The sequence below is a fragment of the Arthrobacter sp. PL16 genome (assembly GCF_035985055.1).
In the GTDB taxonomy this organism is placed as follows: domain Bacteria; phylum Actinomycetota; class Actinomycetes; order Actinomycetales; family Micrococcaceae; genus Arthrobacter_D; species Arthrobacter_D cheniae.
Genome location: NZ_JAXCIC010000007.1, coordinates 115,343 through 172,319 on the forward strand (window position 1 = coordinate 115,343; position 56,977 = coordinate 172,319).

At 67.7% G+C, this 56,977-nt stretch carries 49 protein-coding genes, 1 tRNA gene, 1 other RNA gene and 2 riboswitches (1 of these 53 only partly in view); of the genes, 26 read left to right on the forward strand and 25 right to left on the reverse strand.

The window, feature by feature from the left end:
* Positions 1-307: the 5' portion of a helix-turn-helix domain-containing protein gene (locus tag RCH21_RS14110; RefSeq protein ID WP_326964926.1), read on the reverse strand. Its footprint begins 1,178 nt before the window's first position; 307 of the gene's 1,485 nt are visible here — the first part of the coding sequence; its start codon is at positions 305-307; the stop codon falls past the left edge of the window.
* Positions 308-432: 125 nt separating this feature from the next.
* Here RCH21_RS14110 and aceA point away from each other — a divergent pair, with 125 nt between their 5' ends.
* Positions 433-1,764: an isocitrate lyase gene (aceA, locus tag RCH21_RS14115; RefSeq protein ID WP_326964927.1), complete on the forward strand. Its 1,332-nt coding sequence runs from the start codon at positions 433-435 to the stop codon at positions 1,762-1,764.
* Between the two features lie 26 nt (positions 1,765-1,790).
* Positions 1,791-3,419 carry a malate synthase A gene (aceB, locus tag RCH21_RS14120; protein WP_326964928.1) on the forward strand — a complete coding sequence of 543 codons (1,629 nt, stop codon included), beginning with the start codon at positions 1,791-1,793 and terminating at the stop codon, positions 3,417-3,419.
* Between the two features lie 24 nt (positions 3,420-3,443).
* On the opposite strand, the gene RCH21_RS14125 is transcribed toward aceB, so the two are convergent.
* The 3 genes from RCH21_RS14125 to RCH21_RS14135 all read right to left on the reverse strand — a co-directional run bounded on the left by RCH21_RS14125 (position 3,444) and on the right by RCH21_RS14135 (position 5,431).
* Complete coding sequence (locus RCH21_RS14125) at positions 3,444-4,124, reverse strand: LytR C-terminal domain-containing protein (RefSeq protein ID WP_326964929.1); 681 nt, start codon at positions 4,122-4,124, stop codon at positions 3,444-3,446.
* Positions 4,117-4,416 (reverse strand): type II toxin-antitoxin system VapB family antitoxin, encoded by a 300-nt coding sequence (locus tag RCH21_RS14130; protein ID WP_120148564.1) that lies wholly within the window; start codon positions 4,414-4,416, stop codon positions 4,117-4,119. Before RCH21_RS14130 ends, RCH21_RS14125 begins: the two co-directional genes overlap by 8 nt.
* Positions 4,417-4,504: 88 nt before the next feature.
* Positions 4,505-5,431: a ribokinase gene (locus tag RCH21_RS14135; protein WP_326964930.1), complete on the reverse strand. Its 927-nt coding sequence runs from the start codon at positions 5,429-5,431 to the stop codon at positions 4,505-4,507.
* Between the two features lie 82 nt (positions 5,432-5,513).
* On the opposite strand from RCH21_RS14135, the gene RCH21_RS14140 reads away from it, so the two are divergent.
* A complete protein-coding gene (locus RCH21_RS14140; RefSeq protein WP_442784712.1) occupies positions 5,514-6,458 on the forward strand; it encodes a hypothetical protein in 945 nt (314 codons plus the stop codon).
* A gap of 24 nt (positions 6,459-6,482) precedes the next feature.
* On the opposite strand, the gene RCH21_RS14145 is transcribed toward RCH21_RS14140, so the two are convergent.
* Positions 6,483-6,986, reverse strand: coding sequence for a glutathione peroxidase (locus RCH21_RS14145; protein ID WP_120148566.1), 504 nt, complete (start codon positions 6,984-6,986; stop codon positions 6,483-6,485).
* A gap of 183 nt (positions 6,987-7,169) precedes the next feature.
* On the opposite strand from RCH21_RS14145, the gene RCH21_RS14150 reads away from it, so the two are divergent.
* Positions 7,170-8,087 (forward strand): oxygenase MpaB family protein, encoded by a 918-nt coding sequence (locus tag RCH21_RS14150; protein ID WP_326964931.1) that lies wholly within the window; start codon positions 7,170-7,172, stop codon positions 8,085-8,087.
* 51 nt (positions 8,088-8,138) lie between these two features.
* Here RCH21_RS14150 and RCH21_RS14155 read toward each other — a convergent pair.
* Positions 8,139-8,223: transfer RNA gene (locus tag RCH21_RS14155), tRNA-Ser, on the reverse strand.
* 111 nt (positions 8,224-8,334) lie between these two features.
* On the opposite strand from RCH21_RS14155, the gene ffs reads away from it, so the two are divergent.
* The 4 genes from ffs to recR all read left to right on the forward strand — a co-directional run bounded on the left by ffs (position 8,335) and on the right by recR (position 14,161).
* Positions 8,335-8,430, forward strand: an RNA gene (gene ffs / locus RCH21_RS14160) — signal recognition particle sRNA small type.
* 30 nt (positions 8,431-8,460) lie between these two features.
* Positions 8,461-9,414 (forward strand): tRNA glutamyl-Q(34) synthetase GluQRS, encoded by a 954-nt coding sequence (gluQRS, locus tag RCH21_RS14165; protein WP_326964932.1) that lies wholly within the window; start codon positions 8,461-8,463, stop codon positions 9,412-9,414.
* Positions 9,411-13,361: a DNA polymerase III subunit gamma and tau gene (locus tag RCH21_RS14170; RefSeq protein WP_326964933.1), complete on the forward strand. Its 3,951-nt coding sequence runs from the start codon at positions 9,411-9,413 to the stop codon at positions 13,359-13,361. The genes gluQRS and RCH21_RS14170 overlap by 4 nt, the downstream gene beginning before the upstream one ends.
* 203 nt (positions 13,362-13,564) lie before the next feature.
* Positions 13,565-14,161: a recombination mediator RecR gene (gene recR / locus RCH21_RS14175; RefSeq protein ID WP_120148569.1), complete on the forward strand. Its 597-nt coding sequence runs from the start codon at positions 13,565-13,567 to the stop codon at positions 14,159-14,161.
* A 51-nt stretch (positions 14,162-14,212) separates the two neighbouring features.
* On the opposite strand, the gene RCH21_RS14180 is transcribed toward recR, so the two are convergent.
* Positions 14,213-15,349, reverse strand: coding sequence for an ABC transporter permease (locus tag RCH21_RS14180; RefSeq protein WP_326964934.1), 1,137 nt, complete (start codon positions 15,347-15,349; stop codon positions 14,213-14,215).
* On the reverse strand, positions 15,346-16,278 hold the full coding sequence (locus tag RCH21_RS14185) for an ABC transporter ATP-binding protein (protein ID WP_326964935.1): 933 nt from the start codon (positions 16,276-16,278) through the stop codon (positions 15,346-15,348). Before RCH21_RS14185 ends, RCH21_RS14180 begins: the two co-directional genes overlap by 4 nt.
* A 230-nt stretch (positions 16,279-16,508) precedes the next feature.
* Between RCH21_RS14185 and RCH21_RS14190 the strand changes: the two genes are divergently transcribed.
* On the forward strand, positions 16,509-17,798 hold the full coding sequence (locus RCH21_RS14190) for an aspartate kinase (protein ID WP_326964936.1): 1,290 nt from the start codon (positions 16,509-16,511) through the stop codon (positions 17,796-17,798).
* 149 nt (positions 17,799-17,947) lie between these two features.
* Here RCH21_RS14190 and RCH21_RS14195 read toward each other — a convergent pair whose 3' ends face one another.
* On the reverse strand, positions 17,948-21,121 hold the full coding sequence (locus RCH21_RS14195; RefSeq protein ID WP_326964937.1) for a S8 family peptidase: 3,174 nt from the start codon (positions 21,119-21,121) through the stop codon (positions 17,948-17,950).
* Positions 21,122-21,340: 219 nt separating this feature from the next.
* Between RCH21_RS14195 and RCH21_RS14200 the strand changes: the two genes are divergently transcribed.
* From RCH21_RS14200 to purL, 5 genes are all read left to right on the forward strand, one after another.
* Positions 21,341-22,225, forward strand: a complete 885-nt coding sequence (locus RCH21_RS14200; protein WP_326964938.1) for a 3-methyladenine DNA glycosylase — start codon at positions 21,341-21,343, stop codon at positions 22,223-22,225.
* An 83-nt stretch (positions 22,226-22,308) separates the two neighbouring features.
* On the forward strand, positions 22,309-22,911 hold the full coding sequence (locus tag RCH21_RS14205; RefSeq protein ID WP_326964939.1) for an SSI family serine proteinase inhibitor: 603 nt from the start codon (positions 22,309-22,311) through the stop codon (positions 22,909-22,911).
* 209 nt (positions 22,912-23,120) lie between these two features.
* A complete protein-coding gene (gene purS, locus RCH21_RS14210; RefSeq protein ID WP_326964940.1) occupies positions 23,121-23,381 on the forward strand; it encodes a phosphoribosylformylglycinamidine synthase subunit PurS in 261 nt (86 codons plus the stop codon).
* Positions 23,378-24,166: a phosphoribosylformylglycinamidine synthase subunit PurQ gene (purQ, locus tag RCH21_RS14215; RefSeq protein ID WP_442784713.1), complete on the forward strand. Its 789-nt coding sequence runs from the start codon at positions 23,378-23,380 to the stop codon at positions 24,164-24,166. Before purS ends, purQ begins: the two co-directional genes overlap by 4 nt.
* Positions 24,167-24,181: 15 nt before the next feature.
* Entirely contained in the window at positions 24,182-26,455 is a 2,274-nt protein-coding gene (purL, locus tag RCH21_RS14220) for a phosphoribosylformylglycinamidine synthase subunit PurL (RefSeq protein ID WP_442784717.1), read from the forward strand.
* An 8-nt stretch (positions 26,456-26,463) separates the two neighbouring features.
* Here purL and RCH21_RS14225 read toward each other — a convergent pair whose 3' ends face one another.
* The gene (locus RCH21_RS14225) at positions 26,464-26,865 is read right to left on the reverse strand and encodes a hypothetical protein (RefSeq protein ID WP_147394323.1); all 402 of its coding nucleotides are present in this window, start codon (positions 26,863-26,865) and stop codon (positions 26,464-26,466) included.
* 241 nt (positions 26,866-27,106) lie between these two features.
* Between RCH21_RS14225 and RCH21_RS14230 the strand changes: the two genes are divergently transcribed.
* Positions 27,107-28,726, forward strand: coding sequence for an amidase family protein (locus RCH21_RS14230; RefSeq protein ID WP_326964942.1), 1,620 nt, complete (start codon positions 27,107-27,109; stop codon positions 28,724-28,726).
* A gap of 79 nt (positions 28,727-28,805) precedes the next feature.
* On the opposite strand, the gene RCH21_RS14235 is transcribed toward RCH21_RS14230, so the two are convergent.
* Complete coding sequence (locus tag RCH21_RS14235; protein ID WP_326964943.1) at positions 28,806-29,372, reverse strand: DUF1990 family protein; 567 nt, start codon at positions 29,370-29,372, stop codon at positions 28,806-28,808.
* 183 nt (positions 29,373-29,555) lie between these two features.
* Between RCH21_RS14235 and RCH21_RS14240 the strand changes: the two genes are divergently transcribed.
* Positions 29,556-30,404: a DUF1206 domain-containing protein gene (locus RCH21_RS14240; protein WP_326964944.1), complete on the forward strand. Its 849-nt coding sequence runs from the start codon at positions 29,556-29,558 to the stop codon at positions 30,402-30,404.
* A 3-nt stretch (positions 30,405-30,407) separates the two neighbouring features.
* Here the strand turns inward: RCH21_RS14240 and RCH21_RS14245 are convergent, their stop codons facing one another.
* Complete coding sequence (locus RCH21_RS14245) at positions 30,408-30,824, reverse strand: CoA-binding protein (RefSeq protein WP_326964945.1); 417 nt, start codon at positions 30,822-30,824, stop codon at positions 30,408-30,410.
* 252 nt (positions 30,825-31,076) lie between these two features.
* On the opposite strand from RCH21_RS14245, the gene RCH21_RS14250 reads away from it, so the two are divergent.
* From RCH21_RS14250 to acs, 4 genes are all read left to right on the forward strand, one after another.
* On the forward strand, positions 31,077-31,889 hold the full coding sequence (locus RCH21_RS14250; protein WP_120148582.1) for an ABC transporter ATP-binding protein: 813 nt from the start codon (positions 31,077-31,079) through the stop codon (positions 31,887-31,889).
* A 99-nt stretch (positions 31,890-31,988) separates the two neighbouring features.
* The gene (locus RCH21_RS14255; RefSeq protein ID WP_326964946.1) at positions 31,989-33,026 is read left to right on the forward strand and encodes an aliphatic sulfonate ABC transporter substrate-binding protein; all 1,038 of its coding nucleotides are present in this window, start codon (positions 31,989-31,991) and stop codon (positions 33,024-33,026) included.
* Positions 33,023-33,886, forward strand: coding sequence for an ABC transporter permease (locus tag RCH21_RS14260; RefSeq protein ID WP_326964947.1), 864 nt, complete (start codon positions 33,023-33,025; stop codon positions 33,884-33,886). The genes RCH21_RS14255 and RCH21_RS14260 overlap by 4 nt, the downstream gene beginning before the upstream one ends.
* Positions 33,877-35,811: an acetate--CoA ligase gene (acs, locus tag RCH21_RS14265; RefSeq protein WP_326964948.1), complete on the forward strand. Its 1,935-nt coding sequence runs from the start codon at positions 33,877-33,879 to the stop codon at positions 35,809-35,811. Before RCH21_RS14260 ends, acs begins: the two co-directional genes overlap by 10 nt.
* A 74-nt stretch (positions 35,812-35,885) precedes the next feature.
* Here the strand turns inward: acs and RCH21_RS14270 are convergent, their stop codons facing one another.
* From RCH21_RS14270 to RCH21_RS14285, 4 genes are all read right to left on the reverse strand, one after another.
* Positions 35,886-36,548 carry a DUF6766 family protein gene (locus tag RCH21_RS14270; protein ID WP_326964949.1) on the reverse strand — a complete coding sequence of 221 codons (663 nt, stop codon included), beginning with the start codon at positions 36,546-36,548 and terminating at the stop codon, positions 35,886-35,888.
* A 216-nt stretch (positions 36,549-36,764) separates the two neighbouring features.
* Positions 36,765-37,661 carry a LysM domain-containing protein gene (locus tag RCH21_RS14275; protein WP_326964950.1) on the reverse strand — a complete coding sequence of 299 codons (897 nt, stop codon included), beginning with the start codon at positions 37,659-37,661 and terminating at the stop codon, positions 36,765-36,767.
* A gap of 3 nt (positions 37,662-37,664) precedes the next feature.
* A riboswitch (cyclic di-AMP (ydaO/yuaA leader) is annotated at positions 37,665-37,845 on the reverse strand.
* A 119-nt stretch (positions 37,846-37,964) separates the two neighbouring features.
* Complete coding sequence (locus RCH21_RS14280) at positions 37,965-38,192, reverse strand: hypothetical protein (RefSeq protein WP_326964951.1); 228 nt, start codon at positions 38,190-38,192, stop codon at positions 37,965-37,967.
* A 97-nt stretch (positions 38,193-38,289) separates the two neighbouring features.
* Positions 38,290-39,549 carry a glycoside hydrolase family 6 protein gene (locus RCH21_RS14285; RefSeq protein ID WP_326964952.1) on the reverse strand — a complete coding sequence of 420 codons (1,260 nt, stop codon included), beginning with the start codon at positions 39,547-39,549 and terminating at the stop codon, positions 38,290-38,292.
* Between the two features lie 229 nt (positions 39,550-39,778).
* Positions 39,779-39,883: riboswitch (SAM riboswitch) on the forward strand.
* On the opposite strand from RCH21_RS14285, the gene sfnG reads away from it, so the two are divergent.
* From sfnG to RCH21_RS14305, 4 genes are all read left to right on the forward strand, one after another.
* On the forward strand, positions 39,877-41,055 hold the full coding sequence (gene sfnG / locus RCH21_RS14290; RefSeq protein ID WP_326964953.1) for a dimethylsulfone monooxygenase SfnG: 1,179 nt from the start codon (positions 39,877-39,879) through the stop codon (positions 41,053-41,055). Its footprint overlaps the riboswitch before it by 7 nt.
* Positions 41,055-42,434 (forward strand): O-acetylhomoserine aminocarboxypropyltransferase/cysteine synthase family protein, encoded by a 1,380-nt coding sequence (locus RCH21_RS14295; protein ID WP_235830637.1) that lies wholly within the window; start codon positions 41,055-41,057, stop codon positions 42,432-42,434. Before sfnG ends, RCH21_RS14295 begins: the two co-directional genes overlap by 1 nt.
* Positions 42,431-42,931 carry a CoA-binding protein gene (locus tag RCH21_RS14300; protein WP_120148590.1) on the forward strand — a complete coding sequence of 167 codons (501 nt, stop codon included), beginning with the start codon at positions 42,431-42,433 and terminating at the stop codon, positions 42,929-42,931. Before RCH21_RS14295 ends, RCH21_RS14300 begins: the two co-directional genes overlap by 4 nt.
* A 142-nt stretch (positions 42,932-43,073) precedes the next feature.
* A complete protein-coding gene (locus RCH21_RS14305; RefSeq protein WP_442784714.1) occupies positions 43,074-43,694 on the forward strand; it encodes a PTS sugar transporter subunit IIA in 621 nt (206 codons plus the stop codon).
* A 178-nt stretch (positions 43,695-43,872) separates the two neighbouring features.
* On the opposite strand, the gene mmsB is transcribed toward RCH21_RS14305, so the two are convergent.
* From mmsB to RCH21_RS14345, 8 genes are all read right to left on the reverse strand, one after another.
* Complete coding sequence (mmsB, locus tag RCH21_RS14310; RefSeq protein WP_326964954.1) at positions 43,873-45,108, reverse strand: multiple monosaccharide ABC transporter permease; 1,236 nt, start codon at positions 45,106-45,108, stop codon at positions 43,873-43,875.
* Positions 45,109-45,112: 4 nt separating this feature from the next.
* Positions 45,113-46,642: a multiple monosaccharide ABC transporter ATP-binding protein gene (gene mmsA, locus RCH21_RS14315; RefSeq protein ID WP_326964955.1), complete on the reverse strand. Its 1,530-nt coding sequence runs from the start codon at positions 46,640-46,642 to the stop codon at positions 45,113-45,115.
* A 117-nt stretch (positions 46,643-46,759) separates the two neighbouring features.
* Positions 46,760-47,875 (reverse strand): multiple monosaccharide ABC transporter substrate-binding protein, encoded by a 1,116-nt coding sequence (chvE, locus tag RCH21_RS14320; RefSeq protein ID WP_120148594.1) that lies wholly within the window; start codon positions 47,873-47,875, stop codon positions 46,760-46,762.
* A 58-nt stretch (positions 47,876-47,933) separates the two neighbouring features.
* Entirely contained in the window at positions 47,934-49,448 is a 1,515-nt protein-coding gene (araA, locus tag RCH21_RS14325) for an L-arabinose isomerase (RefSeq protein ID WP_326964956.1), read from the reverse strand.
* Positions 49,445-50,167 carry an L-ribulose-5-phosphate 4-epimerase gene (locus RCH21_RS14330; RefSeq protein ID WP_120148596.1) on the reverse strand — a complete coding sequence of 241 codons (723 nt, stop codon included), beginning with the start codon at positions 50,165-50,167 and terminating at the stop codon, positions 49,445-49,447. Before RCH21_RS14330 ends, araA begins: the two co-directional genes overlap by 4 nt.
* Positions 50,164-51,858, reverse strand: a complete 1,695-nt coding sequence (gene araB / locus RCH21_RS14335; RefSeq protein ID WP_326964973.1) for a ribulokinase — start codon at positions 51,856-51,858, stop codon at positions 50,164-50,166. The genes RCH21_RS14330 and araB overlap by 4 nt, the downstream gene beginning before the upstream one ends.
* A gap of 165 nt (positions 51,859-52,023) precedes the next feature.
* Positions 52,024-53,124: a LacI family DNA-binding transcriptional regulator gene (locus RCH21_RS14340; RefSeq protein WP_120148597.1), complete on the reverse strand. Its 1,101-nt coding sequence runs from the start codon at positions 53,122-53,124 to the stop codon at positions 52,024-52,026.
* 4 nt (positions 53,125-53,128) lie between these two features.
* Positions 53,129-53,935 (reverse strand): carbon-nitrogen hydrolase family protein, encoded by an 807-nt coding sequence (locus tag RCH21_RS14345; RefSeq protein WP_326964958.1) that lies wholly within the window; start codon positions 53,933-53,935, stop codon positions 53,129-53,131.
* Between the two features lie 79 nt (positions 53,936-54,014).
* Here RCH21_RS14345 and RCH21_RS14350 point away from each other — a divergent pair, with 79 nt between their 5' ends.
* On the forward strand, positions 54,015-54,521 hold the full coding sequence (locus RCH21_RS14350) for a DUF427 domain-containing protein (RefSeq protein WP_326964959.1): 507 nt from the start codon (positions 54,015-54,017) through the stop codon (positions 54,519-54,521).
* Between the two features lie 114 nt (positions 54,522-54,635).
* Entirely contained in the window at positions 54,636-55,421 is a 786-nt protein-coding gene (locus RCH21_RS14355) for a SurA N-terminal domain-containing protein (protein ID WP_326964960.1), read from the forward strand.
* An 81-nt stretch (positions 55,422-55,502) separates the two neighbouring features.
* On the opposite strand, the gene RCH21_RS14360 is transcribed toward RCH21_RS14355, so the two are convergent.
* A complete protein-coding gene (locus RCH21_RS14360) occupies positions 55,503-56,792 on the reverse strand; it encodes an adenylosuccinate synthase (RefSeq protein ID WP_120148926.1) in 1,290 nt (429 codons plus the stop codon).
* Between the last annotated feature and the right edge of the window lie 185 nt (positions 56,793-56,977).

Here is a 56,977-nt window from a genome sequence, read left to right on the forward strand (position 1 = left end):
GCTCCAGCTCGATCTCGAGTGCGGCACGGCGCGACGGCGGCTCCGAACCCAGCAGGTCGTCGATCGTCACGTCGAGGGCCACTGCGAGACGCTGCAGCATGCTCAGCTTCGGTTCACGCTTGCCGTTCTCGATCAGTGACAGCTGCGAGGCGACCGTTCCCACGGCGGTCCCGAGTTCGTCGAGCGTCATGCCCTTCGCCTTCCTCAGATGCCGCACACGCCGTCCCAGGCTGATCAGGTCCAGTGGGGCGCCCTGCCCTCGTGGCGGGGTTGCGGGTAGGGGTCGGGCCCACGCGGGAGTCGTCATTTCTTGACGGTACGCGAAGAAGTGCGTTTCTTCCCAGCGTTCTGGTCTAGGAAGTCCTGTAGAACTCACGAATTGTTGGTTCTACACCCGCTGGGGCAATCCGGCGATGGACCAAGGAGACAGCAATGACACAGCACTCAGGCAGCTCGAGTCCCACCGAAGGACCGCAGGGGGCGGCAGCGGCCGCCGAGGCACTCGCCCTCGAGTGGTCGGCCGACCCGCGCTGGGACGGTGTCCGGCGCGACTACTCGGCCGCCGACGTCGTCCGGCTCCGCGGTAGCGTCCAGGAGGAGCACACCCTGGCCCGTCGCGGCGCCGAGAAGCTGTGGCACCAGCTGACCACCGAGGCTGGCTCCGGCGGTTATACGAATGCCCTCGGCGCGCTCACGGGAAACCAGGCCGTACAGCAGGTCAAGGCCGGGCTTCGTGCCATCTACCTCTCGGGCTGGCAGGTGGCCGCCGATGCCAACACCTCGGGCCACACCTACCCCGACCAGTCCCTGTACCCGGCGAACTCGGTACCCACCGTGGTCCGGCGTATCAACAACGCGCTGCTCCGAGCCGACCAGATCGAGTGGGCCGAGGGTACGTCGACGGTCGAGGACTGGCTCGTGCCGATCGTCGCAGACGCCGAAGCCGGCTTCGGCGGGCCGTTGAACGCGTACGAACTCATGAAATCGATGATTCAGGCGGGCGCGGCCGGGATCCACTGGGAGGACCAGCTCGCGTCCGAGAAGAAGTGCGGGCACCTCGGCGGCAAGGTCCTGATCCCCACCCAACAGCACGTGCGGACCCTGAACGCGGCTCGTCTCGCAGCCGACGTCGCGGGGGCGCCGTCCGTCATCGTCGCCCGCACCGATGCCGAGGCCGCGACGCTCATCACGTCCGACGTCGACGAACGGGACCAGCCCTTCGTCACCGGCGAGCGCACCCCGGAGGGTTTCTACCATGTGCACAACGGCCTCGAAGCGTGCATTGCCCGCGGCCGGGCGTACGCGCCCTACGCGGACCTGCTCTGGATGGAGACCGGCACACCGGACCTCGACCTGGCTCGCCGCTTCGCCGAGGGCATCAAGGCCGAGTTCCCCGACCAGATGCTCGCCTACAACTGCTCGCCGTCCTTCAACTGGCGCAAGCACCTCGACGACGCGACGATCGCGACCTTCCAGCGCGAACTCGGCGCCATGGGCTTCACCTTCCAGTTCATCACCCTCGCCGGCTTCCATGCGCTCAACTACTCCATGTTCGAACTCGCGAACGGTTACGCCCAGGACGGGATGAGCGCGTACGTCGAGCTCCAGGAGCGCGAGTTCGCCGCCGAGTCCCGCGGCTACACCGCCACCCGGCACCAACGCGAGGTGGGCACCGGGTACTTCGACCAGATCGCCACCGCCCTGAATCCCACGGGCAGCACCCTCGCACTCGCCGGATCCACCGAGACCCAGCAATTCCACTAGAACTCCCAAACCTCCAGGAGCACGCCATGAATCACCATTACACCCTGAACGGCATCACCCTTACCGCTCCACCCGTGCAGCGCCAGGGCGAGATCCTCACGCGTGATGCCCTCGACTTCGTCAAGGCGCTGCACCTGGCCACGCACAAGCGACGCGAGGAGCTCCTCGACCACCGCTGCCGTCAGCGACAGGCTGTCGCCGCCGGCGTCGATCCCCGATTCCTTCCCGGGACCCGGCACATCCGGGAGGACGCATCCTGGCAGGTGGCATCCCCTGCGCCCGGTCTCGAGGACCGCCGCGTCGAGATCACCGGCCCCGTGGACCGCAAGATGACGATCAACGCCCTGAACTCCGGGGCGAAGGTATGGCTCGCCGACATGGAGGACTCCTCGACGCCGTCGTGGTCCAACGTGATCGGCGGGCAGCTGAACCTCAAGGATGCACTCGCGGGGCGCATCGACTTCACGTCCCTGGAGGGTAAGGACTACCGCGTGCAGGGCGCCCGCGACGGACTGCCGACGATCGTCGTCCGGCCCCGGGGCTGGCACCTGCCGGAGAAGCACGTCCTCATCCAGGACGTCGCCGTCGCCGGCGGGCTCCTCGATTTCGCCCTCTACTTCTTCCACAATGCGCGCACGCTCGTCCAGCAGGGCCGTGGCCCCTACTTCTACCTGCCCAAGATAGAGAACCACCTGGAGGCGCGGCTGTGGAACGACATCTTCATCCAGGCCCAGCAGCTCCTCGGGATACCGCAGGGCACCATCCGCGCCACAGTGCTGATCGAGACCATCACGGCCGCCTTCGAGATGGAGGAGATTCTGTACGAGCTCCGGGACCACTCGTCGGGGCTGAATGCGGGCCGATGGGACTACATCTTCTCGGTGATCAAGAACTTCCGCACGCGAGGCCCGCGCTTCGTGCTGCCGGACCGCAACGCGGTGACCATGACGGCTCCCTTCATGCGGGCCTACACCGAGCAACTCGTCCGTGCGTGCCACCGGCGCGGCGCCCACGCTATCGGTGGCATGGCGGCCTTCATCCCCAACCGGCGGGACGGCGAAGCCAATGCCCTCGCCCTGGACAGGGTGCGCGCGGACAAGTCCCGCGAGGCCGACGACGGCTTCGACGGCTCGTGGGTCGCGCATCCCGACCTCGTACCGGTGGCGATGGAGGTCTTCGACGCGAAGCTCGGCGACCGGCCGAACCAGATCGATCGCCTGCGCGACGACGTCGTACCCGATGACCGGGCCCTGCTCGACATCGCCTCGACCCCGGGCACCATCACCGAGCGCGGCGTGCGGGACAACCTCGAGATCGGGGTCCGTTACATCGAGTCCTGGCTGCGCGGCCACGGTGCCGCAGCGATCAACAACCTGATGGAGGACGCCGCCACGGCGGAGATCTCGCGATCGCAGATCTGGCAGTGGATCTATTCGACCGCCATCACGGACGACGGCGACATCATCACCCGGGAATGGGTCACCTGCCTGCTCGACGAGGAGTTCGATGCACTCCCCCGTTTCGACGGCGACCGCTTCGACGAAGCCCGTGAGGTCTTCGAGGAGGTGGCACTCGGTGAGAGGTTCCCGGCCTTCCTGACGGTCACCGCCTACCTGAAGTACCTGCGGGACGGCATGACCCTGGCCGCTGCTTGAGACGCCGCGGGCGTCGGGCGCCCCCTACGGGGCGGTCGGCGCGGGAGTCGGTGTCGGCTGGTCCTCACCCGCGCACCGCAGCGCCGCCGGGGTGATGTCGATCCCCTCGGGCGGGATGATCCCTGCGTAGGACGTCCCGACGACGACGTCCACCGTCCGGTCCTCGCGCTCATCGGCCACATAGAGGGAATCGGGGATGGTCCGCTGCAGCGTGAAGGCGTTGGCGCGCCCGCCCTCGCCGGAGATGATGATGGCGGTCATGCCTGTCGGGCCCACCTGCTTGTTGCCGATATCCCGTACGGCGAAGGCCCGTCCGCGGAGCTGGTCCGCCGCCGTCGTGGCGAGCCCGTCGATGGTGGTGCTGTTGAAGACGTCGACCGTGATGGCACTCGGGTCCTGGTAGTCGAAGGGCCCGGCCGGGCAGGTCGAGGTGGGCTCCGGCGAGGGCTCGGACGCACCGATGCTGATGTCCCCGCGGGCTATGCCGAGCGCAACGTACACGGCCGCCGCCACGAGGCCGATCAGCAGGACGAGCACCACTCCGTGGCGGATCCTCCGCATGGATGAGCGACGGCGGCGCGCGGCGTCGTCCTCCTCGAAGACGGCGCCGAGGTCCGTCTCGGTGACGATCCGATGTCCGTGCCACTCGGTCGGATCGCGCTTCGCCTGCGCCCGTTGCCGGCGCGGCGAGTCCTGCTCAGTCATTGAGCACGAGGACTCTCGCATGCAGGATGGTTCGCTGGTGCAGCGCGGTCCGGACGGCCCTGTGCAGTCCGTCCTCGAGGTACATCGTCTCGTTCCACTGCACCACATGCGGGAACAGGTCGCCGAAGAATGTCGAGTCCTCGGCGAGCAGGGCCTCGAGGTCGAGCGTCGTCTTGGTGGTCACGAGTTCGTCGAGCCGCACTTGCCTCGGCGCCACCTCTGCCCAGTCCTTGGGGGTCACGTGTCCGTGGTCGGGGTACGGTCGGCCGTCACTCACTGCTTTGAAGATCACTGGTACAGCCTAGGTAATCGCAGGGGCCAAAGGGAACGTGGGCACCCTGCAGGGGCCATCTCGTGGCCCAATGGTTACGCCCGGAGCCTCAGGAGGCATGGGTGGACAGAGCGGGCAGCTCGTCGCCGGACGCGGGGTAGGAGGGCTGCGCACCGGCGTGCTGGACGGCGTAGGAACCGACCCGGACGGCGAACCGGACGGCAGCGTCGAGGCTTTCTCCTTCGCAGAGCCGTGCAGCGAGCGCACCGACGAAGGCATCGCCCGCGCCGGTCGTGTCCACCGTGGGGACGCGGGGCGCGGGTATGGCGCGGACGCGACCGCCCTCGGTCACGAGTGCCCCGGCTCCACCGAGCGTCATCACCACGGATGCGAAGCCGCAGGCAAGGAGGGCCTCCACGACGGCGACGTGGTCAGCATCAGGATCACCACCGAACTGCGCGAGGACGAGCGCCCCCTCGTGCTCGTTGACCACCAGCGGATCCGCCCGGAGAAGCACCTGGCGGTCGAGGGCGATGACGGGCGCCAGGTTGATGATCACCCGCCCGGCCGAAGTCCGGACAGCGACCCCGATCGAGGCGGCAGGGAGTTCACCCTGAACGACGACGACGGCCGCGCCCCTGATGACGTCCGCTGACGCGGACACGAGTTCGGACGTGACCTCCGCGTTCGCGCCGGGGACCACCACGATGGTGTTCTCGCCGTCGTCGGATACCTCCACGACGGCGACGCCGGTACCGCCGTCCGTGCGGCTCACACCCCGGAGGTCCACGCCGGCGGTGGTCAGTGCCGAGAGCGCGGTGTCGGCATACGCATCCGAGCCCACGGCACCGATCATGGTGACATCGGCTCCGAGCAACGCCGCGGCCACGGCCTGGTTGGCACCCTTGCCACCGGGCAGCACCGCCATCGATCGGCCCAGGACGGTCTCACCCGGGTGCGGGTGCCGTTCGAGGGTGATGACGAGGTCCACGTTGATGGACCCGACGACGACGATGCCCGATGGTGCGCTCTCCATGCGTGAAAGTCTTCCACGCCGCCGGAAACGGCCGAACGTCACCGAATGGAAGGTGGACGCGCTGCTGGAACATAATGGGAACATGCCTACGGACGCCCCTATCGACATGCTCCCCGACGCCCCTGCACCGTCTTCTCCCGCCCCGGGACACGGTGTCCAGGGGTTGCTGCTCGACGTCGACGGACCCGTCGCGAGTCCGCTGACACGCACGGTCCCCGAGGGCATCATCACCGATCTGCTCACCCTTGCGTCCATGGGATGGCCCGTCGTGTTCAACACCGGCCGATCCGACGCGTTCATCAGGGAGCAGGTGATGGCGCCGATGATCGCTGCAGGCATACCCGCCGGCATCACCTTCCATGCCGTGTGCGAGAAGGGCGCCACGTGGTTCTCGTTCACGGCCGACGGCGCGGGCCAGGTCTTCGTCGACACCGGACTCGCCCTGCCCGTCAGTTTCGCCGACGACGTGCGGGACCTCGTGGAGGAGAAGTACTCCGAGATCATGTTCTTCGACGAGACGAAGCTCGCGATGGTCTCGGTGGAGCAGTCGCTCGCCGTCGCTAGCACCGACTACCTCGTGAGCCAGCGGGCGTTCGACGACGACGTGCTCGACATCATGCACAGCCATGACATGGGGGCCTGCCGGCTCGGCAGGGAGGTGCCGGACAGCGACGGGCACATCGAGTACCGCGTCGACCCGACGATCATCTCCACCGACATCGAGTCGGTCCGGGTCGGCAAGGATGTGGGCGCCGACCGCGCCCTCACGCTCATCGCGCCCCTCGTGGACATTCCGCACAGGTGGTGGACCGTCGGCGATTCCCGCACGGACTACGCCATGGCCGACTACCTGCACGAGCAGGGGTTCGACGTCGCGCACGTCGATGTCCGCCCTGCCGACGGGGTTCCGGCGAAACCCTACGAGATTATCACCGAGGGTGCACTCATCCACGAGGATGCCGGGGCCGCTTTCCTCACACGGTGCGTGGCTTCACTCCGCCAGGACGTCTCCAGCCCGGGAAGGTGAGCTGCCGCCCACCAGTCGGTGGGATCAGGCGGCGGGCCTGGCAAGGACGTCCTCGATCGCGGTGATGACCTCGGGCGCGTCCGGCTCCACGGTCGGTGCGAACCGGGCGACGATCTCGCCGTCGCGGTCCACGAGGAACTTCTCGAAGTTCCATTTCACGAGGCCCGGCAGCACACCGTTCCTGAAGGTGGTCAGCTTCTCGTAGAGCGGATGCTGGTCCCTGCCGCGGACATCGCCCTTGGCCAGGAGCGGGAAGGTCACGCCGAAGGTGGTCGAGCAGAACTCGGCGATCTCGCCGTCGTTCCCCGGTTCCTGTCCCAGGAACTGGTTGCAGGGCATGCCGAGCACCACGAGGCCCTCGGCGGAATACCTGCGGTAGAGCTCCTCGAGGCCCGCGTACTGAGGCGTGAAGCCGCAGTTCGAGGCCACATTGACCACGAGGACAGGATGCCCGCGGAAGTCGCCGAAGGACTTCGGGCTGCCGTCGTTCATGGTCAGGTCGATCCCGTACACATCGGACGAGGACATGGCTGCTCCCTGGTAGGTGGTGGTGCTCCTGCTTCGTTCCACTGTGCCATGCGGATGGGGAACCCATGGCAGGAGCAAATCGAAGCGGCAGGACGTTGGAAGGGACGACGGCCCGGAGGCCGCACGCACGCCGGCCGAGGTACTGCAGCCGGCGGTAGGGTCACCGACAGGATGGATCGCCGTATGGGAATCATCGCCGCGTGGAAGACGCAGCTCCGCACCACCTTCACCGACGGTGATCCCACCATTCCCCCATGGCAGTTCGAGTTCGAGAACGGCGACGACCTCGGGTATTTCCCCGTCGGCTCCGCCGTGTGGACGGTTCACAGCTCCATGACCCCGACCGTCGCGGGCATCCGTGCCCTGCTGCTCCAGGCGCTGCACCCGGGCGCCATGGCCGGCGTGCATGCGCATTCGAGCTTCCGTGAGGAGCCACTCGGGCGCCTGGCCAACACGATCCGCTGGATCTTCACCGTCACCTACGGCTCGAGGGTCGCCGCGCAGGAGGGCTCGGCCTTCGTGCAGCGGCTCCACACCAGGGTCCGCGGCACCTACGTCGACAGCCGCGGCACCGAGAAGCCCTACTCCGCAGCGGATCCGGACCTGATCCGCTGGGTGCATCTGGCCTTCACCGACGCCTTCGTGGCCGCGCACGCCGCGTACGGCGGAGCCATTCCCGGCGGAGTGGACGAGTACGTGGCGGAGTGGGCCGCCGCCGGTGAGCTCATGGGGCTCGAGGACCCACCGCGGTCGGAGGCCGAGCTCCGGTCGCAACTTGCAGCGTTCGATGACGAACTGGCCAACAGCGACCAGGTGCAGGAGGCGCTGACCTACATCCGCCGCCCGCCGCTTCCCCGATCGCAGCGACTCGGCTACCGGGTCCTCTTCGCCGGGGCGGTCGCAACGCTCGAGCCGAGGCACCGCGAGATGCTCGGGCTCCGCGTTCCATCCCTCGGGCCGATCCCCCTGCCCATCCGCAGCGCCGTCAGGCTCGTCCTCGGGGTGATCCGGCTGGGCCTCGGCCCTGAGGGGCCCGCGGAGACTGCGGCGAAGAACCGGATCCGCCGGGTCAGCGGTACCGCCGGGCCCCGGACAGCTTAAACATCAGGACCCCGGCTGGTGGGCCGGGGTCCTGCTGTTCGAAGCTACAAGCGGAGGATGGGGGATTTGAACCCCCGAGGGCGTGAACCCAACACGCGTTCCAGGCGTGCGCCATAGGCCGCTAGGCGAATCCTCCTCATTTGGAGCAGATACCAGAATACCCATACAAGGGCATCCTGCCGAATCGTCCGTGGTCCGGGGCGCTCCGACGATTCGAAAGCGGCGCATTCGACTGTGTAGACTATTTCCCGGCCCCTCATGTGGTGTCATCCTGTGAACTCCCCCAGGACCGGAAGGTAGCAAGGGTAAGCGGGCTCTGGCAGGTGCATGAGGGGTCTTCACTTTTAAGCGAGCACAGCAGCAGGGGGGCACGGTGGCAGAGACGGGCGCCGGTCGGTTCGCACCCAGCCCCTCCGGCCGGTTGCACGTCGGCAACCTCCGCACCGCCGTCCTGGCGTGGCTGTTCGCACGGTCGACGGGCCGACGGTTCCTGATCCGCGTCGAGGACCTGGACCGTGCCCGCGCGGGCGCCGAGGCCGAGCAGCTGACCGAGTTGTCAGCCCTAGGAATCCGGTCCGACTCCCCCGTCCTCCGTCAGAGCGAGCAGACCGACCGGTACACGGCGGCACTGGACCTCCTGATCGCGCGGGGCCTCACCTATGAATGCTTCTGCACGCGCCGCGACGTCGCCGAGGCCGCGAGCGCACCGCATATGCGCCCTGGTTCCTATCCCGGAACGTGCCGTGATCTCGGCGACGGAGAGCGGGCCCGACGGCGGGACGGACGCAGGCCGGCGCTCCGGCTGCGATCCGGGGTCGCCGCGTGGGTCGTCGAGGACGTGCTGGCCGGGCGTGTCTCCGCTCCGGTCGACGACATCGTGCTGCGGAGGAATGACGGCGTGATCGCCTACAACCTCGCCGTCGTCGTCGATGACGCCGCCCAGGGAATCGACCAGGTGGTGCGCGGTGACGATCTGCTCACCTCTGCTCCACAGCAGTCCCATCTCGCATCGCTGCTCGGCCTGGCGGCCCCCAGTTACGCCCATGTCCCGCTGGCGGTCACGGCAGGGGGCCGCCGCTTGGCAAAACGGGATGGCGCTGTGACACTGGAGGACCTCGCCGGCCAGGGCTGCACGGCGCCCGCGGTCCTGGGCATCATCCTCTCGTCCCTCGGCCTTCCGTGCGGATCGCTCGACGCGGCCCTCGCAGCCTTCGACCCCGGCCGGCTGCCGCGCCACCCCTGGGTCGTGGATCCGGCGACCCTGTCCTCCACCGCCGTCGACCCGGCATGTAAACCGTCAGCACCAACCGATAAGGTTCATCCGTGAGTACAGCCCTCTACCGCCGCTACCGTCCCGAGACCTTCGCGGACGTCATCGGTCAGGAGCACGTCACCGGACCCCTGATGGCGGCCATCGACAAGGACCGCATCAACCACGCCTACCTGTTCTCCGGTCCGCGCGGCTGCGGCAAGACCACCTCGGCCCGTATCCTCGCCCGTTGCCTCAACTGTGCCCAGGGCCCCACCTCGACGCCCTGCGGAACCTGTGACAGCTGTGTCGAGCTCGCACGCAACGGGTCCGGCAGCCTGGACGTCATCGAGATCGACGCTGCCAGCCACGGTGGCGTCGACGACGCCCGGGACCTCCGCGAGCGCGCGACGTTCGCCCCGGTCCGTGACCGCTTCAAGATCTTCATCATCGACGAGGCCCACATGGTCACGTCGGCCGGCTTCAACGCACTGCTGAAGATCGTGGAGGAGCCGCCGGAGCACATCCTCTTCATCTTCGCGACCACCGAGCCGGACAAGGTGATCGGCACCATCCGCTCGCGGACACACCACTATCCCTTCCGGCTCGTCCCGCCGGAGCCCCTCATGGGCTACCTGGAACTGCTGTGCCGGCAGGAGAACGTGCCGGTGGCCCCCGGCGTACTCTCCCTCGTCATCCGGGCTGGAGGCGGCTCCGTCCGCGACTCGCTCTCGGTGCTCGACCAGCTCATGGCCGGCGCAGGTGAGGCGGGGCTCGACTATGAGCTGGCGGTATCACTCCTCGGCTACACGCATGCAACCCTGCTCGACGACGTCGTCGACTCCATCGCTGCCGGAGATGCGGGAACCGTGTTCGACGCCGTGGACCGCGTCATCCAGACCGGTCATGACCCACGTCGCTTCGTCGAGGATCTGCTGGAACGGTTCCGCGACCTGATCGTCATCAACGCCGTGCCGGAGGGTGCTGCGTCCATCCTCCGCGGAGTTCCGGACGATCAGCTGAACCGCATGCGCACCCAGGCGACACAGCTTGGTGCCGGAGAGCTGTCCCGTGACGCAGACGTCACCAATACCGCGCTGACCGAGATGACCGGCGCCACCTCGCCGCGCCTGCACCTCGAACTGCTCTGCGCGCGGCTGTTGCTCCCGGCGGCGGATGCCACGGCGCGCGGCACCCTCGCCCGGGTGGACCGCATCGAGCGTCGCCTCGAATACGCCGGTGGTGCTCCCACCCCCCAGGTCGACGCCGACGCCGACGCAGCTCCGAAACCGCCGGCACGAGCACGGCTCGACGTCCCCCGCACCGCCGAGGAGGCAGCGGCCAGCTGGTCGCTTCCTGCCGCCGACCCGGCAGCCCCCGCCGTTCCTGCAGCAATCCAGGGTGCGCAGTCCCCGGCGGTCCCTGCTGCCGGCCGCGCCGATCGACCCGGCGCGGCCCCTGCCTCGGCTGATTCATCACCGGATTGGGGCGCCGCGTGGGGTGTGTCAGCCGGATCTGCCTTCGAGAACGCAAAGCCGCGGGAGACACCGGACCAGCCTCCAGCAGCCACAGGGTCAGCACCTGCTCCCGGTCGGACACCCGCTTCGTCGGGCCCGGCGGAATCGTCAGCACCGTCGGCCCCAGCTGGCTCGCCGGGGCCGGCAACACCAGGCCCGGTGACATCGGGCGCCGCAACCCCGCGCCAGGATGTTCCGACCGCTCAGCCACAGGATGCGCATGCGACCGCCGGAGCGCACGACGATGGGCACGGAGCCGGACCAGGGTCTGTCCCGGACCGAAGCGCGGACGCTCCCGCAGCGCGGGAACCAGGCGCCTCGACGGGCGAGCGGGCCGAGGCTCCCCAGGATCAGCAGGCTGCGGCTGCTGACGGCCGGGCCGAAGCGCCGGGCCGACCTGGAACAGCGCCGCAGCGGGCGGCTTCGCCCCCGTCACGGGAGACGTACGAGCGGCCCCTTGGAGCACCCGAGCAGGGCTCGGTGCAAAACGGTCAGGGCCAGGAGTCCCGAACGCCCGAGCCGGGCCACCAGGGACAGCCGGCTTCGCCGGGGGGCGGAAACATTGAGATGGTCCGCCGCGCCTGGCCGGAGATCATGGACGAGGTAGCGAAGATCAAACGAGCCACCTGGCTCATCGTGAACGTCTCCGCGAAACCGCGGTCGTTCGAGGGCAACCAACTGGTCCTGGCATTCGCCAACCAGGGCACCGCCATCGGCTTTCAGCGTGGTCCACACATGGACAACGTGAAGCAGGCCATCCACAAGGTCCTTGGGCTCACCTGTTCCATCGAGGCAGTACACGACGCCGGCGGGGCGGGTGAGTCGGGCCCAAAAGTACCGTCTAGCGGCCCGGGAAGGAACCCGGGCCCGGCTTCCTCCGCGCCCGCGCACAACTTCGGCGCACCCGTCACTCCCCGACTTGCTACCGGCCAGGATGCACAGCCTTCCGCCGGAAGCGGCGGGGGGCAACAGCGTCCCGATCATGCCGCGCCTGCCGGCGGTTCCGCCACCTCTGGCAGCACGATCCCCACGTCCGAGGCCGACGGCAGACCGGTCGAAGCGGACAGCGCTCAGCCCGTACCCGTACCTGCACCCGAAGCCAGCAGCGGCCCTACCGGGCCACACCTACCACCGATGCACGTTCCCAGCGAGGTCCCAGTCGGCCAGGATGGCACGCGGCCCGCAGCCGGAACCAGTACCGCGGATTCGGCAGGTACACCGACTCCGGCGGCACGCGTCGGCGACACCCCCGCGTTCGCTGCTCCGAGGCACGCTCCCGTCACCGACCGAACCGACCGCAGTGCTCGCACTGACGCCGCTGCGAGCACTGCCGCCACCGAAGGCACGCCTGTTGCCGATAGCGCCGTTCAGGCGTCCACGCTCTCCGCCACAGACAGCAGCACGGTGGGCTCGGGTGATACGCACCGTCAATCTGCATCGCTGCCTGGATCGTTAGCTGCTGACGCCGTTCAGGCGTCCACACCCTCCGCCGCAAACAGCAGCACGGTCGGCTCCGGTGATACGCACCGTGAATCTGCAGCGCAGCCTTCATCGGTAGCTGCGCGGAGGTCCGCCCCGCGCACATCCGGCAATGCCACTGCGCAAGGGCCACGAGGCCCCGCCCGCCAGGGTGCTCCCGTCGATCCCGGGACTGAAGCTGTCAGCGCGTGGGATCCAACCATGTCCGACGAATCCTGGGCCCTCGTCGAGCCTCCCGAAGAGGCTTTCGACCCTGGTCCGGGCTGGGGGTCGGTGCCCGAAGATCCGAATGAGCGTCGGCCAGCCGAGCCGCCGCGCACACAGGCACGACAGCTGTCCGGACAGGCGGCGCCGAATGCCCGGGCCGTGTCACCATCACCATCACGCACCGATCAGGCAACCCGGTCCGGCTCACACCCGGCTACTGCCGCCGGAAGGAGCGCGGCCGGCGGCCCCGCGCAGGAAGAACCGGCCTCGCGGCGTAACCCCTCCGCCGAACCTGCTTCCGGCCCAGCAGGCCCGGGCGTCCGGCAAGCACCCGAGTCGCCTTCTCGCAGTGTGGTGTGGAGTCCCCCGGCTGCCGCGCCTCCAGCGAAAGGCGACGGCCAGGCCGGGGCGAACCTCGGACAAGCAGCACCGGCTCAGGGCAAGCAGGCGGCGACAGACGGCGAGGGGCACGATCCGTCGGCTGCATCCTCGTCCCAGCGCCCCTCCCCGGCGACAGGCAGGCCGGTCAGCGCTGTCGGCTCGGCTTCTCCGAGCGTGGCCGCCGCGCCGGTGCGCCCGGTCTCCGCCGAGAACGTGCTGCAGAAACCGGTCAGCCGCTACCAGCAGCTGCTCGATGAAGCCGAGCGGAAGCGCGCAGAGGAAGCTGCCGCAGCCCTCGGCGCCGTCGACCTCCGCTTCGTCGAGGACGAACCGAGCGCTGACGACGAGACGATCGAGGAATCGGGACTCGTGGGACGCACCGCGATCGAGCGCATCCTCAACGGGCGCCTCGTCGAGGAACGCGGCGTCGACGGTCAGTAGCCGGGCTGGAGGACGGACGTTCCCGAACCTCGCTGAGAGCACAACCGCCGTGCCTCATCGTGCGCGGAACGAGATCAGGTATGGCTGACAATAGAAGAGGTACCCGGTCCCGCTGATCAGGCGGGACGGGACACTCCTATGATCCCCGGCCCGGCCGGACGTGTCATAGGAGCATCACCGGATGATTGCAGGGAAGGAACACCGTGTACGAAGGCGCAGTGCAGGAGCTGATCGATGAGCTCGGACGCCTGCCCGGCGTGGGGCCGAAGTCGGCCCAGCGCCTCGCGTTCCACATCCTGGAAGCCGACAGCGACGACATGAAGCGACTCGTCACGGCGATCACCACTGTGAAGGAACGCGTGAAGTTCTGCACCGTCTGCGGAAATGTGGCGGAGCAGGAGAAGTGCGCGATCTGCCGTGACCCGCGCCGTGATCCGACCATGATCTGCGTGGTCGAGGAATCCAAGGACGTGATCGCCGTCGAACGCACCCGCTCCTTCCGCGGTAGGTACCACGTGCTCGGGGGCGCCATCAACCCCATCGCCGGCGTCGGTCCGGACCAGTTGCGCATCCGCGAGCTGCTCGCCCGGCTCTCGGACGAGCAGATCCAGGAGATCATCATCGCCACGGACCCGAACCTCGAGGGCGAGGCGACCGCCACCTACCTCGTGCGCATGCTCAGGACCATCGGCATCCCCGTGACTAGGCTCGCCTCCGGTCTGCCCGTGGGCGGTGACCTCGAGTACGCCGATGAGGTGACCCTCGGCCGAGCCTTCGAGGGCCGCCGCGTCATGTCCTGACCGGAGGCTCCGCACAACCGGGCTCGGCGCGGCAAGCCGGACCGTGCCGTCCTAGGCGATGCGCGTGCCCTGTGCGAGACGCTTGGCCGGCATCGTCAGCTTGCGCCGCCCGAGGAGGAGAAGCGCTCCCGCGAGGAGGACCTGGATCACCAGTCCGAGCGGCCAGATCGGAGTTCCCTGCGGAAGGGGCTGCATGAGCTGTGCGGACTCCTCGCAGGTCTGGTTGTCGTCCGGTCCCGCCTGGGAAGCGCGTACACCCTGGCTGATCGTCTCCATGACACCGGGGGTGTAGTACGGCCCGTTCGTCAAAGCGCCGGGGGGCACCTCGGGATCGGGGTAGTCCTCCAGGTTGTAGGGCACGGCGTCGGCCACCACCACGAACGGGTTGGCGGCGAGGATCCAGGTGATGTATTCCGTGCGGGGAACCATGGACAGGTTGGTCTGGGTGACGCAATCCAGCTCCGCATTCGCGTCCGGGACGCCCATATCGTCGACGCTGCTGTCCGGGTACGTGTAGTACGACGTCGTCATGGTCCGCTCCTCCATCACCAGCTGCGTGCTCAGGCCGTAGACGATCAGGGTGCCGATCGCCAGCAGGGCCACCAGCATGTAGGTACTGACGATCGAGAACAGGGGTCGGTAGGCGACGGCCGAGACACCGACACCGATGGCGCAGACGACGGCGAGCTCGACGGCGAGCATGAGGAGCGAGACCAAAGCCTCCCGCGCGTCGACTCCGCCGAGCGCCAGCGCCCAGAAGATGAAGGGGCTGCTGAGGAGGAGGAATGCGAGGGAGCCGACCCACGAGGCCAGCCACTTGCCGGCAAGAAGCTGTCCCGGTGTCAGGAGGGTGACCTGCAGGATGGCCAGCGTCCCGCCTGCACGGTCTCCGTTGACGGCGTTGGCGGAAAGCCCGGGAGCGACGAGCAGACCGAAGAACAGCACGAATCCGACCACCAGGTCGAAGAGGATCCCGCCTTGGTTGTCAGTCGTCCCGATGACGCCGGTGGCGAGCACGAAGATGAAGCCGATCACCACGAACCAGATGCCGAGCATCCAGTACCAGGCCTTGCCGCGCAGCCGCTGCTTCATCTCGAGCAGGAAGACGGTGCGGACGGCGGTATGGAAGGGCAGGTGGGCGGTGGTCCGCACGGGGTTGGGGGTCGAGGGTTCAGCCACGGTGCTCATCGTCTGTCCGTATCCAGGCTCATGTAGGTTTCCTCCAGCGCGCCGCCGGCGGGTGCGAAGGCGGTGACGACGACGTCGCCCATCACCAGGGTGCGGAGCAGCCACGAGGCTTCCGCGGTGCTGCCGAGCTGGACGAGGAACTCCTCGCGCCGGGAATCACCTCGCACCTCGAAGCGCACGCCGTACCTTCCCAGCGCTTCGGCGAGCGCTGCCATCGGTTGCGCCTGGACGTAGTAGCGGCGTGTCTGGTTGCCTGCCTCATCGAGCGTCTGGCTCTTGACCGACTCCCCGCGGCTGACGAATACGGCACGGTCGGCGATCTCGTCGAGCTCGGACAGGACGTGGCTCGATACGACGACGGTCTTCCCTTCGGCGGCAAGGGTCCGCAGGAGGGACCTGAGCTCCACGCGGGATCCGGGATCGAGGCCCGACGCCGGTTCGTCCAGCAGCAGCACCTCGGGATCGTGGATGAGCGCGCGGGCCAGGCTGAGCCGCTGCTGCTGTCCGCGGGAGAGCACGCGGGCGGGCTGCTGTCCGAACTCCGTGAGATTGACGGCGACGAGCAGTTCGTCCGCTCGCAGGGCGCACTCCGCGGCCTTCATCCCGTACAGGGCACCGACGGTGTTCAGCACCTCGACTACCGTCAGCGAGTCCCAGACGCCGAGCGTGTCCGGCATCCAGCCCACCCGGGTCCGGACCTTCGCGGGCTGCGTGACGGGATCGAACCCGGCGACGCGGACAGTGCCGGAATCGGGAGCAAGGAGGCTCGCGAGCATCAGCAACAGTGTGGTTTTGCCGGAGCCGTTGGGACCGATCAGTGCGGTCACTTCCCCGGGCGGAGCCTCGAAATCGATGTCGCGGACAGCCTGTACGGAACCGAAGCTCCGGGCAACTCCCTCGACAACGATTCCCCCATGTTCGTTGGTCATGTTCTGAGAGTAGGCGACGACTCCCTGTCAGCACCGGAGGGAGGGAGACAATCGGGGTACCGATCCGTTCTTATTCGGACCCAGACTTTGGGTGGGCAATTCAGCCGCCGCTACACTGGCACGGGCATCGGAGTCCGGTCCCCTTTCCGAGGCGCCGGTGCTGCCGCCCCTTACGAAACAGTCAGCGCGGCAGGTCCCACCGCCGTCGTCCTTCATCAGTGAGCGAGTGCATGAGCCTCATAGTCCAGAAATTCGGCGGATCCTCCGTCGCCGACGCCGAGGGCATCAAGCGCGTGGCGCAGCGCGTCGTCGACACGCAGTCCGCCGGTCACCAGGTGGTCGTCGTCGTCTCGGCCATGGGTGACAGCACGGACGAACTGCTGGACCTCGCCACGCAGGTGAACCCTGCGGCGTCGAACGCCCGCGAGATGGACATGCTCCTCAGCGCCGGTGAGCGTATCTCGATGGCCCTCCTGGCCATGGCGATCCACGGGGTCGGTGCCTCGGCGCAATCCTTCACGGGCAGCCAGGCCGGCATGATCACGGACGCCATCCACGGCAAGGCGCGCATCATCGACGTCTCGCCGCACCGTATCCGGACGGCCATCGAGAAGGGCGACGTCGCGATCGTCGCCGGGTTCCAGGGCATGAGCCGCGACAGCAATGACATCACGACCCTCGGCCGCGGCGGCTCCGACACCACCGCCGTCGCCCTCGCAGCAGCGCTCGATGCCGACGTGTGCGAGATCTACACCGATGTGGACGGCGTCTACACCGCTGATCCACGTGTGGTCCCGTCCGCTCAGAAGATCGACACGATCTCCAGCGAGGAGATGCTCGAGATGGCTGCGTCCGGAGCGAAGATCCTGCATCTGCGCTGCGTCGAGTACGCGCGGCGATTCGGCGTCCCCCTCCACGTCCGCTCCTCCTTCAGCCACAACGAGGGCACCTGGGTGTTACCCAGCCCCGACGACCAGATCAAGATTCAAGAGGGAGAACCCTTGGAACAGCCCATCATCTCCGGCGTAGCGCATGACCGATCCGAAGCGAAGGTGACTGTCGTCGGCGTTCCGGACATCCCCGGCAAGGCCGCGGAGATCTTCGGGATCGTCGCGGGCGCCAACACGAACATCGACATGATCGTGCAGAACGTCTCCACGCACGGGTCCGGCCGCACAGACATCTCCTTCACTCTGCCGATCGTCGACGGCGCCGACGCCCTCGCCGCGCTCGGCGAGGCCCAGGACCGGGTGGGCTTCGAGTCCGTCGAATACAACGAGAAGATCGGTAAGCTCTCGCTGATCGGTGCAGGCATGCGGTCCAACCCCGGGGTCTCCTACCGCTTCTTCCGTGCACTCTCCGATGCCGGAGTGAACATCGACATGATCTCCACCTCGGAGATCCGCATCTCCGTGGTTACGGGAGCGGACCTGCTCGACGACGCGGTCCGCGCCGTGCACGCGGCCTTCGAGCTCGACGGCGACACCACGGCCACCGTCTACGCCGGGACGGGTCGCTAGCCCTTCCGCAGCCCCGCACGGCACGGGTCGGCGCCCTGGGTGGGGGAAACCCCCTGCCCGGGCCGACACCGGACACGACGAAGGCCGGCGGATCGGGGATCCACCGGCCTTCGTCGTCAGTCGGTCAGGTTGTGCTGATCAGGACGTGCTCACTTGTTCCCGGTCGGCGTGATCGCCTCGCGAGGACCCGTGACGAGCTTGTCCGCGGGGGTGATCGCGGCCGGGTCAGCCGAAGGCTCCACCGTGGCGACTCCCGCGCCGTCGACGACGACCCTCACGTAGGTGATGGTCGGTGATCCTGCGTAGGTCACGCGACCGACGTAGGTGCCGGCGGTGAGCCCGGTCCAGTTGAGGGTCACCGCGCCCGTGCTGCCATTGGCGAGCGCAAACGGGTTCGGTGTGAGCGTCGCATTGCCGGCCGCGCCGTTCAACAGGACCGCCTCGATGGTGCCGGAGGTCGGCGCGTTGTCGGTGCTGCTGAAGAGGTTCGCGACGATCCGGTACGTACCCGGTGCAGGGTTCTCGAGGATCAGCGTCTCGCTGGCGTCAGCGGTCGCCACCGTCACGGCCGGGCCGGACGGAGGAATGACGAACATGTCGAAATCGGACGTCGGGTCGTCAGCGAGGATCGAGAACCTGGCGGTCTTCGTTCCCGCGGGGACCGTGACGTCCTGTACTGCGTTCGACGCGTCGTTCCCATTGACGACGTCTCCGGGAACCAGCTCGACTGCGGTGGTCGCAGCCCTGGCCAGACCGTCGAGTGTCATCTGGATGGGCGTACTGGTGCCCGAGGTGACGTTGAAGGAACCGCTGCCGTTGGCGCCACCCGCGAGGTTGACCTCGGCGGGAGCCTTCAGCGTCTGCGGGCGGACGGCCACCGGCGAGGTGACCTTCTTGCCCTGACCGGACCAGGTGAGCGATCCGGCGGCGAACTGGCCGGCGGCGGCGCTCTGGTTCTCGAAGGAGACCTTGAACGTGCGGGTCTCGCCGGCTGCGCTGAAGTTGAGGATCGACGGCGTGACCGTGACCTTCACACCCGGCACGTTGGCGGTTGCTCGGTACAGACCCGGCGTGGTCGCGGTGACCGTGCGGGTGACCTCGGTGCGGCCGATCAGGTTACCGAGCGCGAAGGACGGCACGTTGGTGTCCTTGGCCGCGACGGGGGTGATGCCGTCGATGCCGAGATCCACTCCGGTGCCGGCGATGAACCGCAGGTAGTCATCGGGGGACTGGTCGTAGACCAGGCCCGGGCTGAGCACCGATGCGGGGTTGATGTGGCCTGCGCCGACGGCGAGGACATCGGTCTCGACGCTGCCGTCCGCCTTCTTGAGCGGGTACGCGGTGGTCATCATCGCGGACTTCACGGCGGCAGGCGACCAGGTGGGGTTCTTGCCGAGCACGAGAGCACCGAGGCCGGCGACGTGCGGCGAGGCCATCGACGTTCCGGAGAGGAAGCCGAACTGTTCACCGGCGGACCCGACGGTGGAGACGCCCGCGAGGACGGCGACACCGGGGGCGGTGATGTCCGGCTTCAGCAGATCGGAATCCGTGGCGAGCAGGGGTCCGCGCGAGGAGAACCCGGCCACCTGGGGGGTGGGCGGAAGCGGCTTGCCCGTGGTGTCCGTGGGCAGCAGGGCGACGGTGAGGGCAGGGTTGGCTGCGACCTTGGCCTTGAGCTCGGGGCCCTCGGGAGCATTGACGTGCACCGTGGGTACTGCGTGCTGGTCGGTGTCCGTCGACGAGTCGACGAGATTCACGAGGATCATGCCCACGCCACCGGCACGCTTGACCTCGGTGCTCTTGGCGACGCGGTCGACGACGCCACGGTCACAGACGACGATCTTGCCGGCGACCTTAGCGGGATCCAGGGTGTTCGGTCCGCACAGAGCAGGCGCCGTCGGCGCTGCGGCAGCGGCTGCACCGACGGCCAGGACGACCGGGCTGGCCGGGACACCGGTACGCATGATCGATGCACCGCGGTACTTGATGCCATCGGAGAATTCGGCCGTGCCCTGCAGCTCGTAGCTGAACGTGCTCGCGGCGACCGTGCTCAACCAGGGTGCGCCGTGGTTGACGGTGCTGGCCGTGGGGCCGGAGTTGCCGGCCGAGACCGCCACGAAGACACCCGCGGAGGCTGCCGAGAGGAAGGCCAGGGACACGGGGTCCGTCGTCGTCGTCGTGCTGCCCGAGATGGAGTAGTTCAGGACGTCCACGCCATCCAAGACGGCCTGGTTGATCGCGTCGACCGCAGCGGAGGAGTAGCAGCCTCCCGTTGCGGGATCCTTGTCCTCCCAGCAGATCTTGTAGACCGAGACCTTTGCGGCCGGAGCGACACCGGAGGAGACGCCGAAGTTCCGGCCGTCGACCGTCTGGGTCACGCCGGCGTTACCGGCCGCAGTGCTTGCGGTGTGCGTGCCGTGGTTGTCGATGTCCACGGGCGAGATCACTTCCTGGGGAGCCTGATCCCCTTCGGGGACCGTCTCGATGAAGGCATCGGCGAAGTAGCGGGCCGAGAGGACCTTCGAGTTGCAGAGGCTGCCGTCGAAGCCTTCACCGACCTGGCATTCCCCGACGAAGGTCGTGCCGTCGGTCTTGAGCATCGCGATGTTGCCCGCGTCGTCCAGGTAGGGCTCGCCGACCTTGGCAGGAGCATTACCCGGCAGTGGCTTCACAGGGCTGCCCGAGAGGAAGGGATTGTCGGGCGCGTAGCCCGTATCGATCACACCGACGACGGTGCCTGCTCCGGCGTTCTTCTCGCCACCGAACTGGCTCTTCCACGTTCCCTTGTTGCCGCTGAGGCCGAGGAAATCGATGCTCGAGTAGTCAGGGGCGTTCTCGACGTCCGGCGCGACGAGAAGGACCTCGTCGCTCTTGGCGAGCTCGACGGCCTGATCGGTGCTCAGGTCCGCGGAGAAGCCGTTCAGCGCCGCCGTGTAGGTGCGCTTGATCTCGACGTTCCCCTCGGCGGCGATGTCCTGCTGCTTGGTTTCGAGGAATGCGGAGTACTGCTTGACGTTCTCGGCGTCGGCGTCGAGCTTCGCGCCCTTCTCCGGCTTGGTCGGTGCGATTCCCTCCACGCCGCCCTCGTAGGTGGCAAGCGGCTTGTCGGCGAGTACGACGATGTACTTGCCGTCGGGGTACTGCGCGGGGTCCAGCGCCTTGACCGGCGCTTTCTGGGGCGTGACCGCGGTGACAGGCGCGGGCGCGGCGAAAACAGCAGGTGCCACAGCCGTCGATGTCAGCAGTAGCGGCAGACCCAGAACGATAGCCGTGGCAGCGCGCAGGGTGCTGCGCTCCCGCCCGGCTTTTCTCCGTTGTGTCATAAGAAGGTAGTGCCTCTCGTGAAAGTGCGGGCCGGCCATGACCGTTCCCCCGATGCCGTGGTCTCCCGGATAGGATTCCCGACCTGTGATGACGCTCACAGACACCACGGCGAGCACAAACTTACCCGAGGCAACACAGGGTGACCAGCAACTCGCCGCTACGGCTTCCAGAACTTTCCCAGAGTATTTACCAATGGGAGGCGGGGTGATAATGGAATAATGCACGCCGCGCTCCTGACCCGCCTCCCCGAGGCGGAGTGGCAGGACCGCGAACGGCAGCACCAGGACCGGGTCGCGCGCTTCTCCGGGCCCTACCTGGACCGGCGGTCACGCGGCGCGAAGCACCCGGTCGAGGATTTCCTGTTCACCTACTACAACCAGAAGCCCGGGCAATTGCTCCGCTGGCATCCCGGGGCAGGCGTGGTCCTGACCGGCCCCGGGGCCGAGGCCCGCGCCGGCTGGAAGTACTATCTCGCCGAAGGCGACGGCGTCCGGGTGGACGTGTCCAGGTTCGCCGAGGAGCGACGGGAGGCCGTGGACTTTGCCCGGCTGATTCTCGGCAGGACGGCATCGCGACCCGCCCAGTTCGGTTGCTTCGGCCTCCACGAATGGGCCATGGCGTACCGATCGTCCGTCAACGGCGTGCGCCACGAGTACCTCGAGCTGCGCCTCGGAGCGGCGGGGACCGACGGCGTCGTCGAGTCCGCCCGCCTGCGCTGCACGCACTTCGACGCCTTCCGGTTCTACACACCCGAAGCCGCTCCGCTGAATGAACTCGCGCCGACCCGCGAGACGCAGCGGGACCTCGAGCAGCCGGGCTGCCTCCACGCGAATATGGACCTGTACAAGTGGGCGTACAAGCTGACCCCTCTGTTGCCGAGCGAGATGATCATGGACTGCTTCGAGCTCTCCTGGCGCATCCGCATCATGGACATGAGGGCATCGCCCTACGACCTCGAGGCCTGGGGTTACCCGCCCATCGCCATCGAAACGGCGGCGGGCAAGGCGGAGTACGTCCGGCTGCAGCGCGGCTTCGCCGAGGAGTCCCAGGCGCTCCGGGTCCGGCTCCTCCATCAGGTGGAGAGTGCCCTCGGGTCGGTGTGACCCTCGAGCCGGGACGCAGCGCCGTCGTCCTTCGTTGTCCTACCACCAGCCGCTACGCTGGAAAACCAGCCGAGGGGGACACCGTGAGCAACACCGATCCGACATCGGGACCGGGCACACCGGCCCGCACCGTCATCCGGCTGGCACTTCCCCTCGCCGCCCTGTCCCTCGCCCTCTCCGCCTGCACCCAGGGCGGGCCGGCGGCAGAACCTACAGAGCAGGAGACCACCGTGCAGTCCTCCACCCCCGAGCCGTCACCGGCGCCCTCCCCGACGGCGAACGGCCCATCGGCCTCACCGTCGCCAACACCTGTCCCGACTGCCGCTGCTCCTCCCGCAGCATCGGCCGGCAGCGCCCTGCTGACCATCTCCGTCAAGCAGGACGCCGCCGCAGAACCGGTCCAGTACATCCTCGAGTGCGTCGACGGAGCTCCCGGCCCCGCATCCACCCTTCCGAACGCGGAGGCCGCCTGCGCAGCGCTCGCCCGGCTCGGAACGGGGTTCTTCACCGCGCGGCCGAACAAGGATGTCATCTGCACGCAGCAGTACGGAGGCCCCCAGACGGCCAGCATCACCGGTGACCTGAACGGCACGTCCGTCCTCGCCGCATTCGCCCTCACGGACGGCTGTGAGATCTCGCGGTGGGACAGGGTGCGGGACATCCTCGGCACGCCGGGCGGCCAGTAGGACCGGGCCGGCCCGTGGTCCCGGGCGGGTCACTGCACCGCCGCCGGGCTAGCAGCCGGACAGGTGCCCGGGGAATTCCCGGTAGACTTGTGGCGCAAGCTCGCGGAGCGCCGGTGTCGATCGAGACGCGGCGTGAGACGGCACTTCCGGGCCCCTGCATCTAAGGCTGGAACCCCCAGCACTTGCCGCTCACGCACAGGAGTTGCCGGATGCCCCGGATCGTTGTCGACGTCATGCCCAAGCCCGAGATCCTCGACCCGCAGGGTAAGGCGATCGCAGGTGCACTCCCCCGGATCGGCCTCACCGGTTTCGCCGGAGTCCGCCAGGGGAAGCGCTTCGAACTGACCGTGGACGGTGACGTCACCCCGGAGGTCCTGGAGCAGGCCCGCCATGCGGCCACCACGCTGCTGTCCAACCCGGTCATCGAGGACGTCACCCGCGTGGAGGTCATCGAGGAGGACGCGCAGTGACTGTCGAGACCCCGCTCATCGGCGGACCCCAGCCCGTCGCCTCGAACAACGAGGACAGCCCGCTCAACGGCGTGAAGATCGGCGTCGTGACCTTCCCCGGCTCGCTCGACGACCGCGATGCCGTCCGCGCAGTGCGCCTCGCCGGCGGCAGCGCCATCCACCTCTGGCACGGCGACCATGACCTGCACGACGTCGACGCCGTCATCATCCCCGGTGGATTCTCGTACGGCGATTACCTGCGCGCCGGCGCCATCTCCCGCTTCGCTCCCCTCATGGAGCAGATCACCGCAGCAGCATCCGGCGGTGCGGACGCCCTTCCCGTGCTCGGCATCTGCAACGGGTTCCAGGTCCTCACCGAGGCACACCTGCTGCCGGGCTCGATGATCAAGAACAACTCCCTGCACTTCATCTGCCGCGACCAGCGCCTGCGGGTCGAGAACACCGGCACGTTCTGGACGTCGGAGTACGCGCAGGACGAGGAACTCGTCATCCCGCTCAAGAACCAGGACGGCCAGTTCGTCGCCGACAACCGCACGCTCGACGAACTCGAGGGTGAGGGCCGCGTGGTCTTCCGCTACGTCGACGGCAACCCGAACGGCTCGCGCCGGGACATCGCCGGCATCTCGAATATTGCAGGCAACGTCGTCGGGCTCATGCCGCACCCCGAGCACGCGGTGGAGGCGGGCTTCGGCCCCGATTCCTCTGCCCGCGGCGAGGTAGGAGTCCGCGGCGGTACGGACGGGCTCGGCATCTTCACGTCGGTACTCAAGAAACTGGTGGGCTAAGTGACTGCAGGGACAATGTCCAAGAAGTTCAATATCGACACGGTCGCGAACGCCGAGGCCACCCCGGGGCAGGCGCTCCCCTGGGCCGAACTGGGGCTCAAGGAGAACGAGTACAAGCGCGTCGAGGAGATCCTGGGCCGCAGGCCCACCGGGGCAGAGCTGGCCATGTACTCGGTGATGTGGAGCGAGCACTGCTCCTACAAGTCCTCTAAGGTGCACCTGCGCCAGTTCGGTGAGAAGGTCACCGACGCCATGAAGGAGCACTTGCTCGTGGGTATCGGTGAGAACGCAGGTGTCGTCGACATCGGGGACGGCTGGGCCGTGACCTTCAAGGTGGAGAGCCACAACCACCCATCGTTCGTGGAGCCGTACCAGGGCGCGGCTACCGGCGTCGGCGGGATTGTCCGCGACATCATCTCGATGGGCGCCCGTCCGGTCGCCGTCATGGATCCGCTGCGCTTCGGCGCGATCGACCACCCCGACACCGCGCGCCTCGTCCACGGCATCGTCGCGGGCATCGGCGGTTACGGGAACTCACTCGGCCTGCCGAACATCGGTGGCGAGGTGGTCTTCGACTCCGTCTACCAGGGCAATCCGCTGGTCAATGCCCTCGCGGTCGGCGTGCTGCGCCACGAGGACATCCGGCTCGCCAACGCGTCCGGCGCCGGCAACAGGGTGGTCCTGTTCGGCGCCCGCACCGGAGGTGACGGCATCGGGGGCGCGTCCGTGCTCGCCTCCGAGTCCTTCGATTCCTCGAAACCGTCGAAACGTCCCGCCGTCCAGGTGGGGGACCCGTTCGCGGAGAAGGTCCTGATCGAGTGCTGCCTCGAGCTGTTCAAGGCCTCTGTGGTCGAGGGCATCCAGGACCTCGGTGCTGCCGGTATCTCGTGCGCGACATCGGAACTCGCCTCCAACGGGGACGGCGGCATGCATGTCGAACTCACCAACGTCCTGCTGCGCGACCCTTCGCTGACTCCGGGGGAGATCCTCATGTCGGAGTCGCAGGAACGCATGATGGCCGTGGTCACGCCCGCGAACGTCGAGGCGTTCGAGGCGATCATGGACAAGTGGGCCGTTGAGTACTCCTGGCTCGGCGAGGTCACCGGCACCGGGCGCCTCATCATCGAGTGGGACGGCGAGAAGATCGTCGACGTAGATCCCCGCACCGTCGCCCATGAAGGACCCGTCTACGAGCGGCCCTACCACCGCCCCGAGTGGCTCGACGCCGTGCAGGCGGATGCCTTCAGGCCGGAGCAGCCGGCAGACCTGCGCGAGGCCGTCCTCGAACTGATGGCCTCACCCAACATGTGCTCGAAGGACTGGGTGACCGACCAGTTCGACCGTTATGTGCAGGGCAATACGGCGCTCGCCATGCCGGACGACGCCGGCGTGGTCCGCGTGGACGAGGAGACCGGTCTGGGCGTCGCCATCTCCACGGATGCGAACGGCCGCTACTCCTACCTCAACCCGTACGAAGGGGCGCGCCTGGCCCTCGCCGAGGCCTATCGTAACGTGGCGACGTCGGGCGCCGAGCCCCTCGCCGTCACCGACTGCCTGAACTTCGGCTCGCCCGAGGACCCCGAGGTCATGTGGCAGTTCGTCGAAACCGTCCGCGGCCTCGCCGATGCCTGCCAGGAACTCGGCGTGCCGGTCACCGGCGGCAACGTCTCCCTCTACAACCAGACCGGTGGCGTCGCCATCCACCCCACGCCGGTGGTCGGTGTCCTCGGCGTGTTCGACGACGTCGCACGCCGCACGCCGTCGGGCTGGCGGGAGGACGGCCAGGCCGTCTACCTGCTGGGGACGACGGCGGCCGAACTGGACGGCTCGGAGTGGGCCAACCTGCGCGGACACCTCGGCGGGAAGCCTCCGGCGCTCGACCTCACGGCGGAGAGGACCCTCGCCGCGATCCTCGTCAACTGCTCGCGTGACGGCATGATCGACGCCGCCCACGACCTCTCGGAGGGCGGGCTCGCCGCCGGCCTGAGCGAGATGGCGCTGCGCTTCGGCGTCGGTGCCCGGATCGGCCTCGACGAGGTCTGCGAGCGCGACGGGATCGACGCCTTCACGGCCCTGTTCAGCGAGAGCCAGGCACGCGCCGTCGTGAGCGTGCCCCGCTCGGAGGAGGTCCGCTTCAACGACATGTGCACGGCGCGGAACTTCCCCACCATGCGCATCGGCGTGGTGGACACGGAGAACGAGGCGCTCGACGTGCAGGGGTACTTCAACCTGCCGATCGACCAGCTCCGCGAGGCGCACCAGGGGACGCTGCCGAAGCACTTCGGCTAGGAGTCCGGTCAGACGCGCCGGCGGTAGTGGTCGTGGGTCAGCTTCAGCTGCTCGACCCAGAACTCGAACTTCCGGTCCTCGGACGCGCCGGCCTCGAGGTGTCCCAGATTTTCTGCCAGCGAGTAGAAGCCGTCACCGGGGCCATCGGAGGCGGAGAGCTTCACGACGGACGACACCATGAATCGGCTGTGCAGAAGATCGGCTTTGACGATGTCGGCCAGGAGCGTCCCGAGCGCCGCGCGGTCGGTGTCCCGCGAGAAGTCGAAGGGCACTGTGTCCGCGTCCTCGCTCACTTCACGGTTGAGATCCGAGTAGAGGATCCATTCCTGCCTGCGGGCGGTGTGCACCATGATGTTCCTGGCAGCCTCCATCATCAGGCTCCAGTCCTCGTCGGAATATCCGTGTGGCATCCTGCCCCTCTCGATCGGCTCCCCGAAAGCCTAGCTGCCGCCCGACGAGGGTCACAGCGGTGAGCGACACCAGGAGCCGGGTCCGGCCGGAGGACACGAGGCATGGACATGACGTAACCGCGGCGTAACGCTGCCGCCGCCGCGAGGAAACGCACCGCTGGTGGGATGGCACAGTCCCTTGGAGCGCGACCACCCCCGCGTTTCCGTCGGACCTGCTCATCACCTCATCAAAGGACACCGAATGCCTTTCATCCTCTCGCCGTCGCGGCCCCGTGCCCGGCGCGTCACCGCCGGTCTCGCCACGGGACTCCTGGCCGCTGCCGTCGTCGCCGGTCCCGCCGTAGCCGCACCCAAGCCCATCGCCCTCGACCTCAGCACCGCCGGTGTCGCCGAGGTACAGGCGGGGCTGGCGTCCCGCAGCTTCACCTCCGAGGCCCTGGTGCAGGCGTATCTCGAACGCATCACCGCAGTGAGCATCAACGGACCACACTTGAACGCCGTGCGCGCCATCAACCCCTCCGCGCTGGCGGATGCGAAGGCGCTCGACGCCGAGCGGAAGAAGGGCACGCTTCGTGGCGCCCTCCACGGGGTGCCCATCCTGGTGAAGGACAACATCGACGTGGCCGGGATGCCGACGACCGCCGGCTCGGTGGCCCTCGCCAACTCCTACCCCGCGGCGGACGCCCCTCTGGTCACCGAGCTGAAGAAGGCAGGTGCGATCATCATCGGCAAGACGAACCTGACCGAGTTCGCGAACTTCATGACCAACGGGATGCCCGCCGGCTACAGCTCGCTCGGCGGCCAGGTGCTGAACCCCTATGACGCCAGCCAGACGCCGAGCGGTTCCAGCGCGGGCTCCGGCTCGGCAGGCGCGGCTGGGCTCGCGACGCTCACCGTCGGCACGGAGACCTCCGGGTCCATCCTGAGCCCCGCGCGGGCCAACTCACTGGTGGGCGTCAAGCCCACCGTCGGCATCGCCAGCAGGACCGGCATCATCCCGATCTCCGCCACACAGGACACCGCCGGACCCATGACGAAGTCGGTGTACGACGCCGCGGCCCTGCTCACGGCGATGACCAGCATCGACCCCGAGGACCCCGCGACGGCTGCCAACCCGAGCGACGCCGCCGACTTCACGGCGGCCCTGAGCGACAGCGCGCTCGTGGGGAAGCGCCTCGGTTTCGTAGCGAGCACCACCGATCCCGTATACACGGCGTCACTCGACGCGCTGCGGGCCCAGGGTGCGACGCTCGTGCCCGTCACGGTGGGCGGCAGCACCGCGCCCAGCATCCTCACCCTCGAATTCGAGCGTGACCTCAACGCCTACCTGTCGCGTCTACCCGAGAACGCACCGATGGACACCCTGAGCGACATCATCACCTACAACAGCGCCAACGCACCGGCAGCGCTGAAGTTCGGGCAGACACTCCTCACCGACTCGGAAGCCGTCGACCTCGACGATCCTGCGCAGCAGGCGCAGTACGTGGCGGCACGGGACACGGGACTCACCCAGAGCAGGGCAGCGATCGATTCCGTCCTCGCCGCCAATGACCTGGACGCGATCGTGTCGAACTCGGGGACCACAGGCGTCGGCGCGCGGGCGGGCTACCCGTCGGTCATCGTCCCTTCGGGATACTCCGAGGCGAACCGTCGGCCCTCCGGCGTCGTCTTCCTCGGCACCGCGTGGAGTGAAGCGTCCCTGCTGGGATTCGCCTACGACTTCGAGCAGGCCACCAAGGCCTGGCAGTCACCCCAGAACATCAACCCGTCGCTGTTCCGCTGCACATCGGTGGTGCCGGTCAGCGAGTGGGACTCCTCCTGCACGACCACCGAGGTCAAGCCGGGCAAGGGCAAGCAGTAGCGGGCACCGTCGCTGCCAGGGCGTAGCGACGGCAGACAGCATGGAGGAGGCCGTTGCCCCGAGGGGTGACGGCCTCCTCTCAGCCGGCCGTGGCCAACGCCCGCGCGGCCCTGACGTACCGCGAGAGGACGAATCGCTGCGTGAGCCGGGTCAGGGGTGAAACGAGCCGGAAGGCGAGGCCGGCCGGAACGCTGTAGGCGGAGCAGATGAACAGCAGCCGGTTGTCCGCCGTCAGCTCCGCGTAGAAGCCCTCCTCCCCCTTGACCGGATGGCCTGGCAGCGTCCCGTAGCCGAACCCGCCCCGCTGGCCTGGCACGGCCCTGCCCGCACCGTCGAGCTGTGGAGCCCTCGACCAGATGACCCTGCACGGCGCCTTGATGCGCGCGGGACCCACGCCGAAACCAGCCACCACGACAACTCCCGGCTCGGCCCGCCTGGCGTCGGACCGCATGGTGAGCCCCGCCCCGCGGTGAAGTTCCCACGCGAGGATGCCTTCCGTCAGAGCGATGAAAGCGGCCGAGGGGTCGTTCGTCGCGATCTCACGGGACTCGACCATCACGGTGTAGCCGGGCGGCCACCTCCCGTCGAAGGACTCCGGGAACGGCCTGTCCGTCGCGCCGCGATCCCCGTACGTGAACTGCTCCATGCATCCTTCTTCCATCGGTGCTCGCCGGCGGCGTCCCTACCCGGGTTCGATCGCCGTCCCGCGTCCCAACGTAGCGGATCCGGCAAGCCGGCGGCGGGACATGGAACGGTTCCGGTGGGAGGATGAGAGCCCGGATTCATCTGCACGTCCAACCCACCGTTCCGACAGGAAAGCAGGACCATCATGGCATCAGGGACGGCGTCCAACAGGAGGCACAGGGGCGCGGCCGACACCGCGACCGACGCCGCAGAGGATGCTGCTGATTCGAGAGGCTTCGAGCTCGCAGCCCGCGCCGGCTACGTCGCGGCGGGCGTCCTGCATTTCCTGATCGGGCTGATAGCGCTCGGACTGGCGAGAGGTGGGGCCGGCAGCGCGGATCAGAGCGGTGCCATCGGCCAGCTTGCGAGCAGCACGGGCGGAACAGCGCTCCTGTGGTTCTGCTTTATCGGCTGCCTTGCGCTCGCCCTGTTCCAGTTCAGCGAGATCTTCTTCGGCGCCAAGGCACTCCGTGACAGGAAGAAGCTCACCTTCAGGCTGAAGAGTGGTGGACAAGCCGTCGTCTACGCCGTCATCGGCGCAACGTTCGGCCGGTTCGCGCTCGGTGGTTCGAGCGACAGCAGCAGCACCACGAGTTCGCTGAGCGCCTCCCTGATGTCCAACCAGGCGGGTGCCGCACTCCTTCTCGCGATCGGTGTCGGCATCATCGTCATCGGGGGCTACTTCATCTACAGTGGCGCCACGCGTCGGTTCCGGCGAGAACTCTCGGGGCTGCCCCCGGACAGGATCGGCACCGCTGTCACGGCCCTCGGGATCGTGGGCTACATCGCCAAGGGCTTCGCACTCGGAGTCCTCGGGGTCCTCGTCGTCGTCGCCACCGTCACGAACAACCCGGAGCAATCCACCGGGCTCGACGGCGCGCTGAAGACCCTCCGCGACCAGCCCTTCGGAATGTGGCTCCTCGGCGCAGTGGCCCTGGGCCTCATGGCCTACGGGGTCTTCATGGTGGCGCGCTCGAGGTACCAGCGCATGTGACGGTCACAGCCCGAGCGCCGGCGCCTCCATGGCGGGACACGCGTTCATCACGACGTCGAGTCCTGCAGCAGCGGCCCGGCGGGCGGCGTCCTCGTCGATGACCCCCAGCTGCAGCCAGACGGCGCGCGCGCCGACGGCGATGGCCTGATCCACGACGGCGCCCACGCGGGACGAGTTGACGAAGCAGTCGACGACGTCGATGTCCCCCGGGATGTCCGCGAGCAGGGTGTAGCCCTTCTGCCCATGCACGTCGTCGCCCCTGAGGCTCACCGGAACGACGTCCATGCCGAGGGCATGCATCAGGAACCGTGATACTCCTACCGCGGCCCTGCGCGGGTTGTTCGACAGGCCGACGACGGCCCATCTGCCGTGCTCGGTCAGGAGCCTCCTGATCACCTCTGGATCGTTCCGGTGTGCCATGGTGCCTCCCTGGTGCCGATTGTTACAGCCTTTGTTACACGCTCCATTTTGCTCCCGAAGCGCTGCGGGCGTTTCATGGAAGTGACCATCCCGAGCGGCCGAGAGACCTGGATCGATGAAGCCGCAGCAACCCTGGTCGTCCGACGTCCCCTGACGTCGGACGGTAACAAGGTTCGAGCCGTGGGAACCACCGTGACACGGTGGCGAAGGCTCGGTCCGTAGGGTGCTACCGCCAGGACCGATGGAGATACCATGACCGCAGTTCTGGCACCCAGCACTACCCAGTCCCACTCCAAGCAGGCCCTCGCCGTGCACTTCTCCGGCCTCGGGCGCAGCTTCGGACCGGCCGACAACCGCCGCGTCGTCCTCAGGGACGTGTCCGTGCAGGTCGAGCCGGGCGAGATCCTGGCCATCCTCGGCACGAGTGGCTGCGGCAAGTCCACCCTCCTGCGCGCCGCCGCCGGGCTGGACGTCCCCGACAGCGGCGAGGTCCTGATCGACGGCACCCCGGTGGCCGGCATCGACGAGCGGTGCGCCGTCGCCTTCCAGGAACCGCGACTTCTGCCGTGGCACACCCTGCAGGCCAACGTGGCGATCGGGCTGCCCAAATCCTCCAGTGCGAGCGCCGGCAAGGCGAAGGTCCTCGAGCTGCTGAAGCTCGTGGGCCTCGACACCTTCGCCAAGCACCGACCGCGGGAGGTGTCCGGTGGCATGGCCCAGCGCACATCGCTGGCCCGGGCGCTGGCCCGCAATCCGGGGGTGCTGCTGCTCGACGAGCCGTTCGGGGCGCTCGACGCCCTGACGCGCATCAAGATGCAGGACCTCCTCCTGGACATCCACAGCGCACAGCCCACGACGGTGCTGCTCGTCACACACGACGTCGACGAGGCCCTCCAGCTCGCGGACCGCATCCTCGTGCTCGGGCGGAACGACGACGGGCAGGACGGTTCCACCGTCGCGGAGCTCGTCCCCGTACCCGGCGCACGTCCGCGCAACCGCAACTCCACGGAACTCGGCGCCCTTCGCAGCTCGCTGCTCTCGATGCTCGGCGTCACCGGGCACTAGCCCGGACCTCCGCACTCAGCCCTGCCCCGCACCGCGTCTCCCTGGACCGCGGGCGCATCCCTGTCTTTCCCCTCTCGCACCAACCATCAAAGGACCACCATGAACCGCCGTGCCTTCCTGCCGACCCTCGCCCTTGCCACCGCTCTCTCGTTCAGCCTCAGCGGCTGCCTGGCCGGCGAGAACGCGGCCGACACGCAGCCAGTATCCGAGGACGGGACGCAGGGCGGGACCCTCAACATCGACTTCGCCACCTACAATCCTCTGAGCCTCATCATCAAGGAGCAGGGCTGGCTCGAGGACGAGCTCGCCGACCAGGACATCACCGTCAACTGGGTGCAGTCCGCCGGGTCCAACAAGGCCAACGAGGCCCTGCGAGCCGGGGCGATCGACGTCGGCTCCACTGCCGGTTCCGCCGCCCTCCTCGCCCGCTCCAACGGCTCGCCGATCAAGGCCATCGACATCTACTCGCAGCCCGAGTGGGCTGCGCTCGTGACCCTGCCGGACTCCGGCATCACGAGCGTCGAGGACCTGCGCGGCAGATCGGTCGCCGCGACGCGCGGAACGGACCCCTACTTCTTCCTCCTGCAGGCACTCGAAGCGGCAGGAGTTGACCAGTCGGAGGTGACGATCGAGAACCTCCAGCATGCCGACGGCCGAGCAGCACTGGCCAGCGGCGCCGTCGATGCCTGGTCCGGACTGGATCCGATTATGGCCGCCGCCGAGCAGGACGGCGCGCAGCTCTTCTTCCGCGACATCGACTACAACACCTACGGATTCCTCAACGCCACCGAGGACTTCCTCTCGGACAAGCCCGACGTCGCGCAGACTGTCGTCAACGCGTACGAGAAGGCGCGTGAATGGGCGAAGGAGAACCCCGAGGAGACCGCAGCCATCCTCGCAGAGGTCGCCGCCATCGACCCGGCGGTCGCCAGCTCCGTCATCATCGACCGCACTAACCTCGACGTCGACCCCGCGCCGGGCGACGCGCAGCGCAGCGTCCTCGAGAAGATCGGTCCCGTGTTCGTCGAGACCGGGGACGTCCAGACCCAGAAGCAGATCGACGACGCCCTCGGATCCCTCTTCGACCCCTCGCTCGTCGAGAAGGCCGACCCGGCCTCCATCGGCTCCGACTCATGAGTGCCGAGTATGCGACCCCCGTCAGCAAGGAGGGGCTCGAGGCGACGGGCTCGGCGATCACCAGCGCGTCGGCAGCAACGCGCGGCTCCAGACCGGGACGAACAGCGGGCCGCCGTGCGGGGATCATCCTCCTCGGGCTGATCGTCCCCGCACTGATCCTGCTCGCCTGGCACCTCAGCACGGCCTCGGGATTCTTCCGGCCGTCGCAGCTGCCCTCGCCGGCGTCCGTACTCGCGGCCGCCGTCGACCTCATCGAGCGCGGGCAGCTCGCCACCCACATCCTCATCTCCACCCAGCGCGTGATCCTCGGGTTCCTCATCGGATCCCTGCTCGGGGTGCTGGCGGGCGCTCTGCTCGGACTCTCGCGCCTCGCCGACGTCCTGCTGACTCCGACGGTCGGCGCCCTCCGCGCCGTCCCGTCCCTCGCGTGGGTGCCTCTGCTGGTGCTCTGGATCGGCATCAACGAGGACTCCAAGGTCACGCTGATCACCATCGGCGCGTTCTTCCCCGTGTTCACCACCCTCTACCTCGGGCTGCGTCATGTGGACCGCAACCTCGTCGAGGCCGCTCGCGCCTTCGGGGTGAACGGCGTCCGGCTCCTGACCACGGTCCAGCTGCCCGCCGTCGTCCCCGCCCTCTTCTCCGGCCTCCGGTTGGCGTTGGCCCAGTCCTGGCTGTTCCTCGTAGCGGCCGAACTCATCGCGTCCTCGATGGGGCTGGGTTTCCTGCTCACCGATTCCCAGCAGACGGGCCGCGTGGACCGCATCATCCTCGCCATCATCCTGCTGGCCGTCATCGGCAAGATCACCGACGCACTCCTCGGCATCGCCGAGCGCTGGGCGGTGCGGCGGTGGGCGTAGCGACGACGACGGAGCCTTCGCTTCCGCTCGAGGACGAGGCCGACCGCCTCGCGTTCTGGGCCGAGCAGGCCGCACGACTCGAGTGGAACACACACTGGGACACGCTGCACTCCTTCGAGAAGGCCGAGCTGCAGGCGGATGGGACGCTCAGTGTTCCCGTCATCGAGTGGTTCTCGGGAGGCACGCTGAACGTAGCCGCCAACTGCGTGGACCGGCATGTCCGGGCAGGCAACGGCGACCGTGTGGCGCTCCATTTCGAGGGCGAGCCGGGCGACCGCCGGACCGTGACCTACGCGGACCTGCGGGACGAGGTCTCACGCGCGGCGAACGCGCTGCTCGCCCTCGGAATCGGACAGGGCGACCGCGTGGTCATCTATCTCCCCGTGCTCGTGGAGACAGTCGTCATCACGCTGGCCTGCGCCCGGATCGGCGCCGTGCACTCCCTCGTGTTCGGAGGGTTCTCGGCGGAGGCGCTGCGCTTCCGCGTCGAGGACACCGGCGCCAAGCTGCTGGTGACCACGGACGGGCAGTTCCGCCGCGGCGCCGCGGTACCCGTGAAGGACAACGCCGACGCCGCGGTATCCGGGGAGAACAGCATCGAGCACGTCCTGGTGGTGCGCCGCACGGGCTCGGACGTCAGCTGGACCGAGGGCCGCGACGTGTGGTGGCACGACGTCGTCGACACCGCGTCCCCGCACCACGAGCCGGAGGCGTTCGACGCCGAGACCCCGCTGTTCATCATGTACACGTCGGGAACCACGGGGAAGCCGAAGGGTCTCGTCCACACCTCGGGCGGCTACCTGACGCAGGCATCCTGGAGCTTCGAGCACCTCTTCAGCAACCCGGATGTAGCAGGGCGGGACCGTGACGTCCACTGGTGCACCGCGGACCTCGCCTGGGTCACGGCACATACGTACGAGCTGTACGGACCGTTGTCGAACGGCGCCACCCAGGTCATCTTCGAGGGCACCCCGAACACACCGCACGCGGGCCGCCACTTCGAGATCATCGAGCGCTACGGCGTCACCAGCTACTACACGGCTCCCACGCTGGTGCGCTCGCTGATGGGCTGGTTCCCGGACGGAGTCCCGTCGGACTACGATCTCTCGAGCATCCGCGTGCTCGGCACGGTCGGCGAGGCCGTCAATCCGGAGGCATGGCGCTGGTTCCGCCGGAACCTCGGCCGGGACGAGGTTCCCGTCGTGGACACCTGGTGGCAGTCCGAGACCGGCGCCACGGTCCTCTCTCCCAGCCCCACGGACGCCGCCTTCAAGCCCGGCTGCGCTGCGAGGGCGCTTCCCGGCCTGAGCACGCGCATCGTCGACGAGGACGGGCTGGGCGTCCCTCCCGGGGTGCAGGGTCTGATCGTCGTGGACCGCCACGGTCCAGCCATGGCCCGTACCGTCTGGGGGAATCCGCAGCGCTACCTCGACTCGTACTGGCGGAAGTTCGCGGCGCAGGGGTGGTTTCTCGCGGGTGACGGCGCGCGGTACGACGACGACGGAGACACCTGGATCCTCGGGCGCGTGGACGATGTCATCAACGTGTCGGGGCATCGCCTGTCCACGATCGAGATCGAGTCGGCCCTCGTGGAACATCCGCTCGTGACGGAGGCCGGCGCATGTCCCATCGCGGACCCGCTGACGGGTCACGCCATCGCTGCCTTCGTCCTGCTGGCATCGGGGGCAGATCCTGAGGTCGACGTCGCCTCGACGCTGCGCGCTCATGTCACGCAGGCGATCGGAGCGATCGCGCGGCCGGCAGCCGTCGTCGTCGTGCAGGATGTGCCGAAGACCCGCTCCGGCAAGATCATGCGTCGCCTGCTGACGCAGCTCTACGAGGGCACACAGCTCGGTGATACGACGTCCCTGCAGAACGAGGGATGCATTCCCGGCATCCAGGACGTCCTCGCCCGTCGTCCGTGAACCCGTGCGGTCCCGACCCGTCAGCGCACCGTTCGGTATCGATGATGCACAGGTAGTGGTCGAAGGAGCGACGATTACGTGTCGGTGTCCCGACGCGCCATCGGGACGGGCTTGGATTCCACACTCCCACGTTCGCGCAGGTAGACGGACGCGCCGATCATCACGGCGATGACCATGAATTCGCTTTGCCAGTTCTGGAAGGATTCGAACCAGAACCGCGACGTCGCCATGTACCCGAACACTGTGACCCCGGGCGCGCCGTGGCTTGCCTGCTCCTCGTTGTAGGCCTCGCTCCCGCCCACGGCGTGCAGCAGGAACGACGCCGCGAACAGGACGAAGAACATGATGGACAGTGAGTGCTCGTACAGCCTGAGTAGAAGGCCGCCGTGGCGCACGGGCCAGGGGGTGTCGCGTTCCGTGGCGGCAGTACGCGGATCGTCGTCCTGCGGTTCGTGCTTGTCCGGCAGCTTCGACTCGGAGGAACCGCGTTGGAACAGGTACGCGGTCAGCACGACGTACATCCCCATCTGCAGGAACTCGGACTCCCAGTTCTCGAACGTCGCCTCCAGGAAATCGCCGGTACCGAAGAAACCGAGGAGGGTCGCGCCCGGTTCTCCATGGGCACGTTGCTCCTCGTTGTAGTTGAGGACGCCGCTGATCACCATACCGACGAAGGAAATCAGGAAGAGGGCCGCATTCACGAGCAGGAGGCCGCGGTCCCTGATCCAGAGCTTCATGATGGTACCCGTCCTTCCACCGAGCGCGCTGTTCGCTTTTACAACGCTAGGAAGGCGGCAGTGCCTCGGCAATCGGGATGGTTGCGTCATTGCCGGTTGCATCGCTGCCGAAGCGTACGTTCCTCCGACCGGTCGAGACCACCCCGTTTAACGGAAGGAAGCGGCAGGCGCCCCGTCCAAGCGCCTGCCGCTCCCCGTCAGTGGTCCGTTCCGGTGTTAGCCCGCTACCCGAACGAAGGATGCTCCCGCGAGGTCCGAGAGGGGGTGCTGCATGGTCGAGTTCGCACCGTTCATGCCGCTGCTGATGACCTGGCCGTCACCGACGTAGATAGCGACGTGCCCGGAGGTGATCACGATGTCGCCCGGGGCCGGGGAGGCCACGGTGGAACCGAACTGGAAGAACTGCGAGGGGCCGAGGTCACCTGCGGGGATTCCCGCGGCGTTCAGGGCATTCTCGACCAGCACGGTGCAGTCCTGGGTTGCTCCGATCTGCGACTGCGCGGAAGCCACGAGGGTTCCGGCGGCTCCGCTGGCTGATGCCACCGGGGTGATGTCGGCGGAGGCGAGGTACATGCCCGACTCCGGAGCTGCGGACACGGCCGGCGCCGGGGCGACGGCTGCGGCCTGCTGGACCGGAGCCGCCGGGATGGCTACGGGCACCGACACGGCTGCTGCGGGCGCTTGGGCCACGTCACCGGTAGGGATGGTGATGGTGTCGCCCGGGAAGATGACCGAAGCTATTGAGAGCCCGTTGGCACCGATCAGGGTGTTGAGGTCCGCGCCGTAGCTGGCCGCGATGGCACCGAGTGTGTCACCGGCGACGACGGTGTGGGTTGCGCCGGCTGCCGGTGCAACGGCTGTCTCTGCAACGGGTGCAACCGCTGCGGCGGGAGCCTGGACGGCCACGGATGCCGCCGTCGTGTCCTGACCGGTGTACTCACCGGCGTTGGCGGTACCGACGGCGCTGAGCGCGAGGCCCGAGGTGACGGCAACGATGGCAACGGGACGGCCGACGGTAGTGGCGTGGTTCTTTGCTGCACGGGACAGCCCCTGCAGAGCGAGGTTGCCCTCGATAACGGCGCGGTGGCGTGCAGGTGAAGTGATTCGTGACATGGATCTATACCTCTCCCATGCCTGCGGGGTGAGCTGTCGGGTTCGGATGGGAGTCACCCGGCCGCGGGCACCGCCGGTGGGCGGTGCGGTGCGGCTTAACCCCGAGGACGCCTGCAGATGATCTGCGCGCCCGGTGGAACTAGTGGTTCCCCCGTCCCTGCCTTCGTGTTTGCGAACGTATCCCGATCGGCGGCAGGGCTCGGCAATCCATACGGGAGCACCCCACGTGGACGGGGGCACCCGACGACGATAGCCAGCGTTCCGCCGGTTTGTCACATTTGCATAACGGAGGTTACCCTGCCCCTAGACGTGGGCACGCCACCGACGGATCGCGACGACGGTGCCGCCGGAACTGAGGGCGAGCAGGACCGCCTGCTGCACCAGGAACCAGACCGTCGGCTGATCATCCGAGTATCGGATCGCCACGAGGATACTGGCGGCGAGAACGAGGGTCAGGACGACGCCCACGCAGGTCAGGGTGTTCCACAGCCTGCGCTCCTGCAGGCGAGTCGCCGTCTTCCATTCCTCCATGGCTCAACCCTAGGCGCCGGAAAGCATGCAGCCCCACTCGCTGGATGCGAGTGGGGCCGCCCAAACCTTTCCGAGAGAAACGTCGTGGACCTGGCAGCTAGGGGCGCACGGGTGCGCTTGCGTTGGCGATCAGGTCCACGGCCTGCTCGGGGAACCAGGCGCCGGCCGAAGGATCGACGCGGCCCCACTCGGGATCGACTCCATCGTTGTCCGTCAGACCACGGCTGCATTCTCCGTCCGACTCACCCGGGACCTTGATCCACAGGAAGGCGTCGGCGAGCTCATTGCCGGTGTCGGACGTCGGCAGGTAGCCGAGCCCGCGGCTCGGCGGATTGCACCAGACCTGGGGGTCGGGGTAGGAGGCCGAGGGAACCCAGGGGCCCCGGCCGTTGCGGCTCGTGTCGATGACGAAGTGCGCGAGCTCATCGGAGGACGGGGCATTGGCGGCAGCGCCCACGTTCTGTGCATACCAGGCGTCGGTCAGACCCCAGGTGGAGAAGTCGGAGGGCGAAGCCGGGTAATACTGGCTTGCGCAGGATCCGTAGGCGCCCGGTTTGATCTCCGTCGCGTAGTAGATGCACTGCGAGACCCACGAGCCGAACTTCAGCTGCCGCTCGGTGAGCTCGTAGTTCGAGACGTTGAGGAAGAAGCCGTCGGCCTTCTGGACACCGGCCTTCACGAGCCGGCTCGAGATCTCACCCGTCCCCAGCCAGGCACTGTGCGTCCCGTCGAGATAGACCTTGGTGTTGGGGAGGGCCTTGAGCTGGTCCACCGCGTAGTTGAGCATCTCGAAGCGCTCGGCGGCGGCAGTCGCGGAATTCGCTTCCGCCGGCTGGCACCACTCGAGATTGCCGTCCAGTGCCGTGTACCAGGGGATGATGCCCAGTCCGTCCGGTTCGAGCACCACCATGGCCGCCCTGTCCTGGATTCCCGCGGCGAGCGCATCGACCCATGCCTTGTACCCGGCGACGTCCGTTGCGCCACCGGCGGAGTACTGCGAGCAGTCCCGGAACGGGAGGTTGTAGGCGGCCAGTACAGGCACCTGCCCCTTGCCCGCGGCGCGGTGCGTGGTGTTCCTGACCTCCTGCGTCACCGTCGTCGGATCGCTGCCGGTGACCCAGACGGCCTGGGGCGTGGAGATCATCGCGCTGAGGCTGTCGGCCGCCGCCCGGTCACCCGAGGACCGCAGGTCCGCGATCTGGCGCTGTGCCTCGTGGTAGTGGTTCTGCTTGGGGACGTAGAACTCGGTGGCGGTCGGCTCCCCCGACGTCGGCTGCCCGCCCGTGGGGCCCTGTGCTGCGGCCGGGATTGCCGACAGGGCGGTGGAGGCGAGGACTCCTGCAAGTGCAAGCGTCATGGCGCAGGTCCTGGAAATGCTGAGCATCATTGCTCCTCATACTGTGGATGGTGGCGTGGAAGCCCGATCGGTAGCGACCTCCACCCGCCGTGGAAGCGCTCCCACGGCCAGTCTTTGTTGTTGTCCCCAACTTTGTCAAGACTCCCGGTACGGCTGGAAGCCAGCTCGGCGGCGCCTCATACGGGGACACATTGTTTGGTTCTGCAGAGTCCCGGTGTCAGACTCGAACCGACCATCCCGAGCGGCTGAGAGACCTGGCTCCATGAAGCCGCAGCAACCCTGGCTGCCGCCATCGAACGGCGACATGAGGGTGCTACTGCCAGGACGATGGAGGAGATAATGAGCGTCGCCGACCTTTCCACCCCCCTGAAATTCGCCTATTGGGTTCCCAACGTCAGTGGCGGCCTGGTGGTCTCGACCATCGAGCAGCGCACGAGCTGGGACTTCGACTACAACAAGAAGCTCGCGCGCATCGCGGAGGACGCCGGCTTCGAGTACGCCCTTTCGCAGACTCGATACGCCGCCTCCTACGGCGCGGACAAGCAGCATGAGGCCACGAGTTTCTCGCTCGCCCTCCTGGCTGCGACCGAGAAGCTCAAGGTCATCGCCGCCGTCCATCCCGGCATGTGGCACCCCGGCGTGCTGGCAAAATTCATCATCACCGCGGACCACATCTCGAACGGCCGCGCCGCTGTCAATATCGTCTCCGGCTGGCTCAAGGACGAGTTCGTCAATTTCGGCCTCGAGTGGCTCGAGCACGACGAGCGCTATGTCCGCACCGAGGAATTCATCCGGATCCTGCGCGGACTGTGGACCGAGCAGGGCTACACCCAGTCCGGCAAGTACTACAACATCAACAACTTCACGTTGAGCCCCGCTCCCGTGGATGTTCCGGGACGCCCGCATCCGGAAGTCTTCTTCGGTGGCAACTCGACGGCGGCGCAGGCTACTGCCGGGCGCGTCGCTGACTGGTACTTCTCGAACGGCAAGGACCTCGAGGGTTTCAAGGAGAATATCGCCGGCGTCCAGGCGTCCGCGGCCGAAGTGGGTCGGCGCCCCCGCTACGGACTCAACGGCTTCGTGATCGCCCGCGACTCCGAGAAGGAGGCCCGCGACACGCTGCGCGAGATCGTCGAGAAGGCGCACCGGCCCGCGGTCGAGGGTTTCCGTGACGCGGTGCAGGAAGCCGGCGCCTCCACGAAGGATGGCAAGGGCATGTGGGCGGACTCCTCGTTCGAGGACCTCGTGCAGTACAACGACGGCTTCAAGACCCAGCTCATCGGTACCCCGGAGCAGATTGCCGAGCGGATCGTCGAGTACAAGAAGATCGGCGTCAATTTGTTCCTCACCTGCTACCTGCACTTCCAGGAGGAGGTCACGGCTTTCGGCACCGACATCCTGCCGATCGTGCGTGAACTCGAAGCGGATGCGGCACGCAAGGCAGGCGTCGACTTCGATCCGGGCGAGACCCTCGCCGGTACCCTCCCCAGCAAGGCAGGTGTCTGATGGCAGAACGCTCCTTCGGTTTCCGCACGCGTGCACTGCACGCCGGTGGCACCCCTGACGCCACCCATGGCGCCCGAGCCGTCCCGATCTACCAGACGACGTCGTTCGTCTTCAAGGACACGAACGACGCCGCAAACCTCTTCGCGCTGCAGAAGTACGGCAACATCTACTCGCGCATCGGTAATCCCACGGTGGCGGCTTTCGAGGAGCGCATCGCATCGCTGGAAGGCGGCATCGGCGCGGTAGCGACGGCGTCGGGCATGAGCGCGGAGTTCCTCACCTTCGCTGCGCTGTGCCAGGCCGGCGACCACATCGTTGCGGCCTCACAGCTCTATGGCGGGACCGTGACGCAGCTCGACGTGACGCTGCGGCGCTTCGGCATCGAGACCACCTTCGTTCCCGGCACCGATCCCGCCGACTATGCAGCCGCCATCCGCGAGAACACCAAGGCCGTCTACGCCGAGGTCATTGCGAACCCCTCGGGGGAGATCGCGGACCTCGCAGGTCTGGCGAAAGTGGCCCACGACGCCGGCGTCCCGTTCATCGTCGATTCCACGCTCAGCACGCCGTACCTCGTGCGGCCGATCGAGCACGGCGCGGACATCGTCATCCACTCCGCCACCAAGTTCATCGGTGGGCATGGCACCACCCTGGGCGGCGTGATCGTGGAGAGCGGCAGGTTCGACTGGGGAAACGGCAAGTTCCCCATGATGACCGAGCCCGTGCCCTCCTACGGCAACATCCAGTGGTGGGCGAACTTCGGTGAGTACGGCTTCCTGACGAAGCTCCGGACCGAGCAGCTCCGCGACATCGGGCCGTCGCTCTCGCCCATGTCCGCATTCCAGCTGCTGCAGGGTGTGGAGACCCTGGCCCAGCGTTTGGACGAACACCTCGAGAACGCCCAGGCCGTGGCGGAGTGGCTGCAGGCCGACCCCCGCGTGGAGTACGTCAACTACGCGGGCCTGCCCACGCACGTGCACCACGAGCGCGCGAAGAAATACCTGCCCCAGGGCCCCGGGTCCGTGTTCAGCTTCGGCATCAAGGGCGGACGCAAGGCCGGGCAGAAATTCATCGAGTCGCTGCAACTCGCCTCACACCTCGCGAACGTGGGTGATTCGCGCACCCTCGTGATCCATCCGGGCTCGACGACGCACCAGCAGCTCTCCGCCGAGCAGCTCGTCGCGGCCGGCGTACCCGAGGACCTCGTGCGCATCTCCGTGGGGCTGGAGGACCTCGGTGACATCCTTTGGGATCTCGACCAGGCGCTCGACCTCGCCTTCGACGCCTCCGACGAAGCCTTCGACGACCTCCCGCAGGAGTCCGCCGGAGGAAACGACGACGACGCCTCGGCAACGCGCGCGGTAGGAGTGGGAGCATGAGCAGTACTGCACCGGAACGTACCTGGGAAGGCCCGTCGGCACCCGAACGCCTCGCGCTCCTCAGGAACGCGCGGTCCGTCGCGATCGTCGGGGCGTCGGACAAGCCGTCGCGCGCGTCCTACTTCGTGGCCACCTACCTCCAGTCGAGTTCCCCGTACCGCCTCTACTTCGTGAATCCGGTGGCCAAGGAGATCCTCGGGCAGCCGGCTTACCCGTCCCTCGAGGACCTGCCCGAGGTTCCCGATGTCGTCGACGTGTTCCGCAAGCACGACGACCTCCCCTCCGTCCTGAAGGAGACGCTCGACGTCGGCGCGAAAACGCTCTGGCTGCAGCTCGGTTCCTGGCACGAGGACGTGGCGCGGGACGCCGAAGCAGCCGGCCTGAACGTCGTGATGGACCGGTGTATCAAGATCGAGCATGCGCGGTTCCACGGCGGGCTCAACCTGGCGGGGTTCAACACGGGTATCATCTCCTCGAAGCGGCAGATCACCTCGTAGGGCTTCTTCGTCAGGTCCCTCGGCATCAGCGACGGATGCGACTGTTCGACCGGCAGCAGGGGACGCGACGACGGTAGGTGCCGGCCGTCCAGGCCGTAGCGGACGCACCCCAGGCAACACCCTTTGCACAGGAGGAAGTCCAATGTCCGATCTCATCACTCCGGAGCTTGTCACCCTGGATGCGAATGTAGGCACAGACCGGTCCTCGGTGATCCGCTACTTCGCTGAACAGGTCGCGGGACAGGGACGCGCCAGCAAGGCGGACGGCCTCTACGCCGATGCCCTGGCACGTGAGGAGAGAACCGCGACAGGAATCCCTGGGGGAATCGCCCTCCCCCATTGCCGGTCGAAAGCCGTGCTCGTCCCGACGCTCGCCGTGGCACGGTTGTCCCCCGCCGTCGACTTCGGTGCCAAGGACGGCCCAGCTGACCTCGTGTTCTTCATCGCCGGGTCACCCGGCACCGACGCGGAGCACCTGAAGGTGCTCTCGAAGCTCGCGCGATCGCTCATCCGGAAGGACTTCACCGCCTCCCTGAGGGCTGCCGAAACCAGCGAGGATGTCGTGCGGCTCGTCGAGGGAGCCCTGGGCGTCGGAGCCGGTGCCACCGCTGAAGCCGCTGCAGCCAGGAACGACGGCGTGGCGCAGGGTGGATCCGTCGCCGGAGCTGCCGCCGCCGCCGCCGCCGTCGTTGTTGCCGCCGCCGGAGATGCGAAGGCTACGCCTGCTGGACAGGATCCACCGGGTATCCGGGGTGGGGCGTAGGTCGCTGCGGTGTCTGAGCCCCGATCGGCTCTTCGCGCCACAGAGCTGCGGGAATGAGAAGGCCGCTTCGAGGCCCGTTGGGGAATGAGCCTCGAAGCGGCGCTCATAGTTCGGTGATCGATGGGCAGGTCGCGGACGTCGCGCCCTGCCCATCCTTTCTTCGTTTCCTGCTGCCGGCCTATTTGAGGGCGTTGGAGGCGCGGCGCTTGTTGAAGACGTCGAACCCGACGGCGAGCAGGAGCACCATGCCCTTGATGAATTGCTGGACGTCGATCCCCACACCCAGCAGGGACATGCCGTTGTTCAGCACGCCCATGATGAGACCGCCGGTGATGGCGCCGATCACGGTTCCCACGCCACCGGTCACCGCTGCACCACCGATGAACGCCGCCGCGATGGCGTCGAGCTCGAACAGGTTGCCTGCACCCGGGCCGGCCGAGTTCAGGCGGCCGGTGAAGATGAGTCCCGCCAGGGCCGCGAGCACGCCCATGTTCACGAAGAGCATGAAGTCGATGCGCTTCGTGTTGACGCCCGAGAGCTGTGCGGCCTGCAGGTTCCCACCGCGAGCGTAGATGTGGCGACCGAACACGCTGTTGCTCATGACCAGGCTGTAGGCGACGATCAGGATGCCGAGGACCACGAGGACGATCGGCGTTCCGCTGCGGGAGCCGGCCAGCAGGTAGGTCAAGCCCAGGATGATGGCGGCGATGAATGCGAGCTTGGTGAAGAACCAGGCCGCGGGCTCGTCCTCGAGCTTCAGGCGCGCGCGCGTGGCCCGCCCCCGGAGCTGGCTGGCGACGAGGAGGACGACGGCGACGACGCCGAGGACCACCGTGGTCCAGTCGAGGAGGTTCGTCTCCGGTGGGAAGAGCCCGGGGAAGAGGAAGCCGCCGCCGAGCTGGCGGTACTCCTCGGGGAACCCGGTGATGCGCTGGTTCTCGAGCACGATCTGCGTGAGTCCACGGAACACGAGCATGCCCGCGAGTGTCACGATGAAGGCGGGGATGCCCACGTAGGCCACCCAGAAGCCCTGCCAGGCGCCGACGAGCCCGCCGATCACGAGCGAGGCGATGAAGGCCACCCACCAGGTGAAGCCCCAGTCCTGGATCATGATGCCGGACATCGCGCCGACGAAGGCCGCCACGGACCCGACGGACAGGTCGATATGCCCGGCGACGATGATCATGACCATGCCGATGGCCAGCAGCAGGATGTAGCTGTTCTGGACGATGATGTTCGAGACGTTGTCCGGCATGAGCAGCGCGCCCCCGGTCAGCACCTGGAACAGGGCGACGATGACGATGAGCGCTACGAAGATGCCGATCTGACGCAGCCGGCTCGTGAGGAAGGCCAGCCCGTGCTTCACGGGAGGCGGAGGTGCGGTCACTGCGGGGTCTTTGACTGTGGTTGCCATGGAATCAGTCCTTTTCCTTGGTCATGTACTGCATGAGAAGTTCGGGGGTCGCCTGCCCGATGGGCACTTCGGCGGTGATGCGGCCTTCGGCGAGGGTATAGATGCGGTCGCAGATGCCGAGAAGCTCGGGCAACTCCGAGGAGATGACGATGACGGCCTTCCCCTCCGCAGCCAGGCGGTTGATGATCGTGTAGATCTCATATTTGGCACCGACGTCGATCCCGCGCGTGGGCTCGTCGAGGATGAGGACGTCGGGGTCCGAGAACATCCACTTGGAGAGCACCACCTTCTGCTGGTTACCGCCGGAGAGCTTGCCGGTGATGGCCGTGACGGTGGGTGCCTTGATGTTCATCGAGCGGCGGTACTCGCCGGCGACGACGGCCTCGCGTCCGCTGTCCACCCAGCCGCGCTTCGCCAGTTTGCCGAGGGCCGCACCGGAGACATTGCGCTTGATGTCGTCGATCAGGTTCAGGCCGTACCGTTTGCGGTCCTCCGTGGCGTACGCGATACCGTGTCGGATCGCCTCCCCGACGCTGCGCGCCGTGATCGGCGTTCCGTTCTTGTAGAGAGTGCCGGTGATACGTGAACCGTAGCTCCGCCCGAAGATGCTCATGGCGAGCTCGGTGCGGCCGGCGCCCATCAGGCCGGCGATACCGACGACCTCACCGGCACGGACCGAGAGGTTCGCGGAGTCGACCACCACGCGGGAGCCCTCCTGCGGGTGATGCACCGTCCAGTCCTCGACGCGGAGCACTTCCTCGCCGATCACCGGCGTGCGGTCCGGATAGCGGCTTTCCATGTCCCGGCCCACCATGCCCTTGATGATGCGCTCCTCGGTGACGGAGCCATCGTGGAGACTCAGCGTCTCGATGGTGCGGCCGTCACGGAGGATGGTCACGGAGTCGGCGATCGCCCGGATCTCGTTGAGCTTGTGGCTGATGATGATGCACGTGATCCCCTCGTCACGGAGTCCCTTCACCAGCCCGAGGAGGTGCGCGGAGTCCTCGTCGTTCAGGGCTGCGGTGGGCTCGTCGAGAATCAGCAGCTTCACGTTCTTCGACAGTGCCTTGGCGATCTCGACGAGTTGCTGCTTTCCCACACCGATATCGCCCGCACGCACCACGGGGTTGAGGTCGAGGCCCACACGGCGCAGGAGCTTGGCTGCCTCCACGTTGGTCTCGTTCCAGTTGATGAACCCGCGCTTCTCCCGCTCGTTGCCGAGGAAGATGTTCTCGGCGACGGAGAGGAAGGGTGAGAGGGCGAGCTCCTGGTGGATGATGACGATGCCGTCACGCTCGCTGTCGCGGATGTCCCTGAATTCGACGACGGAACCCTCGAGTTCGATGTCGCCGTCGTACGTGCCGTGCGGGTACACACCCGACAGCACTTTCATGAGGGTCGATTTCCCGGCCCCGTTCTCTCCGCAGATCGCGTGGACTTCTCCGCGTGCGACGTCGAGATTGACGTCCTGCAGTGCCTTCACGCCCGGGAAGGTCTTGGTGATGCGGCGCATCCGAAGGATGTTCTCCGCCATGGTCGAGCCTCGCTTACTTGAGTGGAAGTCCCGGCGACGGCCGGGCGAGGTACAGCAGCCTGTGGCTCCGGACCGGAGCGGTACGGAGCCACAGGTATCAGGAGTGCTGTGGAACGGTTACTTGAGGTCGTCCTCGGTGTAGTAGCCGGTCTCGACGAGCGCTGCCTCGTAGTTGTCGACCGTGACGATCTGCGACTCGAGCAGGTAGGCAGGGACCACCTTGACGCCGTTGTCGTACGTCTCGGTGTCGTTCACCTCGGGCTCCTCGCCCTTCATCAGTGCGTCGACCATGGTGACGGCCTGCTTGCCGAGCTCGCGGACGTCCTTGAAGATCGTCGAGTACTGCTCACCCTCGACGATGGACTTCACCGAGCCCACCTCGGCGTCCTGCCCGGTGACGACCGGGAGTTCGTCCGCCGAGTAACCGCCCGAGGTCAGGGCCGAGATGATGCCGATGGAGAGACCGTCGTAGGGCGAGAGGACGCCTTCGAGCCGCTCGCCGCCGCCGACGGTGAGGAGGTCCTCCATGCGGTCCTGGGCGGTGTCGGGCAGCCAGCGGAGGATCGCTGCCTGCTCGAACTCCGTCTGGCCGCTGGGCACGCGGAGCACGCCGCTGTCCAGGTACGGCTTGAGCGTCTTCATCGCACCGTCCCAGAAGAACGTCGCGTTGTTGTCGTCCGGGCTTCCGGCGAAGAGCTCGACGTCGAACGGACCCATCTCGCCGGTCTCCTTGCCCTCGGCGTCGAGGATACCGAGGCCGGTGAGCAGCGAGGTGGCCTGCTGGACGCCGACTTCCTCGTTGTCGAAGGTCGTGTAGTAGTCCACGGTGTCCGACTCGTTGATCAGGCGGTCGTAGGCGATGACCGGGATGTCCTGGGCCTCGGCCTGGTCGAGGACGCTCGTCAGCGTGGTGCCGTCGATCGAGGCGACCACGAGGGCCTTCACGCCGCCGTTGATCATGTTCTCGATCTGCGAGATCTGCGTCGGGATGTCGTCGTTCGCGAACTGGAGGTCGACGTCGTAGCCGAGCTCCTCGAGCTGGCTCTTGACGTTCTCGCCGTCGGCGATCCAGCGCTCGGACTGCTGCGTAGGCATGGCCACGCCGATCTTTGCACCTTCATTGGATCCGCCCTCGGCAGCGGCGTCGCCGCCGCCCCTGCTCCCACCGCAGGCGGTGAGGCTGAGGGTCAGGATGCTGGCGGCCGCGATGCCGGCCAGGTATTTCCGATTCATGGTGGAACTTTCTTGTGAGTGGTTTCCGGCAGCGTTGCCGGCTTTCGGGGAGGAGCTCTTACAGTTTTTGCGCCAGCCGGTAGTAGGCGGCGTTCCAGCGCAGCTCACGCTGGAAGTCACGCAGCCTGGTATCGGCGTCGATCCGCAGCAGTTCGACCTCGGCGATGTCCGCGAAGTCCTCGAAGACCTCGAGGCCCACCGCGGTGGTGAGGACGGTGTGGTGCGCGGCGCCGGCACTGAGCCAGGCCGCTGCGGACGTTTCGAGGCTCGGCTCCGGCTTCCACACTGCGCGGGCGACCGGCAGGTTGGGAAGCGGGGCGTCGGGCGGGACGACCTCGACGGCGTTGGCCGTGAGGCGGAAGCGGTCCCTCATGTCCGACATCGCGACGACGACGCCGGCACCGGCGTCCGTGTCGAACACGAGCCGTACGGGGTCTTCCTTGCCGCCGATTCCGAGCGGGTGCACCTCCAGGGAGGGCTTGGACGTGGTCAGGGTAGGGCAGATCTCGAGCATGTGCGCTCCGAGGATCTTCTCCTCCCCCGGCACCAGGTGGTAGGTGTAATCCTCCATCAGGGAGGCGCCGCCGGGCAGTCCTGCACCCATGACCTTGGCCGCGCGGACGAGGACGGCGGTCTTCCAGTCGCCCTCGGCACCGAAGCCGTAGCCGCGTGCCATGAGCCGCTGGACGGCGAGGCCTGGCAGCTGGCGGAGCGCGCCCAGGTCCTCGAAGTTGGTGGTGAAGGCACCGAAGCCGCCCTCCTCGAGGAAGGACAGCAGGCCGAGTTCCTGGCGCGCGCCGTAGCGCAGCGACTCGTGCCGGTTCCCGCCGCGCCGGAGTTCGGGGACGACGTCGTACGTCTCCTCGTACTCGGCCACGAGCGCATCGATGTCGGACTCGGACTGGGCCTCGACGGCGGCGACGAGATCGTTGACGCCCCAGGTGTTGATCGATACGCCGAACCGCAGCTCCGCCTCCGTCTTGTCACCCTCGGTGACCGCGACGTTGCGCATGTTGTCACCGAAGCGGGCGACCTTGAGTTCGTGCACGGCAGCCCAGCCGGCAGCGGCCCGCTGCCAGGTGGCGACCTTCGCGCAGACGTCGGGGCTCGAGACGTGCCCGACGACGGTCTTCCGCGGCACGCCGAGCCGCGACTGGATGTACCCGAACTCGCGGTCGCCGTGCGCGGCCTGGTTGAGGTTCATGAAGTCGAAGTCGATCTCGGCCCACGGCAGGGCGACGTTGATCTGGGTGTGCAGGTGCAGCAGGGGCTTGCGGAGGGCGTCGAGGCCCGCGATCCACATCTTGGCGGGACTGAAGGTGTGCATCCAGGCGATCACGCCGATCGCCTGGTCCGCGGCGTTGACCTCGAGCGCCATCCGGCGGATCGAGGCGGAGTCCTTGAGCGTCGGCTTCCAGACGACCTTCACGGGAAGGCCGGACTCGCCGAGCATCCGGACGATCTCCTGGGACTGTTCCGCGACCTGCTGCAGGGTTTCCTCGCCGTAGAGGTCCTGGCTCCCGGTGAGGAACCAGACTTCATAGGCATCGAGGGTCGTGCTGAGGGGGCTCATGCGGGGGCTCCTGGAGTCGTGGGTTGACCGTACACGTTCTGGTAGCGGTCGAACAGTGAGTCGATGTGCTCGGGCTGGATGCCTGCGGGCGCGCCGAGCTGGCGCGAGATGTGGACGGTGCGGGCGACGTCCTCGAGCATGACGGCGGCCTTGACGGCATCCTTCGCGTCCTTGCCGATGGTGAAGGGCCCGTGGCTCTTCATCAGGACGCCACGGGAGCGGTGGTTCGCCAGCGTCTCGACGATTCCGCGACCGATCGAGTCGTCACCGATGATCGCGAAGGGACCTACGGGTATCTCCCCGCCGAACTCGTCCGCCATTGCCGTGATGACACAGGGGATGGCCTCGCCGCGGGCGGCCCAGGCCACCGCATAGGTGGAGTGCGTGTGCACGACGCCGCCGACGTCGGGCATGTGGCGGTACACGTAGGCGTGGGCGGCGGTGTCACTCGACGGCGACCGGTCCGACCCGGGCGTTCCCTCGATGACGTTGCCGTCGAGGTCGCACAGGATCTGGTTCTCCGGCGTCAGCTCGTCGTAGCTGACGCCGGAGGGCTTGATGACGAACAGGTCCGCTCCGGGGACGCGGCCGGAGACGTTGCCGCCGGTCCAGACGACGAGTCCGTAGCGCACGAGTTCCGCGTGCAGCGCTGCGACGTCCCTGCGGACCCCGGCGATCGCGGCTTCGATCTCCGGGCCGAAGGCGGTGGCGCCGGTCATGCCGACACTGCCTGCGGTGTGCGGGCCGAACGGCGGAGGGCTTTCAACCGATGCATGACGTCGTTGGCGCCACGGCCGAAGTAGTCGTGCAGTTCGGCGTACTCGCGATAGAGGGCGTCATAGGCGGCCGCGCTCTCGGGATCGGGAGTGTAAGCGGCCCTGTCGAGGCGGCCCATCGCGGCGGCGGCCGCGTGGATGTCGTCATAGGCACCGGCGGCGACCGCGGCATGGATGGCGGAACCCAGGGCTGGTCCCTGCGAGCTGCCGATCACCGAGATGGGCATGTTGAGGACGTCCGCGTAGACCTGCATCAGGAAGGGATTGCGGATGAGTCCGCCTGCGGCGACGAACTCGGTGACGGGAACGCCGGCGGCATTGAAGGTCTCGACGATCTTCCGGGTTCCGAACGCCGTCGATTCCAGCAGCGCCCGGTACACCTCGTGCGGCTTGGTGGCCAGTGTCAGGCCCACGATGGTGCCGGACAGCTCGTGGTCCACGAGGACGGAACGGTTGCCGGAGTGCCAGTCGAGGGCCACGAGACCGTGGGCGCCGACGGGCTCCACCTGCGCCTGTTCGGTCAGGTACTCGTGCACGCTCAGGCCCTGTGCCGTGGCGGCGTCCTTGATCTCGCCGGGCACCTGGTTGGCGACGAACCAGGCGAAGATGTCGCCGACGCCGGACTGCCCGGCCTCGTAGCCGTAGAAGCCCTCGACGATCCCGCCGTCGACGACGCCGCACATGCCGGGCACCTCACTCAGCCGGTCCGAGTTCATGACGTGGCAGGTCGAGGTGCCCATGATGGCCACCATCTGACCGAGATCGGTCGCCTGTGCTGCGGGGGCTGTCACGTGCGCATCGACGTTCCCGACGGCGACGGCGATGCCCGCGGGCAGTCCCGTCCAGGCCGCTGCCTCCTCCGAGAGTGATCCCGCCTTCGACGCGAGTGCGCCGATGGTGTGCGCGACCTTCTCGCGGGCGAAACCGGCGAAGTCGGGGTTGAGGGCCGCGAGGAACTCGTCGGACGGGTACGCGCCATCCTGGTAGATGCCCTTGTACCCGGCGGTGCAGGCGTTCCGCACGTACTCGCCCGTGAGCTGCCAGACGATCCAGTCGGCGGCCTCGACCCAGTGCTCCATCAGGTCGTACAGCTCGCGGTCCTCCTCGAGCAGCTGGAGTCCCTTCGCGAACTCCCATTCGCTGGAGATGAGCCCGCCGTAGCGGGGCAGCCAGGCCTCACCGCGCTCGGCGGCCAGTTCGTTGATGCGGGTGGCCTGGCCCTGCGCTGCGTGGTGCTTCCACAACTTCACGTAGGAGTGCGGGCGGCCCTCGTACCCGGGCACCTCGTTGAGCGGTGTGCCGTCGGCGAGGGTAGGCACCATGGTGCAGGCGGTGAAGTCGGTGGCGATGCCGATGACGTCCTGCGGATCGATGCCCGCATCCCTCACGGCCGCGGGAACGGCCACGCGGAGGACGTCGACGTAGTCCGATGGGACCTGCAGCGCCCACTCGGGCGGGAGCTGCTCCCCCGTGGCCGCCAGCGTGGCGTCCATGACGGCGTGGGGATAGTCGAGCGTGGAGGCACCGAGCTCGGCGCCGTCGGAGACGCGGACGACGACGGCGCGCCCCGACAGGGTGCCGTAGTCGACGCCGATGACGTAGGTGGATCCGGTGCCGGCGGGTACTCCGGTCATGGATGCGCCCGTGGTGGAGTCACTCAAGGGAAGGACCTCTTTGTTCTTCTCGACACCGCGTAGCAGTGCTCTGGTGGATCGAAGTGGTGGTGGACGGATCACGTGACTATCCATGTGACCGTTCACATTGCAGATACCAGTGTAAGCGTGCCTCCGTGGGCGATGTCAATGATCCGCGGGTAACGAGGACGTATCGGCCGCTACCTCCGCTGTCGACGCGCGGACGACGAGTTCGGGGATCACATCGGGCGCGGCGCCGGCGACGCCCGGCACCACCCCCGCTCCTCCGTCCCCGATGAGCCCGAGCAACCTCGCGACGCACCGTCTGCCCAGCTCCGGGAAGTCCTGCCGCACTGTCGTGAGCGGCGGCCAGTAGTGCGGAGCTTCCGGGACGTCGTCGAACCCGACCACGCTCATGTCCTCAGGCACCCTGCGCCCGTTCTCACGGAAGGCGTGGAAGAGCCCTAGTGCCATCTGGTCGTTCGAGGAGAACACCGCGGTGACGCCCGGATCCCGTGCCATGCCAAGTCCCACCCTGTAACCCGACTCGGCCGTCCAGTCCCCGGTCAGAAGATTCTCGGGCGTGCATCCCCAGGCCTCCATCTCGCTGCGGTATCCCCGGATACGCGCCTCGGTCTCGAACCAGCCGTCCGGACCGGCCACGTGCACGATGCGTCGGTGACCGAGCTCGAGCAGGTGCCGGGTGGCAAGAGCCGCTCCGCCTGCCTGGTCGACGGACAGGCGATGGTCGTCATGGGCCTTCGCCGAATGGACCGTCACGAAGGGCAACGTGATCGACAGCCGTTCGATCTCGCCGAGAGTCTGGGTCTGGGGCGCCAGGATGATGAGCCCGTCCACGCCGTGGGCAAGCAGCCGGTCGAGGGCCGCGCGGATCGAATCGCCGTCGACGTCGTCGAGGTGCGCGACGTCGACGCCGTACCCTGCCTCCCGCGCAGCGCTGTCGATGGCCTGCAGGCTGGCGGCGGGGCCGTATTCGAAACCCTTGCTCACGAGCACGCCGATGGTGGTGGACCGGCTGGTCACGAGCGCGCGGGCGGCCCGATTCGGACGGAAGCTGAGCTCGTCCATCGCGGCGAGCACGCGGTCGCGCGTCTCGGCCCGGAGGCTCGGGTGCCCGTTGATGACGCGGGAGACAGTCTGGTGGGAGACGCCGGCGCGCCGGGCCACATCGCGGATGTTCGCGGCGCGGGCGGGGTCCGCGGGCCGCTGCCGGCTCTCCGCGGCAACGCTGCCCGCGGCGTTCACCGCGTCAGTGGGAGTCGACAATGGTGTCGTTCCGCGCGAAGCGCCGATTGCGGAGCACCGGGAGGAACTCGCGGACGTCGTCGACCCTGCGGCGGGTCACGTCCGTGGTGACGATCCCGCGCTCCTCGTCCTCGAGGTGCACCTGGGGAATACCCATGGGGTCGATGATGGCCGAGTGGCCGATCGTGTGGCCACTCGACGTTCCGGCCGCGGCCACCCAGACCGTGTTCTCGATGGCGCGTGCCTTGAGCAGGGTCTCCCAGTGGTCGATCTTGTGCTCGCCTTTGAACCATGCGGCGGGTACGCAGAGGAGGTCTGCACCGGCATCCACCAGCGCGCGCGCCTGCTCGGGAAAGCGGATGTCGTAGCACGTCATGAGCCCCACCCGGACCCCGCCGAGGTCGGCGACCTTGATGCCGCCGTCGCCCGGTTTGATGCGCGTGGACTCGGAGTAGCTGAAGGCGTCATAGAGGTGGAGCTTGCGGTAGGTGTCGACGATCCGGCCGGTGGCGTCCACGAGGACGAGCGTGTTGAAGGGCCGTTCCTCGCCGCTCGACTCGTACCCGCCGGCAACGACGGCGATGGAGTGCTCGGCCGCGAGGAAGGACAGCTGCTGGACGAAGGAGGTCCAGTTGTCCTCCACGGCCTGCTGGAGCGAGCCCTCCACGTTGCCGATCGAGAACATGGATTCCTCGGGGAAGACGATCAGCTCGGAGCCCTCGGAACTCGCCTGCCCTGCAAGTTCCCGCATGACCGCGAGGTTTGCCGGGGCGTCCCCACCCGGCTTGAACTGACCAACGCTGACTTTCATGCTGCCATCCTCACCTGTCCGCCGTGCCGTCCGTCAAGCGTACAGACTCCTGCCCGGCGCGCCGGAGTACCCTCGTTCCATGAAGAACCCGATGAGGAGCAAGCGCGTCACGCCCGGCCCCGGCCAGGAGTCCGTCTGGGACTACCCCCGGCCGCCACGCGTGGAGCGGACGTCGGCGATCATCGAGGTCCGCTTCGGCGGGCAACTGATCGCCCGGACCGACACGGCGGTCCGGGTCCTCGAGACGAGCCACCCACCGGTCTACTACCTGCCGATCAGGGACTTCGCGCCCGGCGTCCTGGTTCCGGTCGAGGGCACCACGCACTGCGAGTTCAAAGGAGCGGCCGGCTACTTCGACGTCGTCACCGGCGGTGCGCGCAGCCCCCGCGGAGCCTGGACCTACCCCACTCCCGTCCGCGGCTACGAGGATCTGTCCACCCGCGCCGCAATCTACCCCTCCCAGATGGACGCATGCACCGTGGACGGCGAGACGGTCAAGGCGCAGGAGGGTGACTTCTACGGTGGCTGGATCATGGCCTCGATCGTCGGACCGTTCAAGGGAGGCGCAGGTACGTGGGGTTGGTGACACCGTCCGCACTGCCGGCGCATCCAGCGGGCGCACAGGGAATGTCGAGCGAACTGCCACTGGCGATTGCTACAGTTGCAGGCTGATCATTCTCCAACTTTGAGGACAGCACCTATGGCCTTCCCAGCCACAGCACGGAAAAGGCGGCTACTCGCTGCCGCGTTCATCGGATCGACCGCCCTCTTGAGCGCCTGCGGCAGCGGGGAAGACCCTGCGGACGGCGCCGCGGAGTCCAGCGCCGCCAGCGAGCCTGCCGCCGGGGCGTCGGAGTCCGCCGCAGCCCTCCCTGAGCCGGACCTCGCGGACATCCCCGAGGTCGTCGCCGTCGTCAACGGCACGGAGATCGGCCGCGACATCTTCACCACCACCTACGAGGGCCAGTTCCAGCAGGCCGCGTCCTCCGCACAGGCGAGCGGGCAGGAACTCGATCAGGCCCAGCTAAGGACAACCGTCGCGGACAACCTCGTCAGCACCGAACTGCTGCGGCAGGAGGCGGAGAAGCGGGGTATCGAGGCCAGTCCCGAGGCCCTCACCGCCGCGACCGACAAGCTGCTGGAGAGCAGCCAGCTCGGCTCGGAGGAAGAGCTGCGTGCAGCGTTCGCTGAGCAGGGCCTCGACGACGCCGCCTTCGACCAGCAGCTCTCGGACCAGGTGAAACTGGATGCGCTGATCGCGGAGGAAGCCGGGGATACCGCGCCTACCGACCAGGAGATCCAGGACACCTACGACGCCGCCGTCGCCCAGCAGGAATCCTCCGGCGAAACCGCAACGCCCATCCCGCCGCTCGAGGACGTGCGTGCGCAGATCGAGGAACAGCTGTCCGGCGAGAAGCTGTCGGCTGCCGCGCAGACCCTGATCGCGGAGCTGCGCGAGGGCGCAGACATCACCGTCAACCTCTAGTACCTGTGCCTGCCGACCCGATGGCAGGCACAGGAACGGCCCCCTCGCCAGGCGTGGGGGCCGTTCCTGTGCCTGGAGGTATCAGCTCCCGATGAGGTCGTTGACCACGATGGTCTGCTCGCGGTCCGGGCCGACGCCGATCGCGGAGAACCGCGTACCGGACAGCTTCTCCAGCGCACGCACGTAGGTCTGTGCGTTGTCGGGCAGGTCCTCGATGGTCCGGGCTCCCGTGATGTCCTCGGTCCATCCGTCGAAGTACTCGAAAATCGGCTTCGCGTGGTGGAACTCGGTCTGCGTCATGGGCATCTCGTCGTGGCGTACGCCGTCGACGTCGTACGCCACGCACACCGGGATGGTCTCGATACCCGTGAGGACGTCGAGCTTCGTCACGAAGTAGTCCGTGAAGCCGTTCACGCGCGAAGCGTGGCGCGCCAGCACGGCGTCGTACCAGCCGCAGCGGCGCGGGCGGCCCGTGTTCACGCCGAACTCGCCGCCCTTGGTCTGCAGGTACATCCCCATGTCGTCGAAGAGCTCGGTGGGGAAGGGACCCGCACCGACCCGCGTCGTGTAGGCCTTGATGATGCCCACCGCACGGCTGATGCGCGTGGGGCCGATACCGGACCCGACGGACGCACCGCCTGCGGTCGGATTCGACGACGTCACGAACGGGTAGGTGCCGTGGTCGACGTCGAGGAAGGTGGCCTGGCCGCCTTCCATGAGGACGACCTTGCCGGCGTCGAGCGCCTCGTTGAGCACGAAGGTGGAGTCGATGACGAGGGGCTTGAGCCGTTCGGCGAAGGACAGGAAGTACTCCACGACCTCCTCGACCTCGACGTTGCGCCGGTTGTACACCTTCACGAGCAGTTCGTTCTTCTGCTTGAGCGAACCCTCGACCTTCTGGCGCAGGATCGACTCGTCGAAGACGTCCTGGACGCGCAGTCCGAGGCGGGCCACCTTGTCCATGTAGGCGGGGCCGATTCCGCGGCCCGTGGTGCCGATGGCACGCTTCCCGAGGAAGCGTTCGGTGACCTTGTCCAGCACCTGGTGGTACGGCGCCACGAGGTGCGCGTTCGCGGACACGCGCAGCTTCGAGGTATCGGCGCCGCGGGCCTCGAGCCCGTCGATCTCCTCGAAGAGGGCTTCGAGGTTGATGACGCAGCCGTTGCCGATGATCGGAATGGCGTTGGGGCTGAGGATGCCGGCAGGAAGGAGCTTCAGCTCGTACTTCTCGCCGTTGACGACGACGGTGTGCCCGGCGTTGTTGCCGCCGTTCGGCTTCACGACGTAGTCGACCCGGCCGCCAAGCAGGTCAGTGGCCTTGCCCTTACCCTCGTCGCCCCACTGGGCTCCGACAATGACGATTGCTGGCATGGGATCCTCCCCCATCGGTACGGGTTCCTCCCGCGCAACCGCGGAAAGTACGCCGTGCATCAGAACGCCCCAACCGGCCGCACACCGTGCGGCCACTGGGGCTCTTACCGTCCGAGTTTAGCCGAGGCACTCAGGGGGCGTCGAAAAAGCCCGGGCAGCACGATTGCGGTTCCGTTGCGATGGCC

Excerpts from the sequence above, each read along its gene's own strand:
- aceA (WP_326964927.1), top strand. The coding sequence starts at position 433 with ATGACACAGCACTCAGGCAGCTCGAGTCCCACCGAAGGACCGCAGGGG.
- aceB (WP_326964928.1), top strand. The coding sequence starts at position 1,791 with ATGAATCACCATTACACCCTGAACGGCATCACCCTTACCGCTCCACCC.
- RCH21_RS14125 (WP_326964929.1), bottom strand. The coding sequence starts at position 4,124 with ATGACTGAGCAGGACTCGCCGCGCCGGCAACGGGCGCAGGCGAAGCGC.
- RCH21_RS14135 (WP_326964930.1), bottom strand. The coding sequence starts at position 5,431 with ATGGAGAGCGCACCATCGGGCATCGTCGTCGTCGGGTCCATCAACGTG.
- RCH21_RS14140 (WP_442784712.1), top strand. The coding sequence starts at position 5,514 with ATGCCTACGGACGCCCCTATCGACATGCTCCCCGACGCCCCTGCACCG.
- RCH21_RS14145 (WP_120148566.1), bottom strand. The coding sequence starts at position 6,986 with ATGTCCTCGTCCGATGTGTACGGGATCGACCTGACCATGAACGACGGC.
- RCH21_RS14150 (WP_326964931.1), top strand. The coding sequence starts at position 7,170 with ATGGGAATCATCGCCGCGTGGAAGACGCAGCTCCGCACCACCTTCACC.
- RCH21_RS14180 (WP_326964934.1), bottom strand. The coding sequence starts at position 15,349 with ATGAGCACCGTGGCTGAACCCTCGACCCCCAACCCCGTGCGGACCACC.
- RCH21_RS14185 (WP_326964935.1), bottom strand. The coding sequence starts at position 16,278 with ATGACCAACGAACATGGGGGAATCGTTGTCGAGGGAGTTGCCCGGAGC.
- RCH21_RS14190 (WP_326964936.1), top strand. The coding sequence starts at position 16,509 with ATGAGCCTCATAGTCCAGAAATTCGGCGGATCCTCCGTCGCCGACGCC.
- RCH21_RS14195 (WP_326964937.1), bottom strand. The coding sequence starts at position 21,121 with ATGACACAACGGAGAAAAGCCGGGCGGGAGCGCAGCACCCTGCGCGCT.
- RCH21_RS14200 (WP_326964938.1), top strand. The coding sequence starts at position 21,341 with ATGCACGCCGCGCTCCTGACCCGCCTCCCCGAGGCGGAGTGGCAGGAC.
- purS (WP_326964940.1), top strand. The coding sequence starts at position 23,121 with ATGCCCCGGATCGTTGTCGACGTCATGCCCAAGCCCGAGATCCTCGAC.
- purL (WP_442784717.1), top strand. The coding sequence starts at position 24,182 with ATGTCCAAGAAGTTCAATATCGACACGGTCGCGAACGCCGAGGCCACC.
- RCH21_RS14225 (WP_147394323.1), bottom strand. The coding sequence starts at position 26,865 with ATGCCACACGGATATTCCGACGAGGACTGGAGCCTGATGATGGAGGCT.
- RCH21_RS14230 (WP_326964942.1), top strand. The coding sequence starts at position 27,107 with ATGCCTTTCATCCTCTCGCCGTCGCGGCCCCGTGCCCGGCGCGTCACC.
- RCH21_RS14235 (WP_326964943.1), bottom strand. The coding sequence starts at position 29,372 with ATGGAGCAGTTCACGTACGGGGATCGCGGCGCGACGGACAGGCCGTTC.
- RCH21_RS14240 (WP_326964944.1), top strand. The coding sequence starts at position 29,556 with ATGGCATCAGGGACGGCGTCCAACAGGAGGCACAGGGGCGCGGCCGAC.
- RCH21_RS14245 (WP_326964945.1), bottom strand. The coding sequence starts at position 30,824 with ATGGCACACCGGAACGATCCAGAGGTGATCAGGAGGCTCCTGACCGAG.
- RCH21_RS14250 (WP_120148582.1), top strand. The coding sequence starts at position 31,077 with ATGACCGCAGTTCTGGCACCCAGCACTACCCAGTCCCACTCCAAGCAG.
- RCH21_RS14255 (WP_326964946.1), top strand. The coding sequence starts at position 31,989 with ATGAACCGCCGTGCCTTCCTGCCGACCCTCGCCCTTGCCACCGCTCTC.
- RCH21_RS14260 (WP_326964947.1), top strand. The coding sequence starts at position 33,023 with ATGAGTGCCGAGTATGCGACCCCCGTCAGCAAGGAGGGGCTCGAGGCG.
- RCH21_RS14270 (WP_326964949.1), bottom strand. The coding sequence starts at position 36,548 with ATGAAGCTCTGGATCAGGGACCGCGGCCTCCTGCTCGTGAATGCGGCC.
- RCH21_RS14275 (WP_326964950.1), bottom strand. The coding sequence starts at position 37,661 with ATGTCACGAATCACTTCACCTGCACGCCACCGCGCCGTTATCGAGGGC.
- RCH21_RS14280 (WP_326964951.1), bottom strand. The coding sequence starts at position 38,192 with ATGGAGGAATGGAAGACGGCGACTCGCCTGCAGGAGCGCAGGCTGTGG.
- RCH21_RS14285 (WP_326964952.1), bottom strand. The coding sequence starts at position 39,549 with ATGACGCTTGCACTTGCAGGAGTCCTCGCCTCCACCGCCCTGTCGGCA.
- sfnG (WP_326964953.1), top strand. The coding sequence starts at position 39,877 with ATGGAGGAGATAATGAGCGTCGCCGACCTTTCCACCCCCCTGAAATTC.
- RCH21_RS14295 (WP_235830637.1), top strand. The coding sequence starts at position 41,055 with ATGGCAGAACGCTCCTTCGGTTTCCGCACGCGTGCACTGCACGCCGGT.
- RCH21_RS14300 (WP_120148590.1), top strand. The coding sequence starts at position 42,431 with ATGAGCAGTACTGCACCGGAACGTACCTGGGAAGGCCCGTCGGCACCC.
- RCH21_RS14305 (WP_442784714.1), top strand. The coding sequence starts at position 43,074 with ATGTCCGATCTCATCACTCCGGAGCTTGTCACCCTGGATGCGAATGTA.
- mmsB (WP_326964954.1), bottom strand. The coding sequence starts at position 45,108 with ATGGCAACCACAGTCAAAGACCCCGCAGTGACCGCACCTCCGCCTCCC.
- mmsA (WP_326964955.1), bottom strand. The coding sequence starts at position 46,642 with ATGGCGGAGAACATCCTTCGGATGCGCCGCATCACCAAGACCTTCCCG.
- chvE (WP_120148594.1), bottom strand. The coding sequence starts at position 47,875 with ATGAATCGGAAATACCTGGCCGGCATCGCGGCCGCCAGCATCCTGACC.
- araA (WP_326964956.1), bottom strand. The coding sequence starts at position 49,448 with ATGAGCCCCCTCAGCACGACCCTCGATGCCTATGAAGTCTGGTTCCTC.
- RCH21_RS14330 (WP_120148596.1), bottom strand. The coding sequence starts at position 50,167 with ATGACCGGCGCCACCGCCTTCGGCCCGGAGATCGAAGCCGCGATCGCC.
- araB (WP_326964973.1), bottom strand. The coding sequence starts at position 51,858 with ATGACCGGAGTACCCGCCGGCACCGGATCCACCTACGTCATCGGCGTC.
- RCH21_RS14345 (WP_326964958.1), bottom strand. The coding sequence starts at position 53,935 with ATGAAAGTCAGCGTTGGTCAGTTCAAGCCGGGTGGGGACGCCCCGGCA.
- RCH21_RS14350 (WP_326964959.1), top strand. The coding sequence starts at position 54,015 with ATGAAGAACCCGATGAGGAGCAAGCGCGTCACGCCCGGCCCCGGCCAG.
- RCH21_RS14355 (WP_326964960.1), top strand. The coding sequence starts at position 54,636 with ATGGCCTTCCCAGCCACAGCACGGAAAAGGCGGCTACTCGCTGCCGCG.
- RCH21_RS14360 (WP_120148926.1), bottom strand. The coding sequence starts at position 56,792 with ATGCCAGCAATCGTCATTGTCGGAGCCCAGTGGGGCGACGAGGGTAAG.